This is a genomic window from Marivirga aurantiaca (genome assembly GCF_016679925.1).
Classification (GTDB): domain Bacteria; phylum Bacteroidota; class Bacteroidia; order Cytophagales; family Cyclobacteriaceae; genus Marivirga; species Marivirga aurantiaca.
In genome coordinates, this window is the sequence record NZ_JAEQBW010000001.1 from 865072 (window position 1) to 922742 (window position 57671).

47 protein-coding genes and 1 tRNA gene (1 of these 48 running past the window's edge) are annotated in these 57671 nt (G+C 36.1%); 23 read left to right on the forward strand and 25 right to left on the reverse strand.

The annotated features are described in order from the left end of the window. Window positions 1-63 precede the first annotated feature (63 nt). The 3 genes from ligA (at window position 64) to dapA (ending at window position 3577) form a co-directional block, all read left to right on the forward strand. Complete coding sequence (gene ligA, locus JKA74_RS03710) at window positions 64-2079, forward strand: NAD-dependent DNA ligase LigA (RefSeq protein WP_201429807.1); 2016 nt, start codon at window positions 64-66, stop codon at window positions 2077-2079. Between the two features lie 4 nt (window positions 2080-2083). Beyond that, on the forward strand, window positions 2084-2617 hold the full coding sequence (locus tag JKA74_RS03715) for a DUF6913 domain-containing protein (RefSeq protein WP_201429808.1): 534 nt from the start codon (window positions 2084-2086) through the stop codon (window positions 2615-2617). Between the two features lie 75 nt (window positions 2618-2692). Then, window positions 2693-3577, forward strand: a complete 885-nt coding sequence (dapA, locus tag JKA74_RS03720; protein WP_201429809.1) for a 4-hydroxy-tetrahydrodipicolinate synthase — start codon at window positions 2693-2695, stop codon at window positions 3575-3577. 38 nt (window positions 3578-3615) lie between these two features. Here the strand turns inward: dapA and JKA74_RS03725 are convergent, their stop codons facing one another. Next, complete coding sequence (locus JKA74_RS03725; RefSeq protein WP_201429810.1) at window positions 3616-4461, reverse strand: alpha/beta hydrolase family protein; 846 nt, start codon at window positions 4459-4461, stop codon at window positions 3616-3618. Between the two features lie 52 nt (window positions 4462-4513). Here JKA74_RS03725 and JKA74_RS03730 point away from each other — a divergent pair, with 52 nt between their 5' ends. Then, window positions 4514-5488 carry a polyprenyl synthetase family protein gene (locus JKA74_RS03730; protein ID WP_201429811.1) on the forward strand — a complete coding sequence of 325 codons (975 nt, stop codon included), beginning with the start codon at window positions 4514-4516 and terminating at the stop codon, window positions 5486-5488. Between the two features lie 28 nt (window positions 5489-5516). On the opposite strand, the gene JKA74_RS03735 is transcribed toward JKA74_RS03730, so the two are convergent. From JKA74_RS03735 to JKA74_RS03770, 8 genes are all read right to left on the reverse strand, one after another. After that, window positions 5517-6533 carry a response regulator gene (locus JKA74_RS03735; RefSeq protein ID WP_201429812.1) on the reverse strand — a complete coding sequence of 339 codons (1017 nt, stop codon included), beginning with the start codon at window positions 6531-6533 and terminating at the stop codon, window positions 5517-5519. Window positions 6534-6552: 19 nt separating this feature from the next. Further along, window positions 6553-6990, reverse strand: a complete 438-nt coding sequence (locus tag JKA74_RS03740) for a response regulator (RefSeq protein ID WP_201429813.1) — start codon at window positions 6988-6990, stop codon at window positions 6553-6555. 3 nt (window positions 6991-6993) lie between these two features. Next, a complete protein-coding gene (locus tag JKA74_RS03745) occupies window positions 6994-11007 on the reverse strand; it encodes a chemotaxis protein CheB (protein ID WP_201429814.1) in 4014 nt (1337 codons plus the stop codon). After that, a complete protein-coding gene (locus JKA74_RS03750) occupies window positions 11000-14002 on the reverse strand; it encodes a PAS domain-containing sensor histidine kinase (protein ID WP_201429815.1) in 3003 nt (1000 codons plus the stop codon). The genes JKA74_RS03745 and JKA74_RS03750 overlap by 8 nt, the downstream gene beginning before the upstream one ends. Before the next feature lie 199 nt (window positions 14003-14201). Beyond that, the gene (locus JKA74_RS03755) at window positions 14202-14705 is read right to left on the reverse strand and encodes a dihydrofolate reductase (protein WP_201429816.1); all 504 of its coding nucleotides are present in this window, start codon (window positions 14703-14705) and stop codon (window positions 14202-14204) included. An 11-nt stretch (window positions 14706-14716) separates the two neighbouring features. Continuing rightward, window positions 14717-15637, reverse strand: coding sequence for a methionyl-tRNA formyltransferase (gene fmt, locus JKA74_RS03760; protein ID WP_201429817.1), 921 nt, complete (start codon window positions 15635-15637; stop codon window positions 14717-14719). A gap of 156 nt (window positions 15638-15793) precedes the next feature. After that, entirely contained in the window at window positions 15794-16603 is an 810-nt protein-coding gene (locus JKA74_RS03765) for a DUF1080 domain-containing protein (RefSeq protein ID WP_201429818.1), read from the reverse strand. Between the two features lie 118 nt (window positions 16604-16721). Next, window positions 16722-18212 carry a Gfo/Idh/MocA family protein gene (locus JKA74_RS03770; RefSeq protein WP_201429819.1) on the reverse strand — a complete coding sequence of 497 codons (1491 nt, stop codon included), beginning with the start codon at window positions 18210-18212 and terminating at the stop codon, window positions 16722-16724. A 411-nt stretch (window positions 18213-18623) separates the two neighbouring features. On the opposite strand from JKA74_RS03770, the gene JKA74_RS03775 reads away from it, so the two are divergent. The 4 genes from JKA74_RS03775 (at window position 18624) to JKA74_RS03790 (ending at window position 22040) form a co-directional block, all read left to right on the forward strand. Beyond that, window positions 18624-19442 carry a zinc-dependent peptidase gene (locus JKA74_RS03775; protein WP_236587487.1) on the forward strand — a complete coding sequence of 273 codons (819 nt, stop codon included), beginning with the start codon at window positions 18624-18626 and terminating at the stop codon, window positions 19440-19442. 199 nt (window positions 19443-19641) lie between these two features. Beyond that, a tRNA-Arg gene (locus JKA74_RS03780) sits at window positions 19642-19715 on the forward strand. A 333-nt stretch (window positions 19716-20048) separates the two neighbouring features. Continuing rightward, window positions 20049-21113 carry a PAS domain-containing sensor histidine kinase gene (locus tag JKA74_RS03785; RefSeq protein ID WP_201429820.1) on the forward strand — a complete coding sequence of 355 codons (1065 nt, stop codon included), beginning with the start codon at window positions 20049-20051 and terminating at the stop codon, window positions 21111-21113. A gap of 243 nt (window positions 21114-21356) precedes the next feature. Beyond that, window positions 21357-22040 carry a hypothetical protein gene (locus JKA74_RS03790; protein ID WP_201429821.1) on the forward strand — a complete coding sequence of 228 codons (684 nt, stop codon included), beginning with the start codon at window positions 21357-21359 and terminating at the stop codon, window positions 22038-22040. 45 nt (window positions 22041-22085) lie between these two features. On the opposite strand, the gene JKA74_RS03795 is transcribed toward JKA74_RS03790, so the two are convergent. Both JKA74_RS03795 and JKA74_RS03800 read right to left on the reverse strand, forming a co-directional pair. After that, on the reverse strand, window positions 22086-24488 hold the full coding sequence (locus JKA74_RS03795) for an endonuclease MutS2 (RefSeq protein ID WP_201429822.1): 2403 nt from the start codon (window positions 24486-24488) through the stop codon (window positions 22086-22088). Beyond that, window positions 24485-24862, reverse strand: a complete 378-nt coding sequence (locus JKA74_RS03800) for a DUF4296 domain-containing protein (protein ID WP_201429823.1) — start codon at window positions 24860-24862, stop codon at window positions 24485-24487. The genes JKA74_RS03795 and JKA74_RS03800 overlap by 4 nt, the downstream gene beginning before the upstream one ends. A gap of 148 nt (window positions 24863-25010) precedes the next feature. On the opposite strand from JKA74_RS03800, the gene JKA74_RS03805 reads away from it, so the two are divergent. From JKA74_RS03805 to JKA74_RS03820, 4 genes are all read left to right on the forward strand, one after another. Beyond that, window positions 25011-25889 carry a DUF58 domain-containing protein gene (locus JKA74_RS03805; RefSeq protein ID WP_201429824.1) on the forward strand — a complete coding sequence of 293 codons (879 nt, stop codon included), beginning with the start codon at window positions 25011-25013 and terminating at the stop codon, window positions 25887-25889. 1 nt (window position 25890) lies between these two features. Continuing rightward, window positions 25891-26772, forward strand: coding sequence for a hypothetical protein (locus JKA74_RS03810; RefSeq protein ID WP_201429825.1), 882 nt, complete (start codon window positions 25891-25893; stop codon window positions 26770-26772). Further along, window positions 26762-27799, forward strand: a complete 1038-nt coding sequence (locus JKA74_RS03815; RefSeq protein ID WP_201429826.1) for a vWA domain-containing protein — start codon at window positions 26762-26764, stop codon at window positions 27797-27799. The genes JKA74_RS03810 and JKA74_RS03815 overlap by 11 nt, the downstream gene beginning before the upstream one ends. Window positions 27800-27980: 181 nt before the next feature. Next, the gene (locus JKA74_RS03820; RefSeq protein WP_201429827.1) at window positions 27981-28559 is read left to right on the forward strand and encodes a hypothetical protein; all 579 of its coding nucleotides are present in this window, start codon (window positions 27981-27983) and stop codon (window positions 28557-28559) included. Window positions 28560-28568: 9 nt separating this feature from the next. Here JKA74_RS03820 and mtaB read toward each other — a convergent pair whose 3' ends face one another. Further along, window positions 28569-29891, reverse strand: coding sequence for a tRNA (N(6)-L-threonylcarbamoyladenosine(37)-C(2))-methylthiotransferase MtaB (gene mtaB, locus JKA74_RS03825; protein WP_201429828.1), 1323 nt, complete (start codon window positions 29889-29891; stop codon window positions 28569-28571). 648 nt (window positions 29892-30539) lie between these two features. Between mtaB and JKA74_RS03830 the strand changes: the two genes are divergently transcribed. Then, window positions 30540-32702, forward strand: coding sequence for a glutamine synthetase III family protein (locus JKA74_RS03830; protein ID WP_201429829.1), 2163 nt, complete (start codon window positions 30540-30542; stop codon window positions 32700-32702). A gap of 134 nt (window positions 32703-32836) precedes the next feature. Here the strand turns inward: JKA74_RS03830 and JKA74_RS20935 are convergent, their stop codons facing one another. The 5 genes from JKA74_RS20935 to JKA74_RS03850 all read right to left on the reverse strand — a co-directional run bounded on the left by JKA74_RS20935 (window position 32837) and on the right by JKA74_RS03850 (window position 36044). After that, window positions 32837-33196, reverse strand: coding sequence for an aldehyde dehydrogenase family protein (locus JKA74_RS20935; RefSeq protein ID WP_317193553.1), 360 nt, complete (start codon window positions 33194-33196; stop codon window positions 32837-32839). 10 nt (window positions 33197-33206) lie between these two features. Beyond that, entirely contained in the window at window positions 33207-34202 is a 996-nt protein-coding gene (locus JKA74_RS03835; protein ID WP_317193554.1) for an aldehyde dehydrogenase family protein, read from the reverse strand. Between the two features lie 28 nt (window positions 34203-34230). Further along, window positions 34231-34986, reverse strand: a complete 756-nt coding sequence (locus JKA74_RS03840) for an EI24 domain-containing protein (protein WP_201429830.1) — start codon at window positions 34984-34986, stop codon at window positions 34231-34233. Further along, the gene (locus JKA74_RS03845; protein ID WP_201429831.1) at window positions 34983-35372 is read right to left on the reverse strand and encodes a rhodanese-like domain-containing protein; all 390 of its coding nucleotides are present in this window, start codon (window positions 35370-35372) and stop codon (window positions 34983-34985) included. The genes JKA74_RS03840 and JKA74_RS03845 overlap by 4 nt, the downstream gene beginning before the upstream one ends. A gap of 174 nt (window positions 35373-35546) precedes the next feature. Next, entirely contained in the window at window positions 35547-36044 is a 498-nt protein-coding gene (locus tag JKA74_RS03850) for an Lrp/AsnC family transcriptional regulator (RefSeq protein WP_201429832.1), read from the reverse strand. 116 nt (window positions 36045-36160) lie between these two features. Between JKA74_RS03850 and JKA74_RS03855 the strand changes: the two genes are divergently transcribed. Next, window positions 36161-37414, forward strand: coding sequence for a cystathionine gamma-synthase family protein (locus JKA74_RS03855; protein ID WP_201429833.1), 1254 nt, complete (start codon window positions 36161-36163; stop codon window positions 37412-37414). A gap of 72 nt (window positions 37415-37486) precedes the next feature. Here the strand turns inward: JKA74_RS03855 and JKA74_RS03860 are convergent, their stop codons facing one another. From JKA74_RS03860 to dnaB, 4 genes are all read right to left on the reverse strand, one after another. After that, window positions 37487-38734, reverse strand: coding sequence for a sterol desaturase family protein (locus JKA74_RS03860; protein WP_201429834.1), 1248 nt, complete (start codon window positions 38732-38734; stop codon window positions 37487-37489). 264 nt (window positions 38735-38998) lie between these two features. Beyond that, entirely contained in the window at window positions 38999-39811 is an 813-nt protein-coding gene (locus JKA74_RS03865) for a LytTR family DNA-binding domain-containing protein (protein WP_236587488.1), read from the reverse strand. Between the two features lie 92 nt (window positions 39812-39903). Then, window positions 39904-40896, reverse strand: a complete 993-nt coding sequence (locus JKA74_RS03870) for a zinc-binding dehydrogenase (RefSeq protein ID WP_201429836.1) — start codon at window positions 40894-40896, stop codon at window positions 39904-39906. Window positions 40897-40945: 49 nt separating this feature from the next. Then, window positions 40946-42508, reverse strand: a complete 1563-nt coding sequence (dnaB, locus tag JKA74_RS03875; protein WP_201429837.1) for a replicative DNA helicase — start codon at window positions 42506-42508, stop codon at window positions 40946-40948. A gap of 182 nt (window positions 42509-42690) precedes the next feature. Between dnaB and JKA74_RS03880 the strand changes: the two genes are divergently transcribed. From JKA74_RS03880 to JKA74_RS03890, 3 genes are all read left to right on the forward strand, one after another. Beyond that, window positions 42691-44070 carry a UDP-N-acetylmuramate--L-alanine ligase gene (locus JKA74_RS03880; protein WP_201429838.1) on the forward strand — a complete coding sequence of 460 codons (1380 nt, stop codon included), beginning with the start codon at window positions 42691-42693 and terminating at the stop codon, window positions 44068-44070. Between the two features lie 3 nt (window positions 44071-44073). Continuing rightward, on the forward strand, window positions 44074-44877 hold the full coding sequence (locus JKA74_RS03885; RefSeq protein WP_201429839.1) for a 3'-5' exonuclease: 804 nt from the start codon (window positions 44074-44076) through the stop codon (window positions 44875-44877). Window positions 44878-45107: 230 nt separating this feature from the next. Further along, entirely contained in the window at window positions 45108-47420 is a 2313-nt protein-coding gene (locus tag JKA74_RS03890; RefSeq protein WP_201429840.1) for a PAS domain-containing sensor histidine kinase, read from the forward strand. A 29-nt stretch (window positions 47421-47449) separates the two neighbouring features. Here the strand turns inward: JKA74_RS03890 and JKA74_RS03895 are convergent, their stop codons facing one another. After that, window positions 47450-48022 (reverse strand): DUF3109 family protein, encoded by a 573-nt coding sequence (locus JKA74_RS03895; RefSeq protein WP_201429841.1) that lies wholly within the window; start codon window positions 48020-48022, stop codon window positions 47450-47452. Window positions 48023-48078: 56 nt separating this feature from the next. After that, window positions 48079-49422, reverse strand: coding sequence for a sensor histidine kinase (locus JKA74_RS03900; RefSeq protein ID WP_201429842.1), 1344 nt, complete (start codon window positions 49420-49422; stop codon window positions 48079-48081). Between the two features lie 130 nt (window positions 49423-49552). On the opposite strand from JKA74_RS03900, the gene JKA74_RS03905 reads away from it, so the two are divergent. The 6 genes from JKA74_RS03905 to JKA74_RS03930 all read left to right on the forward strand — a co-directional run bounded on the left by JKA74_RS03905 (window position 49553) and on the right by JKA74_RS03930 (window position 55749). Then, window positions 49553-51817 (forward strand): ATP-dependent helicase, encoded by a 2265-nt coding sequence (locus JKA74_RS03905; RefSeq protein ID WP_201429843.1) that lies wholly within the window; start codon window positions 49553-49555, stop codon window positions 51815-51817. Window positions 51818-51846: 29 nt separating this feature from the next. Beyond that, window positions 51847-52398, forward strand: a complete 552-nt coding sequence (locus JKA74_RS03910) for a helix-turn-helix domain-containing protein (protein WP_201429844.1) — start codon at window positions 51847-51849, stop codon at window positions 52396-52398. A 90-nt stretch (window positions 52399-52488) separates the two neighbouring features. Then, window positions 52489-53454: a hypothetical protein gene (locus JKA74_RS03915; protein ID WP_201429845.1), complete on the forward strand. Its 966-nt coding sequence runs from the start codon at window positions 52489-52491 to the stop codon at window positions 53452-53454. Between the two features lie 278 nt (window positions 53455-53732). After that, the gene (locus tag JKA74_RS03920; RefSeq protein WP_201429846.1) at window positions 53733-54230 is read left to right on the forward strand and encodes a hypothetical protein; all 498 of its coding nucleotides are present in this window, start codon (window positions 53733-53735) and stop codon (window positions 54228-54230) included. A 238-nt stretch (window positions 54231-54468) separates the two neighbouring features. Then, complete coding sequence (locus JKA74_RS03925) at window positions 54469-54966, forward strand: hypothetical protein (protein WP_201429847.1); 498 nt, start codon at window positions 54469-54471, stop codon at window positions 54964-54966. A 276-nt stretch (window positions 54967-55242) separates the two neighbouring features. Next, entirely contained in the window at window positions 55243-55749 is a 507-nt protein-coding gene (locus JKA74_RS03930; RefSeq protein ID WP_201429848.1) for a hypothetical protein, read from the forward strand. 150 nt (window positions 55750-55899) lie between these two features. On the opposite strand, the gene JKA74_RS03935 is transcribed toward JKA74_RS03930, so the two are convergent. Next, complete coding sequence (locus tag JKA74_RS03935) at window positions 55900-56415, reverse strand: YdeI/OmpD-associated family protein (protein ID WP_201429849.1); 516 nt, start codon at window positions 56413-56415, stop codon at window positions 55900-55902. A gap of 12 nt (window positions 56416-56427) precedes the next feature. Next, window positions 56428-57671: the 3' portion of a CHAT domain-containing protein gene (locus tag JKA74_RS03940; RefSeq protein ID WP_201429850.1), read on the reverse strand. Its footprint extends 1303 nt past the window's final position; 1244 of the gene's 2547 nt are visible here — the last part of the coding sequence; its start codon lies off the right edge, out of view; the stop codon is at window positions 56428-56430.

Consider the following 57671-nt stretch of genomic DNA (forward strand, 5'->3'; position numbering starts at 1 on the left):
TTGGTAAACCAATGGAAACAGACTTCATCTTGATTAGATTTGTATCATAAGAATACCGAATTTATGGCTGATAAAACAGAGGCGAAGAAGAGAATAGCGGAACTTAGCGAAAAGCTCCATTATTATAATTATAAATATTATCAGGAGAGCATTTCTGAAATCTCTGATTATGAGTTTGATATGCTCCTGAAAGAACTCATTACCCTGGAAGAGGAATTCCCTGAGTTTAAATCCCCTGACTCTCCCAGTCAAAGGGTAGGAGGTACTGTTACCAAGCAATTTGATACTGTAGTGCATAAAATACCCATGCTTTCCCTTGGAAATACCTACTCTAAGGAAGAATTGGAGGATTTTGATAAAAGGGTAGCTAAAGGACTGGATGAACCTTATGAATATTTTTGTGAATTGAAATTTGATGGAGTAGCCATCAGCTTGCATTATGAAAGGGGTAGTTTGGTGCGGGCTGTTACACGTGGTGATGGCACTAAAGGAGACGATATCACCAATAATGCCAAAACAATTCGTAGCATACCTTTAAAAATAAGGGGGGATAACTTTCCGGATTATTTTGAAGCCAGAGGAGAGGTGTTTTTACCACGGGAAGTTTTTAACGAAATTAACAGGGAACGAGAAAGTGAAGAAAAAGCTCTGTTGGCTAATCCGAGGAATGCGGCTTCAGGCACCTTGAAAATGCAGGATTCCGCAGTAGTAGCCAAACGTAAACTGGATTGCTACCTGTATTCCTATACCGGAGAAGATTTGCCAATTAATTCGCATGAGGAAGGCATTAAACAACTGGAACAGTTTGGTTTCAATGTGTCCCAAACTTATAGAAAGTGTGAAAATATTGAGGAGGTTTTTGCTTTTATCAATGAGTGGGAGAAAAAGAAACTGGCTTTGCCACTGGATATAGACGGAATAGTAATAAAAGTAAATAGCATTCCGCAGCAGGAACAATTGGGATTTACGGCTAAAAGCCCGAGGTGGGCCATTTCCTATAAGTATAAAGCAGAAAGTGCAACTACTGTGCTTAACGAGATCACCTATCAGGTAGGGAGAACCGGTGCTGTTACTCCTGTGGCCAATTTACGGCCAGTCTTATTAGCCGGTACTACTGTCAAAAGAGCTTCTTTACATAATGCAAATGAAATTGCCCGCCTGGATTTAAGGGTAGGGGATACCGTTCATGTAGAAAAAGGTGGTGAAATAATTCCCAAAATTACTGCTGTTGATTTAACTAAAAGGGAGGTGGGAAGTGAGGCTGTTGATTACATCACTGAATGTCCTGAATGTGGAACACCGCTTGTTAGGACAGAAGGTGAAGCAGTTCATTATTGCCCGAATGTAAAAGGTTGCCCGCCACAGATAAAAGGAACCATTTCTCATTTCGCACAAAGAAAAGCAGCTGATATTGATTCAATTGGGGAAAGAACTATCCACTTACTTTATGAGAAGGGCTTGGTAAGAAACATAGCAGATCTTTATGACCTAACCTATGAGGATATTTATGAGCTGGAAGGGTTTAAGGATTTAAGTACGAAAAATTTACTCCAGGGCATTGAGGAATCTAAAAAAATTCCTTTTGAAAATATCTTATTTGGACTGGGCATCCGTTTTGTGGGGAAGACAGTCGCAGAAAAGCTGGCGGAATATTTTAAAAATATTGATAATTTGGCAGCGGCTAATTACGAACAACTTATTGAAGTGCCGGAAATTGGAGAGCGAATAGCGCAAAGTGTGGTAGATTATTTTAAAGATCTGGAGAATATTGACTTAATTGAACGCTTGAAAAGGGCTGGCTTACAAATGGAAATTGTAGAAAAACAGCAAGTGAAGGTTGGTAACGCATTGGAAGGCAAATCTTTGGTGGTGTCAGGTGTATTCCACCATTTTGGAAGAGAGGAAATAAAGGAAGTAATAAAACAGCATGGTGGGAAAGTAGTTTCTGCAATATCGGGAAAAGTAGATATATTAGTGGCTGGGGAGAATATGGGCCCTGCAAAAAAAGATAAAGCTGAAAAACTGGGAGTTTCCATTATTTCAGAGGAGGAATTTCAATCTATGATTGAACAAAATTAAAACTGTGATAAAAAATCAATTGTTAAGGTATAAAATTGAACGGGGACAGAAGAAGAGCAGGTTCTTGCATCGGGCCTATGAATATAAAAACCTTAAAAAAGTAGGTGTTATATTTTCCATTCAGGATTTGAAGAAACACGCGGCAGTAAAACAATTTATTAAAACACTTGAGGGTGATGGAATTGAAGTGAAAACCCTGGCTTACAAGCCAAAAGACACTCAAAATTTTGAATTTTACTTTGATTTTTTTGAGGACAAGGATTTTGGCATCTTTGCACAGGTAAAGTCGCATCATGTCCTTACTTTTCTGGAACAGAAATTGGAATATTTATTCTGCCTGGATGATAACCTGAATCTTTATATGCAGTACCTGCTAGTGAACGCTCATTCCACTACAAGAATTGGAGCGTATCAGGAAGAACCGAAACATGGGAGATATTTTGAACTGATGGTGAAACCAAAGGTAAGTGGTGATACAGAAATATTGGTAAAGGAAATCATGTATTATGTCCGAAAGATTTCAGGAAATGAGCATTAATTTAAATAGATCATAATAAAATATCCGATAGTTGATTACATCTGACAGTCAAAAATATTTAAATACAAACTTGAAATGAAAGAATTGTTTAAAGGAGTGGGGCCGGCTTTGGTTACTCCTTTCAAAAAAGATTTAAGCATAGATTTTGAAGCCTTAGAGAATTTATTAATTCATACTGCAAAAGGTGGTGCCGACTATTGGGTAGTACAAGGAACTACAGGTGAGTCTGCTACTACTTCATTTGAAGAGAAAAAAGTAATCTTAGATTTTATAAAGGAACACAATCCTAACAACTTACCCATTGTATATGGAATGGGAGGCAATAGTACAAAAAGTGTAATTGAGAGTTTCAAGGCAGTGAAATTTAAAGGCGTGTCCGCCATTCTGTCCGCCAGCCCGCATTACAATAAACCTACTCAAGATGGTATCTTTCAACATTTTAGGTCTATTGCTGATGTGTCTCCTGTCCCTGTTATTTTATATAACGTACCGGGCAGAACGGCTTCAAATATCAATGCTGAAACAACCATAAGACTGGCGAGGCATCCCAATATTATTGGGATAAAAGAAGCTTCAGGCAATATGGAGCAATGTATGAGAATTGCCTACGAAAAACCCAATGATTTTTTGTTGATTTCCGGAGATGATTTGTTGACCAGTTCTCTGATAGCATTGGGAGCAGTTGGAGTAATTTCCGTGATGGCAAATGCATTTCCCCGGACTTTTTCCAGAATTAATAATGCAGCCCTGGCTAATGATTTTCCGGCTGTTCGTAAGGATTTGTTTCGTCTACTGACACTCAATTCCCTTATGTATGAGGAAAGCAATCCTGTGGGAGTAAAGGAAGTCCTCAAACAATTGGGCATTTGTAAAAATCATGTAAGATTACCTTTGCTGCCAGCAAGTGATGAGTTGAGTAAAAAAATTCAAACGGCCTTGTTGGGCAAATCATTAGACTAAGTCAAAAAATTCAAATGAATTTTTTGACTTAGAAATCATCATTCGCTCAGGAAATCTGAGCTTTTCTCAACCACCTGCTTGAATAATTCAGGCAATTCATTCTTTTCCCATGGATGAGTCGCACCAAATACATGATTGGCATCTTCAAAAATAACCAAGCTAGTATCTGGTTTAATGGATTTTATTTGGCGGGCCATTGCTACAGGTAAAGTTTCATCTGCTGTACCATGAAAATTTAATAGGGGTTGTTTCATTTCTTCCACTGCTTTGGGAATGGACAAACGATCAACATTTTCCATTACATCATGATAAAGTTGTACATATAAAGGCATGCGCTGGCCTGTTCTGGCGTTGTCAATGTACTGCACTCCATTTTTTCTCCAGGCTTCCAATACCTCTTCAGGATATCTGGTGGTCAAATCGCTAATGGCTGCTAAAGTAATTACTTTCTTAATCCTTTCATCTTCATTTGCTTTGAGTAGAACCAGCCCACCACCACGGCTATGTCCCATCAGGTGTATGGCTTCTCTATCCAATTCTGCTTTATCTACCTCAAAGTTTTCTGAAAAAACATAATCAATAGCATCTTTTAAATCATTGAGTTCAATGGTAAAATTATTATTTCCAAAAGCTTCCAGATCTACAAAGTCTACAGGTTGTTCAGGAGTAGTGCCATTATGGCTTAAATTTATTTTCATGAAGATGAACCCCTTTCTGGCGTATGCTTCTGAAAGTAAATTAAATACTCCCCAATCTTTGAAGCCTTTAAATCCATGAACAAAAAGGATTAATGGTTTCTTTTCATTAGAAGAAATGTATCTTAGATCAGCTGAAATAGGCTTTTTGTGAAGTGTGCTTTTAATTATTATGTTTTTTGAAATCATTTTGAGTTTTTGAATTGCTTAAACATTGAATTGGTAGTAATATTGCGCTTACATGGGTAGTAAAATTAAAGAAATACAATTGCCAATAGCACATGAAATGCAGGAATTTGAAAAAAAATTCCGCGAGTTTATGAAAAGTAATGTGTATTTGCTTGATAAGATCATGGGCTATATCGTCAAGCGAAAAGGCAAACAGATGCGGCCCATGTTTGTATTTCTTTCTGCGGGAATACATGGTAAGATAAATGAATCCACCTATAGGGGTGCGGCACTAATTGAATTATTGCATACGGCTACTTTGGTGCATGACGATGTGGTGGATGATGCTAATTACCGAAGGGGCTTTTTTTCCATTAATGCTTTGTGGAAAAATAAAATTGCAGTGTTGGTGGGTGATTATTTACTTTCCAGGGGATTACTCTTGTCCATTGATCATGGAGATTTTGATTTGTTAAAGATTGTTTCAGAGGCAGTACGAGAGATGAGTGAGGGTGAATTATTGCAAATTGAGAAGGCCAGGAAACTTGATATTACCGAAGATGTTTACTACGAGATTATTCGCCAGAAAACAGCTTCTTTAATTGCCTCTTGTTGTGGGGTAGGCTGTAGGTCTGTGAGCGAGGATTTGGAACTGAGCAAGCGAATGAAGCTCTTTGGTGAAAAGGTGGGGATGGCTTTCCAGATTAAGGACGACCTTTTTGACTATGGAACCCAACAAATTGGTAAACCTACTGGCATTGATATCAAGGAAAAAAAGATGACTTTACCTCTGATTTATGCCTTGAACCACTCTGAAAAATCTGAGAAAAAACATATTATAAAATTGATAAAAAACAAGAGTGAAGACAATGCCACAGTGAAGGAAGTAATCAATTTTGTAGGTAGTAAAAATGGCATTGCCTATGCTGAGGAGGTGATGAACAATTATCATCAGGAAGCAATTGCTATTCTGAATGAATTCCCTGATTCGGCATATCGTAAATCATTGCAAGAATTGGTACAATATACTATTGAAAGGAATAAATAATTTTATTTTTTTCATTGAAGCATTTCCATTATTCATTTTCATCTTCGTCATAAGTATTGTGTACAATATCCTTAATGACTTTGTCAATTTCATGTGCAGAGGAAAGAATATTCCTGAGCAGGAATTGTAGTTCTTCAGGCAATATGACAGGCATTTTCCTATGCTGCATTTCAAAAACATCAATCAGTCCCATAAGCCGGGAAAGGGGGGCCCTCACCATATGGGATTGGTGCCAGGCTATATCACTCAATTTTTTATTTTGTCGCTCAATTTTTCTGGTATATTGATAGCGTTCAGTGATGTCAATTGCCAATAGTAATATGGCTTTTTTTCCTTTGAACTCCAGTAGGTTGCCTTTCAAATCCACTGCGGATTCTTCATTGTCCATACATTGATGGAAATAGGTTTGCTTTAATTCAAAGGATTTATTTTTCAGGAAATACTCCACTAACTCTTGATTAAAGTCATCCTGAATATCATACATTTTTAGTTGAAGAAAGTCTTCCCTATCGCATTTATATTTGCTTATGGCAGCTTCATTTACATCAAGTATTGATAAGTTTTCCACGGAAACTATAAATACTGGTTGTGGATTTAAATGGAAAAGCTCCTGGTATCGCTCATGCGAATCAGATAGCTGCTGACTTATAACTTTCCTTTCAAGTGTATAAGTAATACTTTTGAAAAGCGAGGAAGGGGTGAGGGTATCCTTTAAAAGATAGTCAGATACGCCCAAAGCCAAAGATTTCACTGAAAATTCGAAATCGGAATATCCTGTTAAAACAATGATGGGTGTTTTGCTGCCTTGTTCTATTATTTTCCTCACTAATTCGTCCCCTTGCATATCTGGCAAGGTTAAATCCAATAGTATAAGGTCGAAATATCCATTTTGATTGTTCATGTAAGCCATTGCCTCTTCGCAGGTTTCTGCCACTTGAATACCTATGTTATGGAATTCCTGGTTGAGATAATCGCTTACCAAATATTGATCGCCTTTATTATCCTCTATCATTAAGAAATTAATCTTTTTGGGGAGAGTATTCATTTAAACTGAAGTAAGTCTACTAACGGTTTGTAGGTAAGTTAACAATATTAATCCAAAAATTTTCTATTCCTGTGACTACATTTAAAAAATTATTAATATCAACCGGTTTAGTAATATAGCTATTTACATGATTTGCATATGCCGTATTGATATCCTTTGGAGAAGAAGATGTAGTAAGCATAATTACTGGGATAGATTTAAACACCTCATTGGATTTAATCTGACAAAGTACCTCGTGTCCATTCAGCCTGGGTAAATTAATATCCAATAAAATCAAATCAGGAGGAGTGGCTTTCTGGTAGGGGGGTAATTGATTTAAAAAATCGATTGCAGACTGGCCATCATTAACAATGCTCATTTTTAAGACTATTTTGGCTTCTTCAAAAGCTTCTTTAATTAAAAGTATATCCCCTTCATTATCTTCTACTAATAATATATGGACAGTATTCTTATGCATAAGTCAAAGGTTTTTATTGATTGAAAATTGAAAAGTAGTTCCCTTGCCAAAAACACTGTTAACGCTAATTTGCCCAAGGTGGGTTTCTACTATTTTTTTACATACGGATAATCCGATACCATTACTATCGGAATTGGCTTTAGGGTTTAGAATGTTGAAGATCTTAAAAATGTTTTGAAAATCCCTTTCCTTTATCCCAATTCCATTATCACTTATCGAAAATATCCATTCATTCTCTTCACTTAAGCAGCTGATGTTAATAATTGGAATGCTTTCGGATTTATATTTAATGGCATTGCTAATGAGGTTTTGCAGTAGCCTTGAGAAAAGAATGGGGTAAGCCACTATATTTTCCACTTTTGTATCTAATGTTATGTTTGCTTTGGTTTCCTTAATGGATTGGCCTAATGCTATTTTCACATCATCTATAGCCTCTATCAAATTAACCTTACTTTTGGTTTCTGCTAAAATACCAGAACGGGAAAACTGTAATAATGACTCAATTAATTTATTCATTTTGTCGCTGGCCTTAATGGCTACGTCAATATATTCAATGGTAACATCATCTAATTTATCAGCAGATCTCTTCTTGATAAGTTCCATCATTCCTCTAACATTCCTTGCAGGTTCTTTCAGGTCGTGTGAAGCAACATAGGCAAATTCTTCCAGCGTCTTATTCACTTCTCCTAAAGCTTTATTTCTTTGTTGGAGAAGGCTGTTAAGTTTGTTAACGTGTTCATCAAATTCACGCTGTTGGCTATTATCATTTTGCAAAGAGAAGAACCCTATGTGCTCACCCTGCTCATTGTACATAGGCTCACAATAGATCAACATCCAATATTTGTGACCTTCTTTTGTGTAGTTTATTATTTCCACACCAAAACTCTCAAGTTTTTTTAGTGCATCCCGCATGAGTTGGATAGTTATTTTGTCAGATTCTTCCCCTTGTAAAATACTTCCCGGTTTTTTGCCCAATACTTCAACCTCAGTATAGCCTGTAAGCTTTTCGAAGGCAGCATTGACAAAAGTAATTTTACCCTCTATATCTGTAATGACCACCACATTACTGGTTTGTTTGGCTATAGTGGAAAGCTTAATTAGTTCTTCTTCGTTATGTTTCCTTTTAGTGATATCGCTTGAATTGCTTAGAATTTTAATAATATTTCCTTTTTCATCTGAAATAGGCCTAAATCTTGTCTCCAGCCATACATCATAGCCTTTTTTGTGTCTTACTTTAAACTGGATAAGGCCTACATTCTTAGATTTTTTAACTTTTTGAAAAGTGTCAGCTATTAATTGTCTATGCGATTCATCTTTTATTTCTTCAAAAAAATTACGACCTACTAATTGATGAGGCTCATAACCTACTATTTCATAGGCAGAAGGGGAAATGTATTCAATAATACCTTCCTTGTCATGAATATTAATTAAATCTGTGGCATTGTTGGCAATAAGTTCAAATAGCTCTGACTTCTCTTCATATTTAACATTAATTTTGGCCATTGCATTTTCAGATAAGCGTAGTTCGTTACTTACTGTCTGATAAGCTGTGATATCAACAAAGGATATTACTATGCCGTTTATCTCGTTTTTAAAGGTTCTAAAGGGCGTGATATGCATTACATAATGTTTCCCATTCAAATCCTTTATAATGGTTTCAAATGGTGCTAATGTTTTATAGACTTTTTCTACTTTGTCAATAAAACCTTCTAAATCCACATGTCCCCTGAAATGACTGATATGCCTGCCAACATCACTGGGCAATAGGTTCAGAATCTCCTTGATAGCTGGAGTATATTTTCTGATATTTAGTTCATTATCAAGGAAAAGAATGGCAATATTGGTACTTAGTAGCAAATTATTCAAGTCATTGTTTTGATCAGATAATTCAGCTACTTTTTCTTGAAATTCCGCATTAACGGTATAAAGTTCTTCGTTGACAGACTCCAACTCCTCATTTGAGCTTTGTAGTTCCTCATTGGTAGCTTGAAGCTCTTCATTACTTGATTCCAATTCCTCCACTGTACTCTGCAGGTTTTCTTTGTTCATTTGCAATTCATGCTCCAGCAGGTCTATCTTCTCATTACTGGCCATGTCCAGTTCGAGGGCTGCTTGCTCCATAGAAGGTGAGCTTTTATTAATCACCTGGAAAGAGGCAATCAATAGTGGGGATTCGTTTGGGAAAACGATTGGGGAGATGTGGATATTTATTTTACTACTCTTGTAAGAATTTACCAAACTTTTTGGTACTACTATGTTTTTCAAATTGATTGACTGCAAACTGCTTAAAGCTTTGTTAGAGGCTAGTTCGAACGACATCCTCCATTCCTCCGGAAGCATTTTCAGTAAATTGGCAGATATTTCCCCGATAGGTAATCTTAGCCATTCAGTCACATTTCCTGTCGTATGGAACAAATCAAATTCAGGAGTGTATGCTACAGAATCAGGAACAAACTGCTGAATGAGAAAAGCCTGAATATTCTCTATTTTCTTTCTGGGCGATTGCATGGTTGATTGCGAGTATCCTAATGCTGAGGGTTCCTCACGGAATGATTTTCCTCGAATAGGTTCGAGCTGCTTTTTTTTATTTTGTGGAGCCAGTACCTTAACATTGGATTTGTTGACAAATATTTTGTTTTTGATGTCAAATTCTGAGAAATACTTCTCCATTGGACCCAATGATTCACTTGAGCCTAAAAACAGGAAGCCATCAAATTTAATAGTATAACGAAACAGGGAGAAAAGTTTTTGTTGAATGTTTGGGTTCAAATAAATAAGGAAATTCCTACAGCTTAGTAAATCGATTTTACTAAAAGGAGGATCCTGAATGAGGTTGTGTACGGAAAAAACGATCATATCCCTGATTTCCTTTGCTATTCTATAACCCTGATTTTGGGCAATGAAATAAGACCGTAGCAGGTCCTTATCTATTTCCGTGGAAATGTTCTCAGGAAAGGATCGCGTACTGGCCATTTTAATGGCTTCTTTATCCAAATCTGTAGCAAAAATGGTCACATCATATTGCAATTGATTTTTTTTCAGGTAATCTTTTAGCAAAATTGCGATAGAATAGGCCTCTTCTCCTGTGGAACAAGCTGTTACCCATACTCTAATTTGCCTTGTAGAGGCATTGTTGGCCACTATTTGAGGAATGACATGTTCTTTTATTTTATTAAAAGCCTGGATATCGCGAAAAAAACGAGTAACCCCAATTAACAATTCTTTTGAAAGCAGGTGGCCTTCATCTGAAGTATTTAATAGATAATCATAATATTCGTTTAATGACTGAAGGTTTAGCAATCCCATTCTTCTGACTGTCCTTCTGTAGATGGTGGAATTTTTGTATTCTGAAAAATCCATGCCCGTTTGGATTTTTAACTCATGGATAATTTTCTCCAGGAGGGAGTTGTCTTCAATAGTCGACTTATTATTGGGTTGAAGTAATTTGAGAGTATCGAAAAACAAGGTTAAATGAGTGGGGATATCTTCTACTTTACATACTTTATCAACAGCACCAGTATAAATGGCGTTCTTTGGCATTCCATCGAATTTTGCAGTGGCAGGATCTTGCACTAAAACCAATCCCCCTCTTTCTTTAATAGATTTAATACCTTCTGATCCATCACTTCCTGTACCTGATAAAACCACCGAAGCACAATTTTCTCCCTTTTCTTCAGCTAAAGACTGGAAGAAGGTGGTAATAGGGAAGCTAAGTTCTTTGTCTGCTTTATCATTGAGCTTGATTATATTTCCTTTGATAGTGACAAACTTTTTAGGGGGGTTAAGGTAGATATGATTGGCTTCCAATTTCATATCATTTTCCATTACATGAATAGGCAATACGGTATGGCGCGACAGCAATTCATCCATTAAGCTTTTATGATTGGGGGCCAAATGTTGAATAACGACATAAGCAAAACCTGCGGAATTATCAATATTGGTAAACAATTCTTCCAGGGGCTCCAGGCCACCGGCAGAAGCACCTATTCCTATTACGGGTATGGAGTTATTATTCATACGTTATTTTATTTTTAGGTACTGTGAAATGAAAATGGCTACCTTTTTCAGCCTGGGAGTGTACCCATATTTTACCTCCATATTTTTCAACAATTTTTTTGCAAATTGCTAAGCCCAAGCCTGAACCTGAATATTCTTTTTTTGTATGAAGACGTTTGAAAATGACGAATATATCATCTAAATATTCTTTTTGTATGCCAATTCCATTATCTGATATGATAAACTCATAATGGATGTCATTTTCCTCACAGCTGATTTTTAACTTGGGTTTTCTACCTTTCGGTATGTATTTTAAAGCGTTTCCAATTAAATTTTGAAACACCTGGTTTAATCCTGTTTTACTGTAAGAGATTATAGGAAGTTTCTCTACCACTACAGTGGCATTTTTAGTTTCTATTGTGTCTCTGTATAAAGCAAGTATTCCTTCCACTAGTTCATTAGGATTTAAATTTTCAGTGAATATTTCATCATTACCTGCTCTGGAATATTCCAATAGGTCAACAATGATCTGACGCATACGTGAGCCTCCATCCACAGCGTAATCAATATAAGTATTGGCTTTCTCATCTAAAGACTTGCTATATTTGTTTTTCAGCTGGCTCATAAAGCTTGTGATCATCCGGAGGGGCTCTTGCAGATCATGAGAAGCAATAAAGGCAAATTGTTCCAGCTCTTTATTTATTTGCTCTAGCTTAATTGCTCTTTCTTTCAGTTCTGCATGCAGTTTCTCCATTTTGGCCTGATTTCTTTTCTCCTCGTTAATATCCCTGAAATAGACTGATAGACCATTTTCAGAAGGGTAAACTTTGCTAAGGAACCATGTTTTTAGTGGAGTGTAATAATATTCAAAAGTACGGGTCTCCTTTAGTTGTAAAGCTTTATGATATTCATGATAAAGCTGTGTGTCAACAGCAGGCTTGAAAATATCCCATATACTTTTATTTAAAGATTTCCCTTTTTTGATGGCTAGAAGATTTTCTGCTTCTTCATTTATATATGTGAATTTGAAATCCTGGTCCAGTGCAAAAAAACCATCTGAAATACTTTCCAGTATCTCGTTGTTTTTTTGAGAAGTTTCTTTCAATTCCCTTTCAATATTTTTTCTATCAGTAATGTCCTTGAAGAATACAGAAAAACCATCTTTGGTAGGATATATGTTTTCATCAAACCAGGCATCGTATAATTTGTAATGAAATTCAAAGCGAGCAGGCTTTTGTGTTGATTTAACCTGCTCCAACCTGGTAAAGAAAATAGTCTTTTTTAATTCGGGAAATTCATCGAAGAGGTTGCATCCAATTAATTCCTCACTGGGCTTGTTAAACAGGTTTAAGGTTGTTTGGTTAATGTAAGTGAATTCATAATTGTCGTTTAATGCATAAAACGCCTCTGATATGCTTTCCAGGATTTCATTTTTCTCTTCATAGGAGCGTTGTATGTCTTCTTTATGCTTCTTTTTTTCTGTTACATCAATAGCCGTGGAAATCATTACATTCTGTTCAGGCAAAGGAATGTTCTTAACATCTATATATTTTTCGTTTCCATCCTGGGTTGTGATCTTAATATCATGCCATTGCATCCGGGAAATGTCTCCTTTCTCAATATCACCAGTCATCATTTTAATCATTTTTGCCCTGTTTTCCTGATTAGGGAAAATTTTCTTTAAAAAAGAGCCGACATTTTTTAACTTTCCTGGAGGCCAACCATAAACTTTGTTAAACTCTGGATTTGTCATAATTACTGTTCCATCGTTTATGGTACTTACAGAAATTCCTATAGGCATATACTCCAATACGCTTTCAATATATTCTGTGCGCTCTTTGAGCTCTTCTTCTACAAGTTTTTGCTTGGTGATGTCTTGTACAGTGCCTTTAAAACTTGGTTTATTATTTGAATTTTTCTTGAGAACACCTTGCTCTAAAACCCATTTCACTGTTCCGTCAGGTAATAGAATTCTATGCTCATAATGTAAGGGCTTTTTTCCAGATAAAGCTTCTTTCGATCTAAAGAGAAACTCTTCCCTGTCTTCGGGGTGTATAGTAGAGAGAAATCCATCATAGTCAGGTTTGGCTTTACGATCTATTCCCCAAATTCTGAATACTTCATCAGACCAATAAATTTCATTCTTCTCCAAATTCAGCTCCCAATATCCAATTTTGGCAATTCTATGAGACTCATTTAACTTTTTATTGAGTTCTTTTACTTCTTCCTCAGTTTTTATTCTTGCTGTGATATCAAATGTCTGACATACTCCACCTACTACTATATTATTTTCTTTAATAGGTTTAAATTCAGTTCTGAGCCAAATACTACTGCCAGTACCTGATTGATTGGGTACTTCCAATTCTATTTCAATTTCTTCTCCACTTAATGCAATATCATATAATTCACTCCATCTGTCAATCAACTGAAGATTACCTACAACTTTTTCATCTATCAGGTTTTGTCCTCGTTTGATTTCAATACCTGAATATTCTTTTAGCGATTGAAAGAAGATATTATTGGCTTCAATGAGATTTTTATCTTTGTCAAAACTCCAGATTAATCTATCTGTGTTATTGAGTAGTATATCTTTGTTTTTTCTTACTTTCTCTTTCTCAGTTTCAAATTTATTTACAATGGAAGTAGCATCTTTTGCTACACAGTATACTAGTTTTGTGTGTTCATCCCACCTTCCAGACCATAGTAATGGTACACTACTGCCATCTTTTCTAATATACCTATTTTCAAAACTTGTGGTGTTTTGTCCGTGAAGAATTTCCAGTGCAGCCTGACTTGTTTTTTCCCTATCATCAGGATGTACTAAATCCAGGTAAATTTTCCCTATAAGTTCATCTTCCCTATATCCCCAAACCTTTTCACAAGCTTTGCTAATTCTTATAAAATGACCTTCACTGTCTATAGTACAGATAACATCCAGGGATGTATCTATCATTAGCCTTAATTCATCTAATTCAGATTTCTGTTCTTGCGGGGATTTATTTGGCTTTTCTCTCATCTATATTGATAATGGTCAATAAATAAAAAATTCATTTAAGAATAAATTGACTATCAATGGAATTTACAGATTATGTTGTAGACTTACAATATTTTTTAATTATATAAATAATTTATTGAAGATAATTCGGAGAGAATAGAATTTATAGTTTGGATTTTAGAATTACACCTGAATGGAGAGGTTTTCGCCAGAGCAGGATTTATCTCCTTTCGTAAACAACATAATCAAAAGCGTAAGGATGCTTTTCATCAGCTGAATGTTTTTCCCGCTTTACTTCTACCCAATTTTTTTTGTCAAATTCAGGGAAATAAGCATCTGCATCAGGAAATTCTGCATATACTTCGGTAATATAAAGTCTTTCTGAAAAAGGCAGACAGGCTGAATATATTTCACCACCACCTATGATGAAAAGTTCTTTTTCATTTTGATCTTTGGCAAAGGTAATAGCACTATCTATTTCATGAAATACCTTTACGCCCTCATGTTGCCAATCCTTATTACGTGTAACTACCAGGTTTACCCTGTTTGGCAGAGGCTGGTATTTTTCACCTAAAGAATCGAAATTTTTTCTACCCATAAGGATATGATGATTGCGCGTTTTATCTTTAAAATATTTCATGTCATCCGGCAAATGCCAAAGCATGTCATTGTTTTTTCCAATCGCTCCATTTTGGGCTCTCGCCACTATCATAGATATTTTCATGTTGAGTTATTTTATTTAAGCTGATTTCCTCTAAAAAAATCAGCTACTTTCATTCGTTTTTTGCCTTCTTGTTGTATTTCCGTTAAAGATAAAATACCTTTTCCACACTGAATGTTTAAGTAAGTTTTATTATCAGTAATAATCTCTCCGATTTTCCCGGTCTTCTCTGTGTCTGTTACTTTTGAAGCATGAATTTTATACTTTTTTCCGAGAAATTCCGTCCATGCTGTGGGGAAAGGGTTGAGTCCTCTGATGAAGTTAAATAAATCCTCAGCACTCCTTGACCAATCTATTTCAGTATTTTCTTTAAATAATTTAGGGGCATGTTTTAACGCCTGGCTTTCATCCTGGGGGAGTAAATTGTATTCACCTTTTTCAATAATTCTAACTGTTTTGAGTACCAGTTCAGCTCCTTTGTTCATCAGTCTTTCATAAACTGATCCTGTAGTATCTTCTTTATGAATAGGTTCTCTTTCCTGTAAGATGATGTTCCCTGTATCAATTTCATGCTGAAGGAAAAATGTTGTAACACCGGTTTCTTTTTCTCCATTCATTACGGCACGGTGAATGGGTGCTGCCCCACGGTATTGAGGTAGGAGAGAGGCGTGCAAGTTGAAAGTGCCCAGGTCAGGCATATCCCATACTATTTCAGGCAACATGCGAAAAGCGACTACAATTTGCAGATTGGCATTATATGATTTTAAGGTTTCATGAAATTGTGGATCTTTGAGGTTGGTAGGTTGCAGGATAGGAACATCTGCTTCCAAAGCATACTCCTTTACAGGTGAAACAGAAAGCTTTTGTCCTCTTCCTTTTGGCTTGTCCGGTGCAGTAACTACAGCAGCTACATTGTAGCCGTTTTCTATTAATATTTTAAGTGAGGGCACTGCAAACTCAGGGGTGCCCATATAAATTATTCTTAATCGGTTCATAAGGAGTAAAGTTAAGGCTATTGCTTTTAAAAGTTCAAATGGAATGAAAAAAACAATCTTTGAAATACTGCCGCTTTATGTATTCTTTTTAATTTTACTGTGCACAAAAAAGGCCATCCCGAATCGGAATGGCCTTTATCTGGTTATCTCAATTTATTATAATTCTTTAATCTTGATGTTTTTGAACCAAACATCATCCCCATGATCCTGTAGGCCAATATAACCTTCTTTGGCTACATTTACCCAATCAGGGTTTAGTTCAGGAAATTTGCTTGCAGCAACATCCTTCTCCCATTGCGGGGTCCATAAATGATATTCCACTACAGTTTCTCCATTTTGTTTGTGAACTACTGTGCCATTATAAACAATTATTTCGACTGAGTTCCACTCACCTGCAGGTTTGGCATTTTGCGGTTTGGCAGGATAAATATCGTATAAAGAACCAGCCTTTCGATTGCCGTCTTTTCCTAGCATAGCATCCGGGTGTCTCTCATTGTCCAATATTTGCATTTCAGGAGCTGTTTTCCAAATGAAATCCAACTCATCTGATTCCTGTCCCAGATAAAAAATACCTGAGTTGCCACCTTCTGAAACTTTCCAGTCTAACTTTAAATGGAAATTCTGAAATTTTTCATCATACAGAATGTCACCACCTTCTTCAGAGCCGGCTTCTCCACGTCCTGAAGCAGACATATAAAGTTTTCCATCCTCAATTTTCCAATCTGAAGGAAAGTCTTCTTTTCCATATCCTCTCCAGTTATCAGCTGATTCTCCATCAAACAACAACTTCCAGCCCTCTTCTTTTTCACTTTCTGTTAGAGTATTAGGTTGAGCTTCTTCCATTTCTTTTTCGGCTACCATGGTAGTATCTACATTTTCGGTTTCTTCTGTAGATTCTTTTTTAGCATTATCACAGGCAAAAACTATAAAAGCTGCTGCCACAAATGCATAAAATGATTTTTTCATGTTTGTATTATTTTAGTTGTGTAAATTTATAATGTTTAAAAAATAAAGAGGGAGACTTTTCAGTAAGAACTAAAGCTTTAATAATATAGCCTCATCAGAAGGTTCTCCCATGTTATTATTAATATGACCAACCTTTTCTATAAGTTCTTTTTACATATTCTTCAGCGGCCTGTTTGGCATTTATAGTAGCATATTGGGTATCAAACCTAGGATCACCATCTACCACTTTAAAGCTATCAGTACTTACAATTCTGATTTCCTCATTATCACCAATGTTAGTAATACGCATGTTTTCTGCATCCCAATCCAGTCTTCTACGTAAATCTTGCAGACGAACGGCCAGATTGCCCGCTACTACCACTTCATTGAGTGGGCCGGCATATTCAAAGCTTGAACTGGGGTTTACCCTTGTTTTCTTATCTTCTTTGGCTGCTCTTACCCAATCCATTTCATGTCCACCTTCCATGGCTTTAGGAATCCTTCTTAGTTCTCCTGTAGTTGGCGGTGGATTATCTTCCCTGCCAATAATAAACGGATCCATTGCGTAGGTGCCACAGATTAATGTGCCTTTGGTGCCATAGAATATAGCTCCGCCCCAACCACGCTGATCACCCGGATACATTCCTTCTTTTAGTCCTTCAGGCCTGTCAGGTTTTAACCCGCCATCAAACCAGGTAAATTCAACTGCCGGCATATTGATTTTGCCTTTTTTGGGTCTTTCACCAAAATAGTAGGTTACCTTTTCAGCCATTGGGGCACTTTCAGTGTTTACTTGTGTAGAAGTGGCCTCAAAAGCGTAAGGGAATCCAAGTTCCAAAGCTTTATAAACCGGATCCATTATGTGGCAAGCCATATCTCCCAGGGCACCTGTTCCAAAATCCCACCATGCTCGCCAGTTCCATGGAGTGTAGGCAGGATGGTAAGGCCTTTCTGCCGCAGGGCCTAAAAACAAATCCCAATCAAGTGTATCAGGTACGGCAGGAGTTTCTTGTGGACGCTCTAAACCTTGAGGCCAAATAGGGCGGTCAGTCCAGGCATCTACCTTTGTTACTTCACCAATTTCTCCATTCCAAATCCATTCACATACTTTTCGCATATCATCCGAAGAATTGCCCTGGTTCCCCATTTGTGTAGCTACTCCGGTTTTCTCAGCTAATTCAGTCAATTTCCTCGACTCATACACTGAATGCGTAAGTGGTTTTTGAAGATACACATGCTTTCCTGCTGTCATCGCATCTTTAGCACTTACATAGTGTGTATGATCAGGTGTACTAATCACTACAGCATCAATGTCTTTGTCCATTTCCTCAAGCATTACTCGGTAATCTTTGTACTTTTTTGCTTTAGGATAATCATCAAAACATCTTTTTGCGTATTTCCAATCCACATCCGCAAGAGCTACAATGTTTTGTGAGTTCATGTTTCTGAGATTGGCACGGCCCATTCCACCAACACCAATTCCTGCTATGTTTAGCTTGTCGCTAGGTGCTGTATAGCCCAATCCGGAAACCACATGACTAGGTACAATTGAGATACCTGCAGTGGCCAACCCCATGTTTCGAAGGAATTTACGCCTGCTTAGGTTGTTGTCTTTATTCAATTCGTCCATATTAAATAGATTTGTATTTTAGTTTAAGTTGAATGAAATTAAGAAAACTCTTTTATAAAACATAACATAATTTTGCAAAAGAGAAAAAGTAAAGATAAATTCTGAATCTAACTACCTGATATACAGTAGATAATTTGCAGATCCAGATAGTGTATATTTTACACTTAGATTTAACAATTGCCGTTGATTTCCAGAGGGTAAAACCTATTTCTGATAGTATTTATTGTATCCTTACCGTTTCATGTTTAATGAAGTGTTAGTCATACCATTTGCTACTTTTAAAAATGAAGTGGCTGTTGACTTGGTGATTATCCGGATATTCATTTAACGAGTTTTAGTTTTTAAAAAAATACCCGGTAAAATTTAGCAACTCCGTTAAGTTCAATTAAATTGTTGGCTTATTTTAATTGAATGATAGAGGACTCAGATTTCACCGGCTATATTTTCTTGGCAATCACTGTAATTGTGTTGGTTATTGTGGTTTTCAAATCAATTATCTTAGTTATATACGATATTGTAAGAGCTATCTATGGTTATTACTATACTCATCATATTCCATTAAAAGAGGAGCAGAAGCTAATTCTCAATAAATACCAATACTATTACCAACAGTTGAATCAAAAGCAAAAGGTGAAGTTCGAGCGCAGGTTGAAAACTTTCATGTTTAATAAAAAGTTTATTGCCAGACAAATGCCTAAGGTTACTGACGAAATGAAAGTACTCATTTCGTCATCTGCTGTTCAGCTTACTTTTGGTATGGATTTTACATTCTTTAGCCATTTTCGTAAAATACTTGTTTACCCGGATAGCTATTATTCCAAAATCAGTAAAACTTACCATAATGGCGAAGTGAACCCTAAACTGCGAGTGATTATTGTCTCATGGAAATATTTTGTTTCCGGTTATATGGATCAATCCGATGGACGTAATTTAGGTTTACATGAAATGGCTCATGCTATCAAATTAGAAAATCGTGTTCATCCCTTCATGGGAAGAGCGGCCTGGGGAGCATGGTATCATTTGGCAGAGCAGCATATGTCATACGCTGGGCGTGGTATGTTGTTTAGAGATTATGCTTTTACCAATTACCATGAATTCTTTGCCGTGGCAGTAGAAAATTTCTTTGAAAGGCCTCTGGAATTTAAACATATAAAACCAGAACTTTATGAGAGCATGGTGTATTTGCTCAAACAAGATCCCATTAAAATAGGAAGATCGAATGTGAGGTAATGGAATACTCTAATGCAAATACCCGAATAGAATTAAAAAAAATTAAAAAAGTAAATTGCTTAGAGGTTATTAATCAGCACTTAGCTAGTTTAGCTTAAAATATTTATAAGATTAATTAAGAAATATATTGCTTTAAAAAAGTAAAATATCTTTCTTTGCACTCGCATTCAGGGAAAGCCCTGATAAAATTTAAAATATTGGTCCGTTAGCTCAGCTGGATAGAGCAACTGCCTTCTAAGCAGTAGGTCTCAGGTTCGAATCCTGAACGGATCACATTAAGTTAATAACCCTGTTTAAAGAAATTTAGGCAGGGTTTTTTGTTAAAATCTCCTCAAAGATTATTGAATCATTCAACCCATTTAATGTAATTTCACCAATAAAGCTCAGATAGATAGAGCATCCCGCTTTTGGGCGGGAAGGTCTTAGTTTCGAATATTGAATGGATCAATTTTTTTTATTTGATAAAAATCCACAGCTTTCAACCATTATTACCTCATTTTTCTAATCCATTTCTCAATTGTTTCATTACCTTTCGGTAACGGCTCATTATCCCCACTTTTTCATGTAGCGTGTATTTAATTTTGAAAGATGTTTTTTTAACTGAAAATGAAAAATAGCGATTTTGATTATGAGAAGTTATTTGAGTTAAGTCCTGACTTGCTCTGCATAGCAGGTTTTGATGGTTATTTCAAGAAAGTCAACTCAGCAGTTTCTAAAGTACTTGGATACTCCTTAGAGGAGCTTTACTCCAAACCCATTAATGATTTTATATACCCTGAGGATGTAGGCCTTACCACCAAGGCAAGGGAAAACCTGAGAGATTCCAAGGCACTACTTTATTTTGACAACAGGTATGTCACAAAAAGTGGAGAGATCATTTGGCTGTCGTGGACTTCCCAACCATCTGAGGAGGACCAATTGATTTTTGCCATAGCTAAAAATATTACGCATAAAAAAAGACTGGAAGCAGAGAGAAATACGGAATTTGCCAATTTGGCAAAGATGAACGAATCTTATAAGCAATTGACTTACACCACTTCCCACGATTTACGATCTCCACTGGACAGTTTGCTTTCTATTTTTAAGTTAATAGACCTCACTAAAATCAATGATGAGAAAACAATAGAGTTAATAGAAATCCTCAAAAGGGGAGGAGAGAAATTAAAGATCAGACTGGATCAATATATTGATAATTTAAGTGGGAGGAATAGCCTGACAGAGGAAGTTACTTTGGTCTCTTTTGAAGAAAATTTGACAAAAGTACAGAAATCCATTTCTTCCTTAATTCAAGATTCAAGAATTACCATTCATAGCGACTTTTCGAGATTGGAATATATTAATTTCAACAAAAGCTATATGGAAAGTGTTTTTCTGAATTTAATAAGTAATGCAATCAAATATGCTAGACAGGATGTACCCCCTGTGTTGTCAATTTATTCCGAAAAAGTAAGCACAGGGAGTCGTTTGATTTTTCATGATAATGGACAGGGAATTGATCTGGAGAAAGTGAAGGATAGAATATTTGGCTTGCATCAAACATTTCATGACCATACCAATAGCAAAGGAATTGGTTTATACTTAGTGCATACCCACCTTACCAGTTTAGGAGCTAAAATAGAGGTTGAAAGCAAAGTGAATGAGGGTACTAAGTTTACTATTTCGTTTAAATAATTAATTTAAGTCCTTAAATTAAATCCATTCTAATTTTTGTTCATCAATTATTGGGAAATCCTCAATAATCAACCCATAGGAGTGTGAGCAATTGAGTACACTTGTTTTTTAGTAATTCCTGATAGATTTAAGTTTCTCTACTCTTAATTGTAAACTAAGCGGTGCAATTTCATAAAAAAGATTTTTATTATCTTTATCAAATGTTTTTTGATCAAAAGCAGCAATAATAACGCATAAATTACAATGGGCAGCAAAAAGAATAAAAGAAAGGATAATCTTAATTGGATATCCAAACTGATCGATCTCTTGATAGTGATAATAGGTATTACTATTGCTTTTCAGCTTAACAATCTGAGGGAATCCAACAAATCCGTTGCCAAAGAAAAGGAATACATCAAAAGCTTTTATGATGAAAGCAAGGATAATGAATCCTATTTGTCTTCAGCTCTGAATTTTTCTATTTCAAATAAAAATGACATTGATACATTAAAGCAGATTTTACTTTCGGGGAGATATTACGATAAAAGGATTAAAGTGCTTACAGCCAGTATGTTGGGTATGGAGAATTTCAATCCTTCTATTACTACAATGGAAAACATTACAGCTTCAGGTGAATTCGAATTACTGAAAGATATCGAACTGAGAAAAAGAATAATCAATACGTATGACTTTTATAATACAACGCTGGAATTGGAAAATTTATTAACTGATTATGTAAATAAATATGTGACACCAGTTTGGTTTAATCATATTCGATTAAGTAATATGAGCTATATTGACTCAACATTTATCCAGGGGCCCTTATTTGAAAATGTTGTTTTTGGTTATGAGGTTTTATTGAACCAGCAAATAAAAGGTTATCAGGAAAATCTTGAAAGGGTTAAACATTTGAATAAAATACTAGCTATAGCTAATGAAGAACAGTAATTAAGTTCTTCATTAACTAATTTCTTATTTCTTTTCAATACATTCTCACCCTAACTCTACCAAAGTTATTCCATCACCCCCTCTTTCTTCATGCTCATTTTTAAGCGACTTCACATAATTGTATTGTCTTAAATAATCCCTGATAAACTTCCTGAGTATGCCATCACCACGGCCGTGTAAAATGCTTACCTCCGGATAACCCAACACCAGTGCATCATCAATGAATTTATCCACTAAACTGATGGCTTCCTCCGCTCTTTTTCCGCGCACATCCAACTGCTGACGAAAGTTGGTGGATCGCTCTATCATGCCTGTTGAGCTACCGGAATAAGATTTTTTGAGTTCTTTCTTTACCGCATTTTTGGACATCCTTTCCAGTCTGTTGAGCTTTATTTTGGACTTTAAATCCCCCAGCATTATTTCAGCTTCCCTGGTACCAACAGACAATACTTCACCTATGGTGTCCTGTCCTTTTATCTGTACAAAATCTCCGGCCTTGATGTCGCCTTTTGCAGGTTTGTAAATATCTTTTGGGGCAGATTTTGTTTTTTGTTTTTCATGAGGTGTAAGCTCTACTTTGCTTTCAAAGCTCCTAAGTTGTTCTCTGGCTTGTTGGGTTTTTACTTTATCTGCCTGAGATTCTTTAATCTCCCTTATAGCCTGCTCAACTCGTTTATTAGCTTCTTTTAAAATGGATTTTGCCTCTTGTTTAGCTTCAATAATAATTGATTTCTTTTGCTCATTTATAAAAGCATTCAATTCTTCATAATCTTTTGAGCTTTTATCCAGGGTAATTTCTTTTTTCTGGATTTCCCTTAGCTTTTGCTCAAGTTGCCTTTTTTCTTTACCAAGGTCATTCAATAATTTGTCATAATTCACTCTTTCCTGACCTATTTTGCCTTTGGCAGCCTCAATCAACTCATGAGGGATTCCCATTTTCTCGGCTACTTCCAATGCAAAGGAGCTGCCGGGCTTGCCTATTTCCAATTCATATAGCGGCTCCAAATGACGTTCATCAAACTTCATTGCACCATTTTCTACATTGGGATGTGTCTGTGCAAAATTCTTTATATTATCATAGTGGGTGGTAATCACACCAAAGGCTTTCATGCTATAGAGCCTTTCCAGGATTGATTCTGCAATGGCTCCTCCAAAGCGGGGCTCTGTTCCTGTACCAAATTCATCAATTAAAAATAATGTTTGTTTATTTCCCTCCTGCAAAAAGTTTTTCATGTTTTGCAAATGAGAGCTGTAAGTACTCAAATCGTTTTCAATGCTTTGCTGATCCCCAATATCTATAAATAACCTTTGGAAGATACCACAAGTACTATCAGGCTGTACAGGAATTAAAAGGCCGCATTGCAGCATGTACTGTAACAGGCCCACACTTTTTAGCGCCACCGATTTACCACCTGCGTTGGGCCCTGAAATAATCAATATGCGCTTATCGGCATTTAAGTGAATGTTAAGAGGTGTTACTTTTTTACCGGATTCGGCCAGGCTTAGCTTTAAAAGCGGGTGTTCTGCTTTTTTAAAGTGAAGTATCCTTTTGTTTTCCACAATAGGCATATAGGCACTTATTTGCATAGAAAACCTGGCTTTGGCCCTAATGAAATCCACAATTCCCAAAAATCGATATGCTTTTTCCAAATTGGGGAGTTCAGGCCTCACTTTATTGGTGAGAGCAGTAAGAATTCTGACAATTTCCCTTCGTTCCTCATATTGCAATTCCCGAACCTCATTATTCATTTCCAGGGCTTCGGAGGGCTCAATATAAACTGTTTGACCTGTGGCTGACTGATCATGAATAAATCCCTTTATACGTCTTTTATATTCAGCCAGCACAGGTATTACCAATCTTCCATCCCGGATGGTAACAGAGGCATCTTCCGGAGTAAAACCATTCTGTGAGGCCTGGCGGTAAATCTGTTCAGTAGTTCTCCGTAATTGTGCCTGTACTTTAAAAATCCTGGTTCTTATCTCCTGTAATTCACTGCTGGCATTATTTCGGAGCTCGCCTCGTTCATCAATTTTTTCATCTATGGCTTTGTATAATGATTCATCCAACTCTACAGATTTCCTTAATTGGAATAGGGTAGGATAGTCTTCTTCATATTCATCAAAAAAGGAGATACATGCTAAAATTGTCTTAAGACTTAATTTCAGGTCGAAAAATTCCTCTTCTGTCAGAAAGGTATTGCCAACTTTTGTTCTTTTTAAAAATGGGCTAACATCTATAAAATTTCCGGAAGGAAAATATTCTCCGGATTGAAGTATGTTTTTAAATTCATGAGTTTGAATCAAAAGATGATTGACTTTGTCAAAATTTGACAAAAAAGCCATTTTGTCAGCTACTTGCTGACCGAGAGTGCTAATACAAGCTTCTTTTATGTAAGTCCTGATTTTATCAAAACCAATTCGTTGCTCAAAGTCAACAGGTAAAATCATATTGCTGTCTTATCTTTTGTAAGTGCTTTTTTTCTGTTGGCCTCTATCACTTGCTCTTTCAAGCTCATGCTATCAATTACTATATCATATACAGCCTCAAGTTTGGTCGGGTTTTCTAAATAATAGGCAAAACTTTCCTTATAGATGGAATCAGTGGTGTTATTGTCATCAAAAATCTTTAATTCATAATGGCGCATCACTACTTTTGAGGAATCATGCCTTAGCCCAATATTGGATACTTTATTTTCTGCGATATAAATTTCAGAAAGAATATTGGCCATTTTTTCAGGAGGAAGAACACCTTTAGGCACTTCATTCTTTTGTGTACAAGAAACTATTATTAATATTGCGACTAGATAACTAAGATTTCTCATTTATTTTTATGGTAATTTGCTTTTGACTATACAAAATTATTGCCAAAGCTATTTCAGACAACTGTGAAAAACAATTATCGTACTTTCTTTCGTTCTCTATGTTGAAGATTAGTTTCAATTTATTTTTCATGATTTTAACAAACCATATATGAGGGAGCTGTTTAAAAAGCTTCGAAAATACGAAATAAGGATCAGGAAAGCGGTCAATAACCAGATGCAGGGAGATTTTCATTCTGTATTTAAGGGTTCTGGTCTGGAGTTTGATGATGTGCGCCTGTACCAATATGGAGATGATGTGCGCACCATTGATTGGAATGTTTCTGCAAAAGGACACGGAACTTTCGTGAAAACTTTCAAAGAAGACAAAGAACAGAGTGTTTATTTCCTGGTGGATGTCAGTGCTTCACAGGAAATTGGCACTGAAGGTCAGCAAAAAGTAGATATTGCTAAAGAAGTCGCGGGTGTGCTCACTTTATCGGCCCTTAAAGAAGGAAGCCAGGTAGGTATGATTTGTTATTCTGACCAACGGGAATTGTTTATTAAAGCAGGCAAAGGGCAAAAACATGGGTATTATGCGATTAGCCAGTTATTTGGTTTAAAAGCACAATCACCTGGAACCAATCTTGATAAAGCATTGAGTTACTTGATGGGTATTTTAAAGCGAAGAAGCGTTGTTTTTGTTATCAGTGATTTTGTGGATGATGGTTATCAGGATCACCTGAAAGCTTTGGCCCGCAAACACGATTTGGTAGTCATCCATATGAAAGACAGACTGGAAACGGATTTGCCCATGTTGGGCATTGTACCGTTACGTGATAAGGAGACAGGGAAGGTCAGATGGGTGAATACTTCCAGTAGTGCATTTAAAAATAGATATAGAGAAAGCAATAAGGACCAGTCAGAACTTTTAAAAGATATCTGTAAAAGAAATCAAGCGGATTATGTGCTGATTGATACACAAGAGGATTTTGTACCCGGGTTAATGAAATTATTTACTATCAGAAACCGCAGTAAAAAGAAAGCATAGCATGAGGATAAAAATATTTTGGGTGCTGATTTTTATAGCAGGACATTGGGCAGAGGCACAGGAAATTAGGCCTAAAGGTCAATTCTTGCAGGACAGCATGGCACTGGGAGAGAAGGTGCAATTTAGTTTGTCCGTTAGTTATCCGTTAGATCAACAATTATTGTTCCCTGATTCAACTTATAATTTTTATCCTTTCGAATTTCGGTCCAAAACCTATTTTCCAACAAGAACGGACAGTCTGATGAGTTATGATAGCGCTGTTTTTACTTTGGCGAGCTATGAAATTGAGGAGCTGCAAACATTGCGCCTTCCAGTTTTTGTCATTCAAGGTAAAGATAGTTTAAGACGTTTTACTTCTGTAGATAGTATTTTCTTACAGGAAATGATTCCTATAGTGAGCGATACGTTGAGCTTAAAAACTGATACTAATTTAGCCGTTACTGATAAGGAATTTAATTACCCGCTTTTAATTGCCATTGTCATTGTTATTCTTATATTAATCGTCCTGATTATTGTGTTTTTCGGAAAGAAAATTCGTTTGAAATGGAAGATTTGGCAATTAGAGCGTAAGCACCGTAAATTTCTGGAACAATTTAAACCTCAGGCTGAGCACCCACAAGTTGATGAGGTAGAGAAGTTACTGTTTCGTTGGAAAAATCATCTGGAAAAAATCAGTTTAAAACCATATGCAAAATTAACGACTAAGGAAATCCATTCACTTCATCAGGATGAAGATTTGTATCAGAATTTGAAACAAATGGACAGAAGTATCTATTCTTCAGCTAAAAATGATAACCTTTCAGCAGCTTTTGAATTTTTGATTGGGTATGCTGATTATATTTTTAACGAGCGCATAAAAGAATTACAGGCACATGCAAAGTAGCGATTGGTTTAGTTTATCGTGGTTTTATCCGGAAACCCTCAAGAACTTCGAATATGAATATCCATGGTTGTTCTATGCAATGATCATACTGCCAATTATCTATTTTTTAGTTGAGTGGATAAAGGGAAGATTAAGCCCTAAAATACCCATTGCTTTAAAAAAAGACACCTTAACCAATGATTTTTCTGCTATTTTAAGAGTTATTCCTATTCTATTATTATTGGTATCGGCATTATTAATGTTGTTGGCTTTGGCAAGGCCCCAGCTCACAAATGAGCGTGTTGAGCAATGGACTGAGGGGATTGACATCATGTTGGTAATGGATATTTCAGAATCCATGAAAATAGAAGATTTTTCTCCCAACAGGTTGGAAGCTGCAAAAGATGTAGCCAATAATTTCATTGGCGGTAGGTTTCAGGACAGGATTGGGTTGGTAATATTTAGTGGTGAGGCTTATTCATTATCTCCTTTAACTACTGATTATGAACTATTGAAAAGCTATATTGATGACATTGATTTCAAAATGATAGAAAGTTCTGGAACAGCTATTGGAAGTGCATTGGCAGTAGGTACTAATCGTATGCTGGAATCGGAAACAAAATCCAAGGTATTGATTCTGTTAAGTGATGGAGATAATAATGCAGGAAATATAGATCCGCTTACTGCTGCCAAACTAGCCAATGCTTATGATATAAAGATATACACTATTGCGATTGGGAAAGAAGGAAAAGTACCCTATGGCAAGGATTTCTTTGGGCGTACCCGTTATATTGAAAACAGTATGGATGTAAGCGGTTTGAAAGAAATAGCGAAAATCGGAGAAGGTGAATTTTACAGGGCAGAAGACAATGAAGCATTGGTGAAAGTATTTGAGACTATAGATCAATATGAAAAAGCAGAAATCAAAGAAACCCGTTACAAGGATACCAAAGCCTACTATGATGTGTACCTAAAGTGGGCAATTTTGTTTTTGTTATTGTGGTTGTTTACTAAATCTACTTTCTTTAGTAATATCCTTGTTGATTAAAAGTAAATATTGCAGGGGATTTCAATATGTTCAGTTATTTTAAAATGTGGATTTCAAGATTATGAGCTAAGTTGGGATATTGAAACTATATTTCTAAATAGAATTACCTAGCAATTTATGCATCCTCTTACTCAGGGTCTTTATTTTCAAATAATTTCTAATTGTGATCGTTCTTAAGCCGATGAGAGCAATCCTTTTTCTGTTTTTCCTAATCCCATTCTTACCATTTACGGCATCCTCACAAAAATACGGCACAGCAGCAGGAATTCGATTTGGAGAAAAGCAATTTGGGATTAGCCTGAGACAGCAAATTATCAAACAGACTACGGCTGAATTAATGGTTGAATTTGGCGCAGACGAAGTTCAGGCCACCTTATTGCCTAAATATCATATTAATATTATAGGTAAAGGATTAAATCTATATTTAGGAGTAGGTGCGCATGTAGGTAATTTGAAAGATTTCGGTATGACTTATGGTGTAGATATGATGGCAGGGCTTGAACTTAAATTACCTGCTATCCCTATTACGATTTCAGCTGATTTCAAACCAGCCTATCATTTTCAACATGAAGACTGGTTTGCACTTCCGGGAGCTTTTTCGATACACTATGTAATCAGTAAAGACACTCGGGAGAAGCGTAAAAAGGTCAGAGCTAAGAAAAAGCGTAGAAAGGAAAGAAGGAAGTTGCGCGAAGAGAGAAGAGAAAAACGACAAGAATGGTTTGATAAAACACTCAACCAGAAAGAAGATAATAAGTAGGGCCTTCTGTCAATGTGCAAAAACTTCCTGATTAGCCTCAGTAACTTCCATTAGTCCATCATGGGAAATCCCTGAAAGTTTTACTGTTTTCAGCTCATTTACCATTATAGGATCATATTTTGCCACCACTCGCACATAATTATTGGTGAAGCCTTCCATTAAACCATCTTTGATGTCATTTTCAAAAAGCACAACATCTTCCCGCCCTACATTTTCTTCATAAAAAGCACGTTTCATCTTTTCAGAAAGACTCCGAAGCATTTTAGATCTTTTGTTTCTTACTTTCAAAGGTACTACCTCCTCCATTTCACTGGCCGTAGTGTTGACTCTTTCAGAGTAGGTGAATACATGTAAATAGGAGATAGGCAACTCTTTTAAGAAATGATAAGTATCCATAAAATCCTCATCAGTCTCTCCGGGAAAACCTACAATTACGTCTACCCCAATGCAACATTGGGGCATCAAAGATTTAATTTTAGCTACACGATCTTCATACAATTCCCGTAAATAGCGTCTTCGCATAGTGCGTAATATTTTATTGCTCCCACTTTGAAGCGGAATATGAAAATGAGGGACAAACCTTTTGGATTGTGCCACAAATTCTATGATCTCATTAGTCAATAAATTAGGCTCAATACTGGATATTCTAAACCGATCGATTCCTTCTACTTCATCCAAAGCTTTTACCAAATCAACAAAGCGTTCTTTTCTTTTGCCTTCCTGTATTCCGAAATCACCAGTGTTCACACCGGTAAGCACTATTTCTTTCACCTCATTTATAGCAATTTCTTTTGCACTTTTCACAATATTGGCAATGGTGTCACTACGACTTTTACCTCTTGCTAATGGAATGGTACAAAAAGCGCAATGGTAGTTACAGCCATCCTGTACTTTTAAGAAAGTTCGGGTTCTATCATTAATGGAAAAAGCATTATTAAATGTTTTGGCTTCATTAATGTCGGAGGCCAATACCTGTGGCTTGTCTTTTTTAGTGAAACCATCTAATTTATCAATTAATTGAAATTTTTCGGCAGCACCTAATACAGCATCCACTCCTTTTATTTCAGATATCTCCTTAGGCTTCAATTGAGCATAGCAACCAATAATGGTCACAAATCCGTTGGGATTGATCTTTTTGGCCTCTTTCACAATCTTCTTACACTTTTTGTCTGCATTTTCCGTTACGGAACAGGTGTTGATAATGAAAATGTCAGGCCTATCCTGAAATTCAACCTTTTCGTAGCCCCTGCCTTCAAACATCCTGGAAATAGAAGATGTCTCAGAAAAATTAAGCTTGCAGCCTAGTGTGTAAAATGCGACCTTTTTATTCATTCTTGATTTATTACTTTCTTAAGAGGGCGCAAAGTTAAGGCTTTATTTAGTTTAGTAAAACAATGGAGTATTATTAACCTAAGATAGACTTTAAATTCGTAGTAAACTTCAGAAAAATTTTGGCTTCCAAACTAAACTCCCATTAAAAATTTCGTGCTTATTTAACAGGATATAAACACGGTATGTCACTCCTAGGAGCTGGTCTGATGCAAATCCAACCCTATTTAGAAGAAGGTCTGAGCTGGGATGAGTGTTTGAAGCCACATGCTTTGGTTAGGTCACAGGTCGGTACCGGAATTGGCTTCCACTGGTTATTGCGAGCATGCTATTCCGTCTCAACGGAATTCATGCAAAGCAATCTGTTGGGTATTTGTGTTTCGTGAGACACGAACCACGGCTGAGGGAATTGTTTATTTATTACAGTGTCGGTTCATAACTATTCCATTATTAATGTTTCTGTAGAAATAAGTAAAGATGGGTTAATATCCGGCTTTTGAGGAGCTGTTTTTGGTGTGAAGTTTTAAATTAAGCTCAATTTTATCATGATAATATTATTTTTTAACAATTTGCTTAAAAAATAACCCTTCAAAATTAAAAGTTGCAAAATTTTAATTAAATTTGATTCGAAATTAAACCAAAAACATAAAAATGGCTCATATTCGTTTTAATGCACTCGATATCGTTCAAAAAAGAACAACTGAACGTATTGAAGCACCATCTAACAAAATTTCTGAATATTTTCAAACTGATGTCTTTTCTTTAGATCAAATGAAAGCCGCTTTGGCTCCTGATGTTTTTAAGAAAGTAAACCATGCTATCGACAAAGGAAAAAGGATAGATATGGATATGGCTGATCAAATTGCTTCTGCAGTGAAATCATGGGCCATGACTAAAGGCGTAACCCATTATACGCACTGGTTCCAGCCTTTAACGGGAGCTACTGCTGAAAAACACGATTCATTTTTCAATGCTAAAAAAGGGATTGAGGTATTTGAAGGTTCTATGCTGGTTCAACAGGAACCGGACGCTTCCTCTTTTCCCAATGGTGGTTTAAGAACCACTTTCGAGGCAAGAGGTTATACCGCCTGGGATCCTTCTTCACCTATATTTGTGTGGGGCAGAACTTTGTGTATCCCTACAATATTTGTTTCTTATACAGGAGAGTCTTTAGATCATAAAGCGCCTTTATTAAAGGCTGTTGAAGCGGTTGATAAAGCAGCTACCAAGGTAGTGCAGTTATTCGACAGAAATGTAGTGAAAGTAAGCGCATCATTAGGTGTTGAGCAAGAGTATTTTGTGATTGATAAAGCACTTTATTCGGCCAGACCTGATTTAATGCTTTCTGGCAGAACGCTTTTTGGACATAATCCGGCAAGAGGGCAGCAGTTGGATGATCATTACTTCGGAGCTATACCAAGCAGGATTTATAACTATATGAAGGATTTTGAAATTGAATCCTTGAAACTGGGCATTCCTGTTAGTACGCGCCATAATGAAGTAGCTCCCAGCCAGTTTGAAGTAGCACCACTTTTTGAGGATATCAATGTGGCTACAGATCATAACAGTTTAATGATGGATGTTATGAAAAGAGTGGCTGAGCGACATGATTTACAGGTTCTATTTCATGAAAAGCCTTTTGCAGGCCTAAATGGAAGTGGGAAACATAATAACTGGTCATTATTGACTAATACTGGTGTGAATTTATTCCAGCCAAGTAACAGTGCCCGTGAAAACTTATTGTTTCTGGTATTCTTAGTAAACACCATTAAAGCAGTTGCTGATAATGGAGATTTGTTAAGAGCCTCAATTGCTTCTGCAGGTAATGATCATAGGCTAGGAGCTAATGAAGCACCACCAGCTATCATGTCTGTTTTTATAGGTTCTGAATTAACTGCGGTGCTTAACGAACTGGAAGAAAAAGGTAATATTAAAATTGATAAAGGCGATAATATGTATATGAAATTAGGTATAGATAAAATACCTAATATCATCATGGACAATACAGATAGAAACAGAACTTCCCCTTTTGCTTTTACAGGGAATAAATTTGAGTTTCGCGCAGTAGGATCGGATCAGAACGTGGCGCAGCCTATGGCCGTATTAAATTTGATTATGGCTGAACAGTTAACGGAATTTCATAAGGCCGTTAAAAAAGAGATGGACAAAGGCACAGATAAAAAAATTGCTATTGTTAACATTCTTAGACAATATATCAAAGAATCTAAAAAAGTTAGATTTGAAGGAGATGGTTATTCTGAAGAGTGGGCAAATGAAGCAGAAAAACGTGGTTTGCCTAATATTAAAAATACACCAAGAGCTATTGAAGCTTTTGTTTCTAAAAAATCTAAAGATTTGTTCCTAAGGCATAAAGTAATGACTCCGCAGGAACTGGAAGCAAGGAATGAAATTTATCTGGAAAACTATATGATGAAAATCCAGATTGAATCACGTTTAATGGGTGATATAGCTTTAAATCAAATTATACCTACTGCTGTAAAGTATCAAAACACTTTAGCTCAGAATGCTAAAAATTTAAGTGATTTGAATCTGGATAATTCTGAAATTGTTAAGAATATTCAATTAATCAGCGGTTATACTAAAGATCTAAGAACTCTGGTGCATGAAATGATTGAAAAGCGTAAAGAACTCAATGAAATTGAAGATCATCAGGAAAGAACCAACAAGTATTGCGATGAAGTTAAAGAAGCTTATTTTGATAAAATCAGATATGCTGTCGATAAATTGGAGCTATATGTTGATGATGAATTATGGCCATTGCCAAAATACAGAGAATTGTTGTTTTTAAGATAATAGAATGTTCGAATTAAATTTAAAAAACGTGCAGTTGCAAAATTGCACGTTTTTTTTATCTCCAATAATGTTTGTTATTTTGATTTGGTATAACTTATTCCCATTAACTCAAAAACACCTCTACACTTTTTCCTTTAATCGATCCAAATAGATTTCTGGTTAACAAATTCCTTAATACCAAGGTGAGAGAGTTCCCTTCCGTATCCGCTTTTCTTTACACCACCAAATGGCACGGCCGGATGTGAAGCCATTAATTTATTGATATAAACAGCACCACTTTCTACCTTTCGTACAAATTTTTTGGCTTTTTCTATATCCTGAGACCATACAGAACCACCCAGGCCAAACTTTGAGTCGTTGGCTATATTGATGGCATCTTCTTCGTTTTTGACTATAATAACGATTGCTACGGGGCCAAATAGCTCTTCCTCATAAGCAGGCATCCCAGGTTTTACATTAGATAAAATGGTAGGTTCAAAAAATGCGCCTTCCATGGCAGGTCTTTTAACCTCCAAGTATTATTTCTGCACCTTTTTCAACAGATTCTTTCACTTGCTTCAAAAGACTATTGGCAAAATCTTCAGAAGCCATTGGTCCATAATCAACTGTTTCGTATGTTGGATCGCCTATGTTAAGTGCCTGTAATTCAGATTTAAACAATCTTAAAAATTCATCAGCAATTTCTTCTAAAATGATAAATCTTTTAGCAGCAATACAGCTTTGTCCATTATTGATCATCCTTGATTTCGCCCCTGTTTTTGCGGCCTTTTTTAAGTCGGCATCTGCCAACACGATAAAAGGATCACTTCCTCCTAACTCCAAAACCGTTTTCTTAAGGTTTTTGGCAGCTCTTTCAGCTACTTTAATTCCGGCACCTTCACTACCTGTTAGGGTAACTGCCTTCACTCTCTCATCATCAATAATATCATTTACTTTGCCGGACCCAATAAGCAGTGATTGAAAACAACCCTCTGGAAACCCTGCCTCCTGAAAAACTTCTTGTATGGCCAATGAACATTGCGGCACATTTGAGGCATGTTTTAGTAAACCAACATTACCAGCCATTAAACTCGGTGCAGCAAAGCGAAAAAGTTGCCAAAAAGGGAAATTCCATGGCATAATGGCCAGCACAATACCCAAAGGATCATGAGCTATATAGGCTTTTCCTGAAGGTACTTCCAAAGGGGAATCTGCTAGAAATGTTTCTGCATTTTCAGCATAATATTCACAGCAAAGGGCACACTTTTCTATTTCAGAAATGGCTTCTTTGGTTGTTTTCCCCATTTCCAGGGTGATGATATTTGCGTAGAGCACTTTATTTTGTTTAAGCACCTCGGCTGCTTTATTCATTAATTTACTTCTATGCTCAAAGCTGGTTTGCTTCCAATCTTTATAAGCAGCCTCCGCTTTATTTAATTTTTCATTGATAGCACTATTTGTTTCTTCTTCAAAAGATTTCTCTACAACATTTGTCAATGGATTCTTAGATTCAATTGCCATAAAATAAATTTTTTGTAGTTCAAATTTATTATTCAAGTGTTCTGTTGGATGCAATAGCTGCTGAAATAACGGCTAAGGAAGGGCCAAACAGTACACCCAAAACAGGTATTAATATTAACAGGTTTAAACAAAAACCGTTGCCGAATGCAATACCTTTATGTCGAAAAATCCTGATGAGACTTTCTTTTACTGATAAACCAAAGTATTCATTGCGGTAGTCCATCATGGAAGCCCCAAAGAAAAAGCTCTCAATGAGGAATAATAGGATGGCATAAAAAGGTGCTAAAAGGGGTAAGCTAATACATAATAATACCAGTAATAACCAACTTACTACTTGTAAACTAATCAAAATAATGGCAATAAACATTCCCCTGATAATATCACGCACCACATGATGTAGTTTTAATGTTCTACTTTCCTTATGTAAGATGTTTTGAGTTTTCTCTGATATAAATGCCAGCACAGGTGCAAAAATAAACAAGATGATGTATTTAAATAGATTCAAATAGATAAGGAACAATAGAATTCTGATAAAAATGCTTAGGGCAATTTGAACTAAACCCGTCCATTCTTTCCAGTCCGGGGGGAGGTTCATAAATGAATACAGCCAATCAATCAGGTTGCCGGTGTAAAGCCAGGCCACAATGCCTACAAAAATGAAAGCAAACAAATTGAAAAATGCAGCACCTATGATATAAGGCCACATCTTATTTTGGTTTATAAATCTTAAAGCAGAAATATAGGCAGAGAAGCTCTTACCAACTTCTTTAATAAATTTTATCATTGTTTAACAGTTGGAAATTCCTTTTCTTCCCATGCCATCATGCCACCTATTACATTCGACAGGTTTTTGAATCCCATTTCTTTCATTTTTTCTATAGCAGCTAAACTTCGACTACCTGATCTGCATATCACCAAATAATGCCTGGATTTATCTAACTGGTTAATAGAACGGATAAAAGAATCTGTTTCTAATAAATCAATATTTAGGCTGTTTTCAATACTGGAGAAGTTATATTCTTTTGCTGTACGAACATCCAATAGTACAGTATCTTTATTATTGGAAAAGTTGATTTGCCTGAGTTCATCAACAGTTATTTCACCAATGCTATGCTGAACGCAAGCTAAAATTGGTAAGAAGGCAAGTATCATGATTAATCTGGTTTTCATTTCTGTTGCTTTAAGAGTTAGTACCTATTATACTTAATTAATAGCTAATAGTTTTCTAGTAAATGGCATAACATGTAATTAGGGCATTTTATGAAAAATGTACAAGGGAAATTGTCTAATACCGGAAATTAAATGGTGTTTCTATTGTCCTTTTTTAGTTCAAAAGAAATTAAATTAACTGTTTCTTAACATCGGTATTGCTGTAGTATCGGTAATTTTAGACATCACAAAAGAACTTTGTACATTAGCAAGATTCTCATTAGTGGAAAGCTTATTCACAATAAAATCCTGAAAGGTATTCATGTCCCTCACTAATATTTTTAAATGATAATCATATTGCCCTGCCAGGTGGTAACATTCCACTACTTCAGGAATATTAGCTACATGTTTTTCAAAAGCCGCCAGCTTATCCTTGGTATGTTTTTCCAGTCGCACCATGCACAATGCCATTAATCCTTTGCCTACTTTAACCGGATTGATTAATGCCACATAGGAATTAATTACGCCCATTTTCTCTAGTCTTTTTACTCGCTCGTATATGGGTGTTGTTGTAAGATTAAGTTGTGCCGCCAAATCCTTATTTGTAATTCTTGCGTTGCTCTGTAACTGACGTATGATTTTTAAATCAACTTCATCCAGCCTGATAGTAGAATGATTTTCGGTTTCCCACATATTTTTTTAGGATTGATAAGTTTATTTTCTTTGTTTTTAAATAATTATAGGTGATTAATCTAAGATAATAAATATACAAGATATATATTCTAGTTTTGTAAAAAAATACAGAAATTATGAGTGAACATATCTTTTCTCCCGAAAGCCAGATGATGTCATTTGGTTATAAGCCTGAATTATCAGAAGGCGCTATAAAATGTCCTATTTTTCAGACTTCTACTTTTTGCTTCAAGAAAGCTGAGGATGGTAAAGCCTTTTTTGAGGTAGCTTATGGCAAAAGGGAAAAAAATGCTGATGAAGAATTGGGGTTGATATATAGCAGGCTCAATAATCCTAACCTACAAATAACTGAAAACCGACTATGTCTTTGGGATGGGGCTGAAGATGCAGCCATTTTCGAAAGTGGTATGGGAGCTATTAGTAGTATGCTAATGGAATTTACAAAGCCTGGTGATGTAGTGTTATATTCTATGCCTGTTTATGGAGGTACTGATCATTTCATTACTAAAGTGCTGCCTAAATTTGGTATTAATTGTATAGGTGTTACTCCTTTTGAAGATAAAGCCATGGTGATGGAGAAATTAGAGAAGAGTGGATTAAAAGATAAAATTTCTTTCATCTATTTGGAAACTCCGGCCAATCCGACAAATGCTTTAGTGGATATAGGGATGTTTCGCGAAATTGCCAATGAATTACAGACTGAAGATGCACCTGTATATATAGGTGTTGACAATACTTACATGGGGCCAGTATGGCAACACCCTTTGCAATTAGGTGCTGATATGGTGATCTATTCCGCCACCAAATATATTGGAGGACATAGCGATCTAGTTGCAGGTGCCTGCCTCGGGTCTGCTGAATTAATGAAAAGAGTGAAAGGATTTCGTACTTTCATGGGCAATATGGCGGGCCCTCATACTGGGTGGTTACTAATGAGAAGTCTTGAAACTTTGAAAATAAGGATGGAAAAACAAGCTCAGAATGCTGAAGTAGTAGCTGAGTTTCTGAATACCCACCCTAAAGTGGAGAAAGTGTACTATTTGGGTAATTTAAAACCTGAAGATGGAAGACAATACGAGATTTTCAAAAAACAATGTACTTCTAATGGCGCTATGATTGCCTTTGATGTAAAGGGAGGAGAGAAGGAAGCCTTCAGGTTTCTGAATAGCATGAAACTGATCAAGCTGGCGGTAAGTTTAGGAAGTACAGAGTCGCTAGCCGAACATCCTGACACAATGACTCATTCGGATGTAGATGAACATTTGAGAAAAGAAGTTTCTATTACAGAAAAATTGATCAGAATTTCCGTTGGAGTAGAGGATGCCAAAGATCTGATTTGGGATATTGGACAGGCATTGGATAAGGTTTAAATGGTCAAAATCATTCAATAGAAGCCATCAGTACAGAATTAATACTGATGGCTTTTTTATGACCAGGAAACTCTAACTACTTAAGTTTGTACTGGTACTTTTAGCTTTTCTAAAATGAAAGCTGGCATAAGAGATGCTGATACCACTTAAGATTAGTATAAGAAATGTACTCCAGTTAGAAAATGAAGATATACCGGATTGATGCAGTACAAATATCATTGCAAAGGCCATAAAAAGAATCCTGCTTACTTCCATAGCAAGTGCCCATGGTTTTGATTCCAAAATACCGCTCCAGCTGATGATCATCATGAACAAACCGGATGAAAGTAAAAATCGCTCCCAAAAGCTAAAGGGTAATTCCATATTAATGGTGTACGACATATATACCATTCCTAAAATTAATTGTACAATCAAATAATTTTTACTCTTTTCCAGAGGCTCACTTATATATTTTGTCTGTTTGGATTTATTATAACCAATTACTTCCGGAATAGGCTCCGTCACCAGGTCAGCAGGTCTCCAACCAGTGGGCATAAACCATAGCCGTACTTTATCCCAATAACTACTCGTATTCTTTGCGTCTTCCCATAATTGTCTCCAAAATTGAAAATTCAGGCTAATGGGATGCCATGTCTTAGGAGGATGGGTAACACCATAGCATACTTCCTCTTCTTCAGGTTCATAGGAACCAAACATTTTATCCCAAATAATAAGGAACTCAGAATAATTTTTATCGATATACTGGGGATTAACACCATGATGAACCCTATGGTGGGAGGGGGTAACGAAAAAACGTTCAAACCAACCCATTTTCTTGATCAGGGAAGTATGGTGCCAGTAAGCTAAAAGTAAATGCACAGCAGCCACTGCATAAACTATTTCTGGTGAGAATCCTATGACTACAAGTATCCAATCGAAGAAAAGAAATTGAAACAGTCGCTGTGTAAAACTGGCCCTGATACCTACCGATAAATTCATCTCCTCTGATGAATGGTGCGCCATATGAGCGGCCCAAAAGATGTTAATGGAATGGCCTAGGCGGTGAAACCAATAGAAAATAAAATCCTGTAGCAACAATAATAGAATAAGAGTAAACCATGTAGCTTCAATCCGTAATGGTGTTATTTCATATAAAAAGCCATACCATTTGTATACAAAAAAAGCGACAGCTAAATTGATGCACTGGTTACCAATACCTGTTCCAAGATTTGTCATTGTATCCTGAAATGGATAATTTTTCTTTTTAATACGAACAGTAATTATTATTTCAAGAAGAAACAATAGTACTACAATGGGTGTGATGTAAGCATAGATATTCATGTGTATATAATTTGTTTTTATTTACCACATGGAATAGTTCAGCTGTCAGAATACCTGAAAACCGTCACACTTACTTTTAATATTCATGCTCGGTTGGTATGCTGCGTTTATGACTATTTCATGACTTTTAGTATATTTCGTGATTAATCGAGCTAATTAAGTTAGTAAAACCAGTTTTTGAGTAAAAACAAAAGTGGCAGGTGGATGAATTTTCGGGATGAATGAAAGCTATTGTGGCGAAATAGTAATCTTTTCGGGGTGAATTTATGTTGAAATCCCCTTTTTGATGGAGGTATAATGAGCAGAAGATAAAGGTACTTCCTTGAGATAGTGATTTAAAATGAGATGGGCTTTTTGTTTATTTCCAACAACTTGTTGAATCTGCCAAGGCGCTATTAAATATGAACGATGACAGTAAATCAAACCATTGATTTGCCTGGCAATTTCGGATAGCGTATTTCTCATTAAGGTTTCACGTACTTGTTTTTTATCATCAATATAAATGATGCGAATGTAATTATCTTCAGCTTTGATACACAGTAGTTGTTGTAAAGGGATTTTCAAATTGTCATCCTTGTTTTGTCCACTTAAATGAATAATAGGGTTTCTTAAGCGTTCCGGAGATAGAATTTTTCCATTTAAGTACCTAAAATAGGCCACAACAGGTAATAACAATATGGCAAATGGTACGATGAACTTGTAGCTAAAGCTTAATAGATAATCCCAGGTAATGGATGTTTGTTTAGTGATAGTGAGGTCATAGCAATAAATTAAAATTGAAGAGATAAAAAATAAACCTGCCAGATAGATAAGCTCAAAACCTATTAACCATCTTTTCTCCATCTTTAGAACCCACAATCTTTCTATTAAAATTAATAATAGGTCAGCCAATAAGATGCATATGCCATAGCCTGCCAACATCAGGTTTTTATACGGCAGTTGTTTTTCCCCGGTATCAAAGGGTTTCAGAAAAATAAGGATAAAAATCACTAATAATGCAAGCATTAAACTGAGGGATATTCTTTTTTTCAATGAATAAATCCAGGGATGCTTTCTATATAGTATATTATTATCCATACTTTCAAGATACATAAATTTAGTAAAAGGAAAACTACAGATACTGTTGGATATTTTGAAAAAATTTACAGAGGAATTATGGTAAGATACGCTTATATTTCTATCACTAATTTCCCGAATTGTGCGCCTGCTTTTATTTTGTCAAAAGCTTCTACAATATTTTGGAAAGGAGTAATGGAATCTACTATGGGTTTTATTTTATGCTCTTCAACAAACTGAACCATTTGAAGGAATTCTTCATCATTGGCCATGGTGGAGCCTTGCAGAGTAATTTGGTTCCAAAACATACGGTGTACATCCAATGATTTGGGTTTGCCTAAGGTAGCTCCGTAAAATACAATTCTACCTGCCGGATTCATTAATTTGATGTGGTCATTAATGGCATCACCGCCTGCACTATCAATCACTAAATCAAAACCACCCACCTCTTTTTTAGCCTGAGTAGTCCATTCTTCATCTTTGTAGTTGTAGGCATTTCTGGCTCCATATTTTATGGCTTTTTCTCTCTTTGATGCATCTCCGGAGGTTACAAAAACATTGGCTCCAATAGCTAAGGCAAATTGAAAGGCAAACTGGGCTACACCACCACCAACTCCTGAAATCAATACATTTTGCCCTTCCTTTAACTGACCATGATGAAATACAGCACGAAATGCTGTCATGCCACCTAAAGGAAGAGCCGCGGCTTCTGTGTCACTCAGGAAATCAGGTTTTTCTGCAAGGCGATCTGTTGCAATGCTTACGTATTCTGCAAATACACCATCAGTGGGAGTGCCCATGATGTGATATTCTTTTGACTGCACCAAAGGATTATTGCCCCAGTTTATATTGGGGTTGATCAATACTTTTTTTTCAAGCCATTTTTTTGTTACTGAATTACCTAATTCGACTATTTCACCACAAGCATCCGCACCTAAAATTACACCACTTTTAATACCCGGATACTTCCCCTCTCTAATAAACTGGTCTCGGTGGTTAAGTGCCATAGCCTTTATTTTCACCAACACTTCACCTGATTGAGGCTTTGGAATATTCCTTTCAACAATTTTTAGCTCATTAGGTGCATCTAATATTAGGGCCTTCATGGATTTTGTTTAGGGTTACAGGAATTTAATTTCTTATATCTTATTGATCTTAAAACGGAGCCTCATCAGTATCGTTATCCGTATTTCCATTGGCTTTGCTTGGGAGAGTAATTGCTCCTGGAACCTCAAAGTCGGAGGGAACACCGGCAGCCGATGGGAAAGTAGTACCATAACCAGGGCCACTTGCCTGCATTCCCGGGGAATCCAAATCTGAGAATTTGGTAAAACGGCCAATAAATTTCAATGGAACAGTTTCCAATGAACCATTCCTGTGCTTAGCAATAATTACTTCACCTACATTGGCTGTGGAAAGTCCATTTTCATCTTCCGTGATACCGTAATATTCAGGTCTATAAAGAAACATTACCATATCTGCATCTTGCTCAATAGAACCTGATTCCCTCAAATCGGATAGCTGAGGTCTTTTATCTCCACCACGTGTTTCCACCGCACGACTTAACTGCGAAAGGGCAATAACCGGTACACTTAATTCTTTTGCAATGTTTTTTAAAGCCCTGGAAATAGAAGCAATTTCCTGTTCCCTGTTTCCTCCGCTTCCTCCACCTTTGGAAGTGTCACCTGACATCAATTGCAAATAATCGATTACAACCAGTTGTATGTCATGCTGTTGTTTTAATCTCCTACACTTGGCACGTAACTCCAAAATGGATAGGGCAGGTGTATCATCAATAAAGATGGGAGCTTCCGTAAGGCTGGCCGTTTTATAAACCAATTGTTGCCATTCGTGATCAGCAAGCTGGCCTTTTTTGATTTTTTCACTGTCCAATTCAGCTTCTGCAGAAATAAGTCTGTTAACCAACTGAACAGAAGACATCTCAAGGGAAAATATGGCTACTGGTTGTTTGAAATCAACCGCTGCATTTCTTAAAGCTGAAACTATAAAAGCAGTTTTACCCATACCTGGTCTTGCAGCAATAATCACCATATCGGATTTTTGCCAACCCGATGTTACACGGTCCAATGCAGAGAAACCGGTAGGTACACCTGTAAGTCCGTCTTTATGGTTCCTTCTTTCTTCCAGTTCACGGAATGCCTCTTTCATTAAAGAGTGCATATCAGCGTAGTTCTTTTTGATGTTGGAATTGGTGACTTCAAACAACTCTTGCTCTGTACGGTCCAATAAATCGAAAACATCCATGGTGTCTTCATAGGCATCATTCTGAATTTCTCCGGAAATTTTAATCAACTGTCTTTTGATAGCCTGTTCAGCAATAATTCTTGCATGGTATTCAATATTGGCAGCGGAGTTTACCCTTGAAGTAAGTTCTGTGATGTAGTAAGAACCTCCAACAATTTCCAGTTTACCTGTTTTTCGGAGTTGATTGGTTACAGTTAATAAATCAACAGGTTCTGAATTGTTGAAAAGTGAAACTATTGCTTTATAAATTTCCTCATTGGCTCCTTTGTAGAAACTTTCAGGTTTTAATATGTCAATTACACTTGTCAGGGCATCTTTTTCGAGCATCAAAGCACCAAGAACTGCTTCTTCCAAATCAACCGCCTGGGGGGGTATTTTGCCTAGATTATCCCCAAATTCGGCTTTTTTTGATTTATAGCCTAGTCTCGGCCCAGTTGATTTTTTAGATTCCATTTCCCCTACGTTAATTTTCTACTTTGAAAAGCTAACAAAGCTAATTTATTAAATTCATTAAGAATACACAAAACTGTCCAAGTTTCCGACAAGTTTTCCACAGGTTATCAACATCGAAAAGCCAAGTTTAATTTGCCGAGCCACTAACTTTATTATATTTTTGGATATTCAACGCAAATCAAATGAATTTAGAAAATATTAAGAAAGTACATTTTATCGCAATTGGAGGAAGTGTGATGCATAACTTAGCTTTGGCACTTCATCAAAAAGGAATTCAGGTAAGTGGATCCGATGACGAAATTTATGAACCTGCTGCCAGTAAATTAGCTAAAGCAGGAATTAAACCGGAGGCTGGCTGGCATCCGGAACAAATTACTCCGGAACTTGATGCGATAATTTTGGGCATGCATGCCCAAAAAGATAATCCTGAATTATTAAAAGCTCGTGAATTAGGATTGAATATTTATTCTTTTCCTGAATTTATCAAAAAGCTATCCGAGAATAAACAAAGGATAGTGATTGGAGGAAGCCATGGGAAGAGTACAATTACTTCTATGATCATGCATGTGCTCAAACATGCAGGCAAACCTTTTGATTACCTGGTAGGTGCGGAATTGGAAGGCTTTGATTTGACAGTATCCATTTCTTCTGCCCCCATCATTGTTATTGAAGGGGACGAGTATTTGTCTTCAAAGATTGATCCGGTGCCAAAATTTCTAAAATACGACCATCACATAGGTGTGATTTCCGGAATTGAATGGGATCATAAAAATGTATTCCCTACGATGGATGATTATACACAGCAATTTGATGAATTTGCAGATAAAACCCCTAAAGCAGGATCATTGATTTATTGTGAGGAGGATGCATTGGCTAACATTGTAGGCTCAAAGGAAAGGGAAGATGTTCGCAAATCACCCTATTCAGCACATAACTCTAAAATTGTTGACGGTAAAACAATTTTAGTAACCAAGGATCATGGGAATGTGCCAATTAAAATATTTGGTAAACATAATCTTCAAAATATAAGTGCTGCTTTTGAAGTATGTAAGCTAATAGGCATCAAAGTCAATACATTTTATGAGGCTATTGCTTCCTTTAAAGGTGCTGCCAATCGATTGACTTTACTTGATGAAGCAAATGGTCATCTGGTGTATAAGGATTATGCCCACGCCCCGTCAAAATTAGTAGCTACTGTAGATGCAATGCACCATCAGTTTCCGGACAAGAAGTTATGCGTTGCTTATGAGCTCCATACTTTCAGCAGTCTGGATCCCGATTATTTGAAGCAGTATAAAGGTACTTTAAAAAATTGCGATCAGGCTTTCATTTATGTAAATCCGGCTAACTTGAAATTAAAAGACGGGAAACCTTTCACTGAAGAGGATTTGAGAAAGGCATTCGATCAAAATGATCTTAAATATTTTGATGATACCGACCAATTGGTAAATGCTATGCTTACCTTTAAAAAATCCCATGCCCAATGTGCTTTTGCTTTTTTAAGCTCAGGTCATTTTAACCATATCAATTTTAAAACTATTGCACACGAACTAGTCTCATAAATTATGTTTTTAAAACTCACCAATCCTTTAGTATTCTTCGATCTCGAAACTACAGGCACTAATATTGTTTCTGATAGAATAGTAGAATATTCCTTTGTAAAGGTAATGCCTGACGGAGAGGTGATTACTAACACAGAAAGGGTAAATCCTGAACGTCCAATTCCTCTGGAATCAAGTTTGATCCATGGTATTTACGATGCAGATGTGAAAGATAAGCCTGCTTTTAAGGCTCTAGCGAAGGAGTTAGCTACTTTTTTAAGAGGATGTGATCTCGCAGGCTTTAATATATTGAAGTTTGATGTGCCGGTATTGGTGGAAGAGTTTTTAAGGTCAGATGTGGACTTTGATATTTCTAAAAGGAAGCTTCTGGATGCCCAGAAAATTTTCCATATGATGGAGAAAAGAACATTGACCGCAGCTTATAAATTTTATTGCGAAAAGGACCTGGTGGATGCTCATAGTGCTGAGGCTGACACATTGGCTACTTTGGAAGTACTTGATGCACAAATCAAAAGATATGAAGGACAAACCCTGAAAGATTTAAGAGGAAGAGCAATAGGTACCATAGAAAATAATGTAGACTCTTTGCATAAGTTGACCAATGATAGTATGGTGGATTTGGCAGGTAGGTTTGTCTTCAATGATGAGAATGTGGAAGTCTTTAACTTTGGAAAGTTTAAAGGCCAGGCTGTCGAAGATGTGTTGAAAAAAGAATCCGGTTATTACGACTGGATGATGAAAGGTGATTTTCCTATGGACACTAAACGAAAATTGACAGAAATAAAGTTGAGAGGTTTTCAGAAGTGATAGTTTATTAATTGCGTATAAGAGGAAAAAATTGAGGTATTGAGATTCTTGGAATAAACTCTGGATTTGATGTATGGAGTTTGGCTCTATTTGGGAGGAGAAAAACCGCTAAATAATAGGAAGAACCAATGATTAGATTGTGAGATTTATTGCTATTTTTTCATCTTTTCTTCCATAAACCATACATTAACAGTAATTAATCTCTTTTAACCAAAAAGCAAACTTCCTTTTTGCTTATATTTAAATTTATAGAATATAAGCGGATGCACCATTTGGGTTCAGAAAGAATCAAAGAAGTAATCAATTACTTGCAAGAAAATCAAATTCAATTTGAATGGCTTGATGATTGCAATATTACTCATTTTGATGATTACTGTAGCTACTATCTCTTAATTGAAAAAAAAGTATTATATGTATGCTCCATAGGTGAAGCTGATGGAGAAAAAGCGGAATATTTTTTCAGCAGTTTATTGAAAGCCGGAAAAAATTACAGTAGCACATCCGTAAAATTAACTTTTGTGATGGATGCTACGGGTCTTTACAACATGCCTCACTCTGCACGAAAAGAGGTTAATTTTTTCGACTTAAAATTTCGGGAATATTGGCAGGAAGTCATCTTTATTTACCAAGGAATTGCCAAGGTTATATTGGATATGTATGAGCTTCATAAACCGGAACATTTAGTAGGGATGAGGAAGGTGCCGGATCTTCAGTATGCACTTGATACCGCACTTAAAAGAGAACACAAAAATATTGATGAGGCACTAGAAGAAAAGGAGCTAAGTGCAATGAATCAGAAAGAGTTAATTGAAGTGATTCAAAAGCTGAAAAGCGAGAGAGAAAAAGAAAAGAATAGTTGGGATCAGCAGCTTCATCAACTTTTCGGAGCAATCTCTAACTTATCCTGGGACAGTAGGGCCTCTACAAGTTTGAGCGAGATAGAAAAAGAAAATCCTTTTGCACCCATATATGGCGTCCTTAACAATAGTATCAGTGACTATAATGAAATGAAGAATGAGCTTCAACGGCTTAAAAATGAATTTCATCAAAACCTGAGTCACGAGTTAGGTGAAACACTTCATCAGGAAGCTAGCCTTCGTGCCATATTTGATAGTCTGGATTCTATTTTATGGTACATTGATAAAAATTATGTCCTGATTTCATTCAACAAAAATTTCCTGGAGCATGTTAAGTCCTCATTTGGGTTTGTGCCTGAAGTTGGAATGAACTTATTGAACCAACCCCAATTGGCCGGTAAATATGAAAGTATAAAGGAAAGGGTTGAAATAGCTTTGAAAGGTAAGGAAGCAACTTATAATGATAAATATTATGAAGGGGACAAAATAGTTAAAGTAATAGCTTCCAAAGTGTTTCCTGTAATGGTTGATGGTGAAATATTAGGATTAGCCTGCTTGAGCAACGATATTACAGAAAGCTATTTTACTAAGGAACGGGTGAACAATAGTGAGAAATTGCTGGCTTCAGTCAACCAGCATATTTCTGAAGCCATTTATCGCACCAGTTCTGATCGGGGCATGGTCTATATCAATGAAGCTTTTATGAATATGTTTGGTTTCGAATCCAAAAATGAGCTTTATAATTTTGAAGATTTAACTAAACTTTATACCAATCCTAATGATAGGAAAAAGATTCTTCACCTATTGGAAACCAAGAAAAAGTTCACTAATGTGGAGGTACTCTTCAAAAGGAAGAATGGGGAAACTTTTACTGGTTTAATTAGTAGTATGCTTACAGTGGGAGAGGATGGAGTGACTTATTTTGATGGGGCGATAAGAGATGTTACTGCCATTAAAAGCGCTCAGCAAAAGTTGAAGAACCAGAATATTCAATTGAAAAAACTGAATAGTGAACTGGATAGCTTTGTCTATAGTGCGTCCCATGACCTGAAAGCACCTTTGAGTTCTGTAAGAGGATTGATCAACTTAGCTAAAAATGAAAAAGAAAAGGATAAATTAAGTTATTACCTCGATCTTATTGACACAAGTATTACTAAGCTGGACAATTTTATTCAGGACATCATCAACCTGTCCAGAAACTCCAGGCAAGCCATTATAAAGGAGGAAATTGATTTTAATGAGCTAGTTAATGAGACATTCAGTAATTTCAAATACTTGCCTAATTTTGATAAAATAGAGAAAGTAGTTACCATCGATCCTTCTATTCAGTTTTATTCTGATAAAAGAAGATTGCTTATCATATTCAATAATCTTGTTTCCAATTCAATTCGATATTATAATCCTTCTGCAAATACTCCTTTTATAAAAATTAATATCGAGAAAGAAGGTAATCAAACTATGATTTCAGTAGCCGATAATGGTGTGGGTATTGAAAAACAGTACCTGAAGAAAATATTTGAAATGTTTTTCAGAGCCTCTGAGAGCAGTAATGGGTCTGGAATAGGACTTTACATTGTAAAAGAAACTATTGATAAACTAAAAGGGAAGGTTTCTGTCAAATCTGAGCCCGGTATTGGTAGTATTTTTCAGATTAAATTACCCAACCAATTACCTGTTGAATCCTGATTCGTAAGATAGCATCCATGATAAGAAAGTTATTCTTCTACCTTATTTTCAATCTCATTTTCAAGCTCCAAATACCAGGCTTCACCATATTTGCGAATTAACGCATCCTTCAGGAATTTATATAATGGTACACCTAATTTCTCACCAAAATCGCAAGCAGGATTGCAGATTTCCCAACGATCATAATTCAATGCATCATATTGTTCATATTCCGTAATACGGATTGGATATAGATGACAGGAAATTGGTTTCATGAAATTTATTTTACCATCATTGTAAGCCTGCTCTATACCACATTTCAGAATGTTTTTCTCATCATAAATAGCATAGGCGCACTCTTTTTCATTAATAGTAGTAGTACTGTAGTCACCTTCCCAGTCTTTGATGTAAGTACCTTGCTCCTCAATGGCTTTAATACCTTCTTTGGATAAATAGGGTTTTACTTTCTCATATATTTCATCCATAATCGGTAATTCATCTGCATTAAGCGGAGCACCTAAATCACCCTCTACACAACAAGCCCCTTTGCACTTATCAAGATTACAAACAAAATTTTTGTCTTTTACATCCTCAGATATAACTGTATTTCCTATTAATATCATGCTACAAAATTATGGCTAATCCCTTGAACTGCCTAATAAAATAAAATTATTTCTCTTTAAATAGGTAAGGAGGTGTCTGCTATTGGCAGGCTTACTGAAAAAATGGTGCCACCACCTATCACACTCTCGCAACTCACTATGCCATTGTTGGCATCCACAAATTCTTTTACCAGCATAAGCCCAATTCCCGAACCACTTGATGAAGAAGTACCTACCACATTGTTTTTATCTATTTCGAATAGATGTAATAATTTTTTCGGCTCAATTCCCACACCGGAATCTTTTATCTTTATTTTATAATTGTTACCAGCTACTTCTCCCGAAACCCTGATTTCACCACCATGTGGGGTGAACTTAATAGCATTGGAAATCAGGTTACGAAAAATTATTTGTACCATTTCCTTATCTGAATAAATGGTAATATCGGCCTCCGGTTCCATTACAAAAGTTATGGCTTTGGTAGAAAATTGGGTTTTGAAAAGCTTTGACAGCCCTTTTATTTCCTTCCAGATATTGATTTCCACTTTCTTTATTTCTATACCATCTAATTGGCTTTTAGACCAGGCCAACATATTTTCCATGAGGTTAGAAGTTTTATCCAAATCCCTTTCAAGATCTTTTGCCAGTACTTTAATCTCATCGTGCGAGATAGCATTAAGGTTGAACAATGAAACAATTCCCTTTAATGAAACTATAGGGCCTCTCAGGTCATGCGAGATAATGGAAAATAGTTTGTTTTTAATCTTGTTGAGGTTGTCAACTTTCCTGATTTCCTTATGCAGTTCTTTCTTGTTAATAAATAAATTGATTTTTTGTTTTTCCAACAAATATGCCGCTAAAATACCCACTGAATATATCACTGATAATTGACTGATTTGCCTGGCAGCTATTATTGAATAATTAAAATTATCTATGTATACTATATAGGCAATATAGAAGAAGGTGTTAATCAATAATGAATACCGAAATCTAAACCCCATAATAGTGGAAAAAATAAAAATCAATACCATTAATATATTAGACAGGAAAATATCAAAGCCCGGATCTTCAATGGAATGGTAATGGGCAAAGAAAACAACCCCAACAAATGCTGCAACCAACATACCCAGAAATTGAGTCAATCGATAGTGTTTTTCCTTCAAAAGGAAAGTAAATGCTCCAAAAATCATTAAAATTAATGCCATGCCTCCCCTAAAAGCCAGAGATGTCACCTTGTTTTCTTCGTAACGTAACATATCCACAAAAATGAAGATTATACTAAGTACAATGCCAAGGGCAATTACAAACCGAAGAGAATATAAGTCCTGTTTGAAGAAATTTTTATTAAATTCATTTTCGATCTCTTTATCATAGAAAGAGAGCAAAATAGGGTTCAATTTGTAGAGTCTGTCTTTTGTCATCAAATATTAAAGTATAATATAATAAATATACCTTACGCGAATCAACATTCCTTCATAAACTATTTTATGGTATGCTGATATTTCCTCACAATTACGATGCGAAGTAAGGATTTGGTTTTAAATTTGTTTTATGGATTACTTAGAACAGTTAAACTCCCCACAAAGAGAAGGCGTTGAAAACCTGGAAGGCCCCACTATGATTATTGCAGGAGCAGGTTCAGGGAAAACCAGGGTTTTGACCTACAGAATTGCTCATTTAATTAGAAGTAAGAACGTAGATCCTTTTAGTATTTTGGCACTTACCTTTACTAATAAAGCTGCTAAGGAAATGCGTGCAAGAATTGAAAGTGTAGCCGGAACAGATGCCAGGAACCTGTGGATGGGTACTTTTCACTCTATATTTGCCAGAATATTAAGGTCTGAGGCGGATAAGTTGGGCTATCCCAGTAATTTCACTATTTATGATACGGATGATTCCAAATCCCTCATCAGGAATATTGTAAAGGAAAAAGGACTGGATGATAAGGTTTATAAGCATAACCTGGTATATAATCGTATTTCCGGTGCCAAAAACAATCTTATCTCCTGGCAGAATTACCTAAACAATCCATTATATATTTCGGAGGATGAGCAGGCTCTGAAACCTAAAATGGGAATTATATATAAAGAGTATGTGGAGCGTTGTTTTCGCTCCGGTGCCATGGATTTTGATGATTTGCTTTTCAATACCAATGTGCTTTTCAGAGATCACCTTGATGTATTAAATAAATACCAGCAGAGATTTAAATATGTGATGATTGATGAGTTTCAGGATACCAATATATCGCAATATCTCATTACCAAAAGGCTGGCTTCAGTACACCAGAATATATGCGTAGTAGGTGATGATGCCCAAAGTATTTATGCCTTCAGGGGCGCAAATATTCAGAATATCCTCAATTTTGAAAAAGATTATCCTGATTTAAGAGTGATTAAATTGGAGCAAAACTATAGAAGTACTCAAAATATAGTGAATGCAGCCAATTCAGTCATATTAAAAAATTCCGCACAGTTGCAAAAAAATATCTGGACGGATAATGATAACGGTGAACTGGTGAATTTAATTAAATCCACTTCTGACAATGAAGAGGGGCGTTTGGTAGCCTCATCTATTTTTGAAGATAGGAATAACAAAAAGCTTGAAAACCGTGACTTTGCCATTCTGTACAGAACCAACAGTCAGTCGCGATCCATGGAGGAAGCCTTGCGAAAAATGAATATTCCCTATCGGATTTTTGGGGGACTGTCGTTTTACCAAAGGAAAGAAATTAAAGACTTGCTCTCTTATTTACGTTTTGTTATCAATCCTAATGATGAACAATCATTTCGAAGAATCATAAACCTGCCAAAAAGGGGGATAGGAGCTAGTTCTGTCGATAAAATAATAGTAGCCGGTTTTGAGAACGATATGGGTATTTTCGAGGTGCTTGAAAATATCAGGAAATTTATTTCCGGGCGTACTGCAAATGCTGTTGAAAATTTTGTCACACTTATTAAAACTTTTAAAATCAAATTAGAACGTGCAGATGCTTATGAAACAGCTGCTTTTATAGCTAAACAATCCGGCTTGCTTAGGGACTTGTATGATGATAAAACCATAGAAGGACTTAACCGATACGAGAACGTTCAGGAATTGCTTAATGCCATTAAAGAGTTTGTGGATACCCCCGAACAGGAAGATAAATCCCTTGAAGCTTTTATTGCTGACGTGGCACTCTTGACTGATGCTAACAAGGAAAATCCTGCGGACACCGACTATGTAAATATGATGACCATTCACTCTGCCAAAGGATTGGAGTTTAAACATGTGTATGTGGTAGGAATGGAAGAGGATTTGTTTCCATCCCAAATGATGCTGAATAGCAGGGCAGACCTGGAGGAGGAGAGGAGGTTGTTTTATGTAGCACTCACGAGAGCTATGGAGAAAGTAACTCTGAGTTATGCATTAACGCGCTACCGCTTCGGCAGACTTAAAAGCTGCGAACCTAGTCGTTTTATAGAAGAGATTGCGCCTGAGTTTGTAAAAGTTGATCGTAAATTCAATAATTCGGAGCCAATGGGAAAACTGAATTCCGGTCAGGGGAATAGTTTCTACGCCCGTAATTTGGTAGCCCAAAGAAAAGCTGAAAATAAAGTACCTCCTGGAAAAAAGTTGCATACCCCATCTCCGGATTTTGCCCCAAGCGATACCCGGAAACTGGATACCGGGATGCGAGTTGAACACCCTAAATTTGGTTTTGGGGATGTGAAGAAGATGGACGTGGAGGGAGCCAATAGAAAAGCTACCATCGAATTTGAGAATTTTGGAGAAAAAACTTTATTACTCACTTTTGCAAAATTGAGGATAATGGAGTAGCATTTTAATAGATTAAGCCTTTAAAGAAATTGAATAAAATCAAATTTTTCCGGGAACAAAATGGCATTACACAGACGGAGTTGGCTGAAATTGCTAATTTATCCCTCCGAACTGTACAAAGGGTAGAATCTGGTGAGTCCATTCCCAAAGGCCATACACTTTCAGCCTTAGCTCAGGCAATGAATATGCAATCTCACGAATTATTGGGGAACGGCCATGTAGTTGATAAAGAGGAAAACCATCAGTTAAGATTGATAAATATTTCTGCCTTGGTCTTTATTGGTATTCCGTTCGGTAACCTTTTTTTTCCAATCGCATTGTGGTTGAGGTACAGAAAATCCGAAAAAGTAGATCAAATAGGGAAACACCTTATCAACTATCATATTAGCTGGACTGTTGTTGTGTCAATCTTATTAGCGGTGAGTCCTTTTGTTCAAAAAGTATTAGGCTTGCCATTTCCACTCATATTGTTTGTATTGCTAATAGCTTATTGTTTTAACATTTTTATGATTGCCAGATTCGCTATTGCTATCAATAAGGGGAAATATGAACAACTGGCAATTGGTTTTAAACTGCTTTGATGTAATTGGCATAAAACTGTCATGTCCTTGACGCTAAGAAAGTGTCTCAATTTGAACAAATTTGGATCATTATCTAAATCCAATTTAAAAATGAGAATTCTTAAAATCACCCTTATTATTTTCCTGGCATTGCTAATTGTGTCTTCAATTGGTGGATATATATATTTTAAAGCTAAATTTTCTCCACCCGATAATACGCTGAATCTTTCTGCCCATACTGATAGTATCCCTATTACCTGGATGGAAGATGAAAACAGTTCCATTTCTGCACTTTTACTCCCCATGAAACTCCATGGAATACCAGAAATTTTTTATCTTCAATTCGATTTAGGGTCACATAGCACTATCTTTTATAGTAATGCTTTGCAATCTGTATGGGAAAGATACCCCGAAGCTGAATTCGTTTCTGAGGCTGAAAATCAAATTAAGGATGTCACATTTACCTTAGGAAATATTAAAGTAATGGCTCCCATTCTTAGAACTATCAATAGGGGTAATGAAATAAAATGGAATGACAGCATAGCCATCAATATAATTGGCACACTTGGGTCAGATATTTTGGAGCATAAAGTGACAGTGTTTGATTTCAAAGATGACCTTATTTATTTCGGAAATGTATTTCCTCAATCCATTCCGGTTCAAGATCAGGTTGATTTTGAGTTTGACCAAAGAAAGGTACTATTAAGTGCATCTGTAAATGGTGAGCCTACGAAACTTTATTATGATTCAGGAAGTAGTGCTTTCGAATTATTAACAGATAAAGATCGATGGAATGAATATGCTTTAGCTGGTGCAGAGGAAGAAACATATATTGCTAATTCCTGGGGCAAACCTCTGACTGTTCATAATATTGCCAGTGATGGAATTATTCAGTTTGGAAAAACAAGTATTTCTTTAAAGCAGGTAACCTATATTGAAGGAACAACTTTTATACAGACTGCTTTGATGAAATTGAGTGGAATGGGAGGGATGATAGGAAACAAGATTTTTATGGACAAGGTGCTTGTTTTAGATGCGAGAAACGAAAAATTCGCCATTTTGGAAGCCGATGAATAGTATTACCTAATCTTATTTATTCAAATTGCTTCTGACTAATATAATCTTCAGGAATGTTTTTGCATGTTCAGTTAAAAAAGCTATGAGGTATATACAAAATAATTTTATTCAATAAATCCTGTGCAGAGCAGATGAAGAATGTAAGATGTTGATTTTCAGTATAAAGGGTTAAGAAATACATATGCATTAGGTAAATCACTTAAATGTAATTTCGGCATCTTACTCATATTTGGTGAACGGATTATGGTGACATTTGAATAACAATAAAGATGAAGACTATGAAAACGTATCCCAAATACTTCCGAATTGCTAACCAGAATATCCTGGTAGTATTAGTTGTTATCATTACACTTCTTGGAATGAGTATTAAGCTTAGGGCTCAAAGTCCTGTTTTGGGGAATGATGGTGAAAAGATAAATGCCACCATGAAAATTCAATTGAAAAATTATGATTTCGATGTACTGGTACCAAAAGTCGACACGAATGAATTGATGACTTACTCCGATAACAATTATAATCAATTGGTTTATGTAACCGATGAGAAGCCTGGTTTTTATATGTTTTTCAATAATCAGTGGACCAAACAAACGGTAGGAGATGTTTTAACTGTAATAGAAATGAATCTTCAAATGAGTCCTCCAATTGCAGAGAGTATAATTATTCAAGTTGGTGCAAATGGCAGTAAACAGTTGGTTGACTACAATGGTCACCTTAGTACCTTATATAATGGGTTTACATTTGAGAAAGAAAGTGGGCAATTGGCCATACGTTTATAAATTTATAGAAGAAAGGGATTGTTTTTTAATCCACATCACACTGATAAGGTGCGATGTGGATTTTTAGTTTCTATGGAATAAAACTTCCCGATTTTTAAGAAACCTCTTTTATTTCCATCACTCGTTATAACTCTTAATTAAAAGCAGTAAGTGAATCACCTAAACGCAATTTCAGCAAAGCCCTCATCTATCCTGTCCGAATATTGGTGACCTTTGATTAACAACAAAATATAAAGCCATGAAAAATCCAACATACTTCCAAATTACCAATCAGAATTTCATTATAGTTTTATTTGCTGTAATGGCGTTTTTTGGAATGAGCCTTAATGCTCAGGCGCAAAGCCCTGTTTTGGGGTATGATATGGAGAAAGTGAATAACAGTATGAAAATTCAGATGAACAATCAGGAGTTTGATGTGTTGATTCCAAAAGTAAACAAAAATGAGCTTTCAGCTTTTGTTGAGGCCAATTATAACCAAGTGGTTTATGTGACTAATGAAGATCCAGGTTTCTATATGTATTCACATAATCAGTGGACTAAGCAAAATGTTAGAAGTGTATTGGCTGAAATTGAATTGAACATACACATGTCAGCACCATCTTCAGAAGATATAATTATAGAAGCTTCCGTAGCCAATAGTAAGCAGAGACTAGATTATAACAGCTATATTGAACAATTGTACAAAGGCTTTATCTTCGAAGAAGGAAGCAATCAAATGGCGGTTGTAATAAGATAAAAGATTCATTGGCTTTTTAATCCACATGATCCCGGTTATCCGGTGTCATGTGGATTTTTTAGTTTATAAGAAGTATGAAAATACATCTGTTGTATTGTTCTCTTTTCTTCTTATATCTTTGTTGATACTACTTTTTAACTCTGAGATTAGCTTTTAGTCCCAGACTATAAATCATATTTTTAGTAGTAGGTAAATCACCTAGATGTAATTTCGGCAAAGCCCTCATTTATGCGGCTTAGGTTTTGTTGACCTTTGAGTAATATAAAAACAAAAACCATGAGAACAAATCCCCGAAGTATCCGAGTTGCCCACCAAAACGTTCTGGTTGTGCTATTAGTGGTGTTTATTACATTGTTTGGACTAAGCCTGAAGTTACAAGCTCAGAGCCCTGTATTGGGCAATGATTTTGAGAAAGTGAGTAACAGCATGAAAGTACAAATGAATAATCTTGATTTTGATGTATTGATCCCTAAAGTAAATAAAAGTGAACTTTCTGCCCTTACTGAGGCCAATTATACCCAACTAGTATATGTAACTGATGAGAATCCCGGATTCTACATGTTTTCCCATAATCAATGGAAAAAACAAAATGTTAGAAATGTATTGGCTGTAATAGAATTAAACATGCAAATGGGTGAACCTTCTACAAGTGATATGATTATTGAAACAACTACTGAAGGTAATAGTAAGCAGCTTTTAGATTATAATAGTCATATTCATCAATTGTACAACGGCTTTTCCTTTGAAGAAGGAAGCAATCAAATGACTATTTCCATCAATTAAAGGGCAAAATATTTTATCCAATCCACATAATACCAAAGGAGTCACTTCTGGTGTTATGTGGATTTCTTTTTTACATAGCACTACACAGTAGTAAGAAAGATAGTTTAACTGTTGCAAAAGGAAAATCCTTTAACTCTACTGATTTTTTAACTATAAAGCCTTTTTATTATATACCTTAATGGTTTCATTGAGTAATTTAAAATCTAATTGGCCCTTTATTTCCTTCAGGTGATGAGCAATGGCCAAGGCCTTTTTCAATCTGCTATCCGGGTTTTTTACTTTAATAACAATGTAGATAAGACTTCTTTGTTTGCCTAAGGTTAACTGCTTAAAATAATGATAAGCTTCCTCATCCTGATCAAAAAGCACTTCTAATTCTTCCGGCATTTCAAAACCATAGGTGGAATGGTCTTTTTCCAATTGTACTTTAAGCTCTGAGCCTTCCTGTATTCTCAATTGGTTAACAATTTTTTTATTGACTAAAATAAACCAGTAAGCTTCGGATTTCATTATGGCAGCGGGCCACTTTGCTTCCCCGTTAAGTGTACAAACCACCCTTTTATTGTCAGCTATAATTAATTTCCTGGCTAAATCCTCAGGGACAGAAAAATGGTATTGCCACAGGTTTGAATCAAATCTTAAAAGCCGGGATGAGAACTGGTGCATCTTAATCTAATTTTATTTCCCCCAGAGAATGAATGGTGCCCAATAATAAGGAGCGGCATTATCTGAATTGATCATGTCCAGCTTTGCTTTTCTCAATCCTGAGGAATATGATTCATTTTTGGTAATGCTGTTGTCGTAAAAACGAGTCATTAGTACAGAGGTCGATTCATCTGCTACTTTCCAAATAGATACCATTAGGTTTTGTGCTCCGGCATAGGTAAATGCTCTGCCCAGCCCAAGAATCCCTTCGCCACGACTTACTTTTCCTAAACCTGTTTCACAGGCTGATAGAGATACCAAATCAGCATTGATATCCAAAGAGTATATTTCACTTGTATATAAAATACCATCTTCCATGTCATCAGCTTTATTGAAGAAAACACCGGAAAGTTCAGGTGTAATTACATCTACCACTCCATGGGTAGCTAAATGGATGTACTTATATTTTTTCAGGTCGCCATTTTTGAAATTTTCTTCTGATGCTTCTGCATAAGTAAGTTGCCTGGATTGAATGTTTTTATTATCACATATCTCTTGAATAGAGCCGAGTTCTTTTTTAGTCCCCGGAAGTTGCGATAATAGGTTTGATTCAAATAAAATAGGGGCAACTAAAAGAGCTTCATTGTTGGTTGGTTTCTTCTGTTCCTTCATATGAAGGGTTGCTGAGAAAGCATAATTAACTTCATACCTTTTGATGAGATAATCCAGTGAATGATAGGCTTGTGGTGTTTTTTCTTTGTTCATTAAAAGTGCTTCAAAAGGTATTTTGCCAAGTTCTCCATCAGGAATAATGGTAAGTTGAGTAATTTTACCGGGAATCTTATGTGGTAGAAGGTATTCATAAAGCTGATAAGAAATGGTTTCAAATTCCGGCTTTAGGTTATAAACCAGCGTATTTCGAAAAGCCCTTATATATTTATTGATCTGGCTGGCTTCAGGAACCACAGAAATCTTGAATTGATCCTGACTTATAAAATATACATAAAGTTCATCAGAAGCTGAGTTGAAGGAATAATTTAAAATGGCTTCATCCGAAGCTATAGTAGATTGTATTTCTTCAAGGCTGGCTACAGTTAGATTGTGCTTTAAGTTATAATACTCGGGGAATTCTGTTTCCAGCCTCTTAATAAGATTTTCATACTGGTTTTTCCGTGTGAAGAGCAAAGCCCTCAATTCTGTAATATTGCTTTTATTAAGGGCAATTTGTGTACCTAAAAATGCTATTTCATTTTGTAATTTATTTTCCTGTTCAATTA

Excerpts from the sequence above, each read along its gene's own strand:
- JKA74_RS03745 (WP_201429814.1), bottom strand. The coding sequence starts at position 11,007 with ATGAATAATAACTCCATACCCGTAATAGGAATAGGTGCTTCTGCCGGT.
- JKA74_RS03770 (WP_201429819.1), bottom strand. The coding sequence starts at position 18,212 with ATGGACGAATTGAATAAAGACAACAACCTAAGCAGGCGTAAATTCCTT.
- JKA74_RS03785 (WP_201429820.1), top strand. The coding sequence starts at position 20,049 with ATGAAAAATAGCGATTTTGATTATGAGAAGTTATTTGAGTTAAGTCCT.
- JKA74_RS03850 (WP_201429832.1), bottom strand. The coding sequence starts at position 36,044 with ATGTGGGAAACCGAAAATCATTCTACTATCAGGCTGGATGAAGTTGAT.
- JKA74_RS03885 (WP_201429839.1), top strand. The coding sequence starts at position 44,074 with ATGTTTTTAAAACTCACCAATCCTTTAGTATTCTTCGATCTCGAAACT.
- ligA (WP_201429807.1), top strand. The coding sequence starts at position 64 with ATGGCTGATAAAACAGAGGCGAAGAAGAGAATAGCGGAACTTAGCGAA.
- JKA74_RS03815 (WP_201429826.1), top strand. The coding sequence starts at position 26,762 with ATGCAAAGTAGCGATTGGTTTAGTTTATCGTGGTTTTATCCGGAAACC.
- JKA74_RS03805 (WP_201429824.1), top strand. The coding sequence starts at position 25,011 with ATGAGGGAGCTGTTTAAAAAGCTTCGAAAATACGAAATAAGGATCAGG.
- JKA74_RS03865 (WP_236587488.1), bottom strand. The coding sequence starts at position 39,811 with ATGGATAATAATATACTATATAGAAAGCATCCCTGGATTTATTCATTG.
- JKA74_RS03845 (WP_201429831.1), bottom strand. The coding sequence starts at position 35,372 with ATGAAAACCAGATTAATCATGATACTTGCCTTCTTACCAATTTTAGCT.
- JKA74_RS03900 (WP_201429842.1), bottom strand. The coding sequence starts at position 49,422 with ATGACAAAAGACAGACTCTACAAATTGAACCCTATTTTGCTCTCTTTC.
- JKA74_RS20935 (WP_317193553.1), bottom strand. The coding sequence starts at position 33,196 with ATGGAAGGCGCATTTTTTGAACCTACCATTTTATCTAATGTAAAACCT.
- mtaB (WP_201429828.1), bottom strand. The coding sequence starts at position 29,891 with ATGAATAAAAAGGTCGCATTTTACACACTAGGCTGCAAGCTTAATTTT.
- JKA74_RS03755 (WP_201429816.1), bottom strand. The coding sequence starts at position 14,705 with ATGAAAATATCTATGATAGTGGCGAGAGCCCAAAATGGAGCGATTGGA.
- JKA74_RS03795 (WP_201429822.1), bottom strand. The coding sequence starts at position 24,488 with ATGATTTTACCTGTTGACTTTGAGCAACGAATTGGTTTTGATAAAATC.
- JKA74_RS03915 (WP_201429845.1), top strand. The coding sequence starts at position 52,489 with ATGAGAATTCTTAAAATCACCCTTATTATTTTCCTGGCATTGCTAATT.
- JKA74_RS03880 (WP_201429838.1), top strand. The coding sequence starts at position 42,691 with ATGAATTTAGAAAATATTAAGAAAGTACATTTTATCGCAATTGGAGGA.
- JKA74_RS03835 (WP_317193554.1), bottom strand. The coding sequence starts at position 34,202 with ATGGCAATTGAATCTAAGAATCCATTGACAAATGTTGTAGAGAAATCT.
- JKA74_RS03735 (WP_201429812.1), bottom strand. The coding sequence starts at position 6,533 with ATGAATACTCTCCCCAAAAAGATTAATTTCTTAATGATAGAGGATAAT.
- JKA74_RS03925 (WP_201429847.1), top strand. The coding sequence starts at position 54,469 with ATGAAAAATCCAACATACTTCCAAATTACCAATCAGAATTTCATTATA.
- JKA74_RS03810 (WP_201429825.1), top strand. The coding sequence starts at position 25,891 with ATGAGGATAAAAATATTTTGGGTGCTGATTTTTATAGCAGGACATTGG.
- JKA74_RS03935 (WP_201429849.1), bottom strand. The coding sequence starts at position 56,415 with ATGCACCAGTTCTCATCCCGGCTTTTAAGATTTGATTCAAACCTGTGG.
- JKA74_RS03740 (WP_201429813.1), bottom strand. The coding sequence starts at position 6,990 with ATGCATAAGAATACTGTCCATATATTATTAGTAGAAGATAATGAAGGG.
- JKA74_RS03820 (WP_201429827.1), top strand. The coding sequence starts at position 27,981 with ATGAGAGCAATCCTTTTTCTGTTTTTCCTAATCCCATTCTTACCATTT.
- JKA74_RS03930 (WP_201429848.1), top strand. The coding sequence starts at position 55,243 with ATGAGAACAAATCCCCGAAGTATCCGAGTTGCCCACCAAAACGTTCTG.
- JKA74_RS03920 (WP_201429846.1), top strand. The coding sequence starts at position 53,733 with ATGAAAACGTATCCCAAATACTTCCGAATTGCTAACCAGAATATCCTG.
- JKA74_RS03830 (WP_201429829.1), top strand. The coding sequence starts at position 30,540 with ATGGCTCATATTCGTTTTAATGCACTCGATATCGTTCAAAAAAGAACA.
- JKA74_RS03800 (WP_201429823.1), bottom strand. The coding sequence starts at position 24,862 with ATGAGAAATCTTAGTTATCTAGTCGCAATATTAATAATAGTTTCTTGT.
- dnaB (WP_201429837.1), bottom strand. The coding sequence starts at position 42,508 with ATGGAATCTAAAAAATCAACTGGGCCGAGACTAGGCTATAAATCAAAA.
- JKA74_RS03775 (WP_236587487.1), top strand. The coding sequence starts at position 18,624 with ATGATAGAGGACTCAGATTTCACCGGCTATATTTTCTTGGCAATCACT.
- JKA74_RS03895 (WP_201429841.1), bottom strand. The coding sequence starts at position 48,022 with ATGATATTAATAGGAAATACAGTTATATCTGAGGATGTAAAAGACAAA.
- JKA74_RS03790 (WP_201429821.1), top strand. The coding sequence starts at position 21,357 with ATGGGCAGCAAAAAGAATAAAAGAAAGGATAATCTTAATTGGATATCC.
- JKA74_RS03840 (WP_201429830.1), bottom strand. The coding sequence starts at position 34,986 with ATGATAAAATTTATTAAAGAAGTTGGTAAGAGCTTCTCTGCCTATATT.
- JKA74_RS03730 (WP_201429811.1), top strand. The coding sequence starts at position 4,514 with ATGGGTAGTAAAATTAAAGAAATACAATTGCCAATAGCACATGAAATG.
- JKA74_RS03750 (WP_201429815.1), bottom strand. The coding sequence starts at position 14,002 with ATGAGAGAAAAGCCAAATAAATCCCCGCAAGAACAGAAATCTGAATTA.
- JKA74_RS03860 (WP_201429834.1), bottom strand. The coding sequence starts at position 38,734 with ATGAATATCTATGCTTACATCACACCCATTGTAGTACTATTGTTTCTT.
- JKA74_RS03870 (WP_201429836.1), bottom strand. The coding sequence starts at position 40,896 with ATGAAGGCCCTAATATTAGATGCACCTAATGAGCTAAAAATTGTTGAA.
- JKA74_RS03765 (WP_201429818.1), bottom strand. The coding sequence starts at position 16,603 with ATGAAAAAATCATTTTATGCATTTGTGGCAGCAGCTTTTATAGTTTTT.
- dapA (WP_201429809.1), top strand. The coding sequence starts at position 2,693 with ATGAAAGAATTGTTTAAAGGAGTGGGGCCGGCTTTGGTTACTCCTTTC.
- JKA74_RS03725 (WP_201429810.1), bottom strand. The coding sequence starts at position 4,461 with ATGATTTCAAAAAACATAATAATTAAAAGCACACTTCACAAAAAGCCT.
- JKA74_RS03905 (WP_201429843.1), top strand. The coding sequence starts at position 49,553 with ATGGATTACTTAGAACAGTTAAACTCCCCACAAAGAGAAGGCGTTGAA.
- fmt (WP_201429817.1), bottom strand. The coding sequence starts at position 15,637 with ATGAACCGATTAAGAATAATTTATATGGGCACCCCTGAGTTTGCAGTG.
- JKA74_RS03855 (WP_201429833.1), top strand. The coding sequence starts at position 36,161 with ATGAGTGAACATATCTTTTCTCCCGAAAGCCAGATGATGTCATTTGGT.